This window comes from Azonexus sp. (genome assembly GCF_041909095.1).
Classification (GTDB): domain Bacteria; phylum Pseudomonadota; class Gammaproteobacteria; order Burkholderiales; family Rhodocyclaceae; genus Azonexus.
Genome location: NZ_JAYREB010000007.1, coordinates 5,932 through 59,592 on the forward strand (window position 1 = coordinate 5,932; position 53,661 = coordinate 59,592).

The following is a 53,661-nucleotide window of genomic DNA, read 5'->3' on the forward strand; positions in this document are numbered from 1 at the left end:
GGCGGGCGGGGGGGGGCCGCCGCCCCCCCCCCCCCCGCGCCCGGTCGACCTGCGGCTCGCCGGCGGCGGGGTTGTCGGTCTGAGCGGCGCCAACGGTGCCGGCAAGAGCACGCTGCTGGCTGCGATTGCCGGTCGGGCGCGGGTCTTCACCGGCCACCTGGCGGTCGCCTCGGGGGTTCGCGTCGCCCTGCAGACGCAGGAGGTGCCGCCGCTCACCGGCCTGCCGCTGGCCGGCCGCGAGTTGCTCGCCCTGACCGGCGCCGGCAGCGCCGGCCTGCCGTCCTGGCTGGCGGGTTGCCTGGATCGGCGTCTCGACCGCCTGTCCGGCGGCCAACGCCACTACCTCGCCCTGTGGGCGGTGCTGCAGGCGCCGGCCGACCTGCTGTTGCTCGACGAGCCGACCAACAACCTCGACGCCGCCGGTGTCGCCCATCTCGGCCAGGCCCTGCGGCAGCGTGCCGCCGCCGGCTGCGCCATCCTCGTCGTCAGCCACGACGCCGCCTTCCTCGCCGCGGCTTGCGACGCGGTGATTCGCCTGGAAGCGCCCGATGTTCCCTGAACTGTTCGCCATTCCCTTCCTGACCGGCCTTTGCCTGGCGGTTTTACTGCCGCTGGTTGGCTGCTACCTGCGCCTGCGCGACGAATGGCTGGCGGCGCTCGCCTACGCCCACGTCGCCGCCGGTGGCGCGCTGCTCGCCATGCTGGCCGGCGTGCCGCCGTTCGCCGGCGGCGTTGCCGCTGCTGCCACCGCCGGCCTGGTCAAGGAGCCGCTGGCCGCCCGCTTGCCGGCGGCCGCGCTCTTCCCGCTGTTGTTGCTTGCTGGTTGGGCCGTCGGCATGCTGGTCGCCGCCAACCATCCGCTCGCCGAGCGCGTCGGCAGCGCGCTTTTCGACGGCCAGCTCTATTTCGCCGACGCTGCTCGTTTGGCCACCGTCGTCGCCGGCACACTGGCCTGCCTGCTCCTCCTGCGTCGCCTCTCGGGCTCCCTGCTGCTCAGCCGGCTTTATCCGGATCACTTCCGTCTGCGCGGCGAAGCCGGCTGGCCGGTGCATGGCGGTTTCGATCTGCTTGCTGCGCTGGCGTTGGCCCTGGCGACGACGACCCTGGGCGTGATGGCCACCTTTGCCCTGGTCTTCGTTCCGCCCTGGTTCGCCTTCCGCCGCGCCAGGGACTGGCGGCGTGGCTTGCGTCTGGCCTTGCTCGTCAGTATCGGCGGCTATATCGCCGCCTTCGCCATGGCCCTGTGCTTCGACCAGGCTTTCGGGCCGGTGCTGGCGATCCTGCTGGTTTTGCTCGGTCTTGCGGGGTGATGCCGCTCGAAACGGAGCGCCGCAAGCTGGTTATTCAAACAGATTTGGCACCAATGGATGTCGTTTATTGGCAATTTATTGCCAATGAGATAGTACATCGGGCTATATGAACTTGAATGGCATGCCTGGCGCGAGTAACATTTCCGGCTTTTCCATCCGAGGTAAGAAAATGCAACGCTCTGTCTGGCTATCAATCCTTGCGGCTTCCCTGTTCACCTTGTCCGGTTGCAAGACCACCGGCGCTGGCGCTGGCGGCGAGATGTCGGCGAGCAGCGCCATCGATATCGGTTCGTCGGTGGTTGCCGTGGCCAGCCTGAGCGATGCCGAGATGCTCGAACTGGGCAAGCGCACCGCCGCCAACGAAGATCAGCGTAACCAGATCGCCACGCCGCGTAGCAAATATGCCAAGCGCCTGCAGAAACTCACCGCGAACTGGACCAAGATCGATGCCGTCAATCTCGATTTCAAGGTTTACATCAAGAAGGACGTCAACGCCTTTGCCGTGCCGAATGGTTCGATCCGTGTCTATTCCGGTCTGATGGACAAGTTCACCGACGACGAACTGCGCTACGTGTTGGCGCATGAAATCGGCCATGTCATGCTCGGCCATTCCAAGAAGGCGCTGCAACTGGCGCACGCCAGCTCGGCCGCCCGCCAGGCTGCCGCCAGCAGCGGCAACGGCGCAGTGGCGGCGATTGCTGCGTCGGAACTCGGCGCGATGGGTGAGGCGCTGATCAACGCCCAGTTCTCGCAAAAGCAGGAAAACGAGGCTGACGATTACGCCGTCGACTACCTGGCCAAGCAGAAACTGAAGAATGCCGGCGCCGTCACCGCGCTGCGCAAGCTGGAAAAACTCTACGGCAACGAGCGGAGCGCCTTCTCCAGCCACCCGGCACCGGGCGAACGTGCCAAGCGCATGGAGCAGCGGGTCAAGGCGAAGTAAGCCAGCGATCGCAACAGGAAAGAAAAAGGGCGCCGGCATCGGCGCCCTTTTTTTGCGCTTGGCCGCTTGCGGCTCAGAGCAGGAAGTCGGCCAGCGTCAGCGAGGAGACGCCGCTCAACTCAATGGAGAATTCCGCTGCGGCGTCGCCATCGGTGTTGCCGTACAGGATGCCGGCCGAGAAACGCAGTTGGCCCGGCTCGTCGAAGCTGGCGCGGCTGGCGATCAGTGCGCTGAACGACTGGTTGCCGTCGCTCGTGCGGTCGGCATCGATCGCCGAAAGATCGATGCGGTCGCGGCCGCGCGTGAAGTCGACGATCTGGTCGCGGCTGCTGCTGGTGATTCCCGATTCGGCGGCGACCTCGAAAACGAAACGGTCGTTGCCGGCGCCACCGGTCAGGATGTCCTTGCCGCTGCCTCCGACCAGGATGTCGTTGCCGGTACCGCCGTAAAGCGTGTCCTTGCCGCTGCCGCCGAAGATCAGATCGTCGCCCTGGTCGCCGTAAAGCTTGTCCGCGCCGTCGTATCCCAGCAGCCTGTCGTTGCCGGCGCCACCGCGCAGGGTGTCGTTGCCGGTCTGCGGGCCGTTGTTCGGATTGACGATGGCGGTTACCGCGGCACCGGCCGCCGCCACCTTGCCCCAGGACTCGGTGTCGGGATAGAGGTAGAGCGGCAGCAGCAACTGACCGCCGTGGGCCGTCGCCAGTTCGGCCTGGGCCGAAAATTGCGAGGACAGGGAGTCCCACGGGTTGCCGTCGGCGCCGTCTTCAGTGACGTAGACATAGCCGGCGCCCTGGGCGAAGAGCTGGTCCGCGTTGGCCAGTACCGATGCGGCGGGAACCTCGTATTCCAGCCCGGCGATCTTCTCCGGGCCGTAACCCAGGTCGCGGCCGGTGGCGATCGACGACGAGACGTCGCCGGCATCCTCGCCGACCACGGTGACATCGGCCAGCGCCAGGTAGGCGCTGTCTTCCGGCAGGGTGCCCGGGTTGAAGATGACCTTCAGGCCGAGGCTGTGCGCGTAGTCGACCACTGCCTGGTAGGTGGCGAGATCATCGTGGCTACCCGAGACCTCGTCGATGAAAACCGAAGTCATGCCGGCGAAATTTTCCTTCATCAGCCAGATGTCCTGGTTGATTTCCTGTGCCGAGCGCTTGCCGTAGCTGGAATAAACGTAGCCGCTGACGCCAACGCCGTTGGCCGCCAGATTGGCGACCGCATTGGTATAGGTTGCCCCTGAGCGTCCGCCGACGATCAGGTCGTTTTCCGCCGTGCCGGTCTTGCTGTCCTTCCCTTCACCACCAAAGATGATTGCCATTGTCCTGCACTCCAAGTCAGAGGCGGCGAGTTTAACCGCTTGCTTCTGGAATGCCTATGGGATTAATTTGGCTCAAGCCTTGACGTGTAGTCCGCACTCCTTGGATTCCGGCGTCACCTGTCTCCGGCCGCCCCTGCGGGGCTTAACATTCGCTGCGCGAAGTTAGCCTGCGACGAAATGCCGACTTACGAGGTGGCCTTCACATGAAGGCCACATTCTTTGGTGTCGGCATTTTCCCACCACCAGCGGCCGGCGCGGATGTCTTCGCCGAGCGAAACGGCGCGGGTGCAGGGGGCGCAGCCGATGCTGGGGTAGAACTTGTCGTGCAGGGCGTTGTAGGGCACGGCGTTGTGCTTGATGTAGGTCCAGACTTCCTTCTCGCTCCAGGCAGCGAGCGGGTTGAATTTTTCCAGACCGTTGCCTTCGTCGTATTCCTGCGTTGCCAGCTGGCCGCGGGTGGCTGCCTGTTCGGCGCGCATGCCGGTGATCCAGGCGCGCTTGCCGGCCAGTGCGCGGCGCAGCGGTTCAACCTTGCGTGCGTAGCAGCAGGCCTTCCTGAGCGTCACCGAGTCGTAGAAAGCATTGATGCCGTGCTGGCGGACAAAACTTTCGACTTCCTCGGCCTGCGGGAAGTAAATCTTCAGTTTCAGTCCGTAGTGCTGGTCGACCTTGGCCATCAGCTCGTAGGTCTCGGCCGGCAGGCGGCCGGTGTCGAGGCTGAAGATCTCGATCGGCAGCTTGGCCTTGACGATCAGGTCGGTGAGGACCATGTCCTCGGCACCGAGGCTGTTGGCGAAGGCGGCCGGCGACCACGCGCCGGCGATGTCGGCGAGCAGTGCGCGCGCGATGTCCGCCTTGGCGGCGGTGCTGGCGGCGAGTTCGGGGGTGATGTTGAGCAGGGCTGGCGTCATGGCTGGCGATCTTGTCAGGCGGTGCGGCGACGGAAATAGGGTTCGGGCTGGTCGGTCGAGCCCTGATAGGTGGCGGAGAACGGCGTAAAGCCCTGGTCGATGGCGTAGACCGCGTTCTTGCCGTCCTTCAGCGCGTAGCTGTCGAAGCCGACGCGCTTCATGAAGAAGAGCTGGTCGTGCAGCACGTCGCCGACGGCGCGCAGTTCGCCCTGGTAACGGTAACGCTGGCGCAGCAGGGCGGCGGTCGAATAGCCGCGGCCGTCGACAAATTTCGGGAAATGCACGGCGACGACGACGAAGTAGTCGAGGTCGGCAGCAATCTCCTCGACCTTGTCGTCGGGCAGCAGCAGGAGGCCGATGCGTTTGTGGCAGGAGACGATCTCATTCTTGCGCGCCAGCCAGACGGCGAGCGGGAAGATGACGTTGCCGGCGGGTAGGGCGACGGCTTCCGGCGTTTCGCCTTCGTCCAGGGTCAGCGTCGTCCATGGGTCGGCGGCGAGTGCGCCCTGCTTGATCAGTTGTGCCATGTTATGCGGCCTCCTTTTGCTTGGCCTTGCCGTGGGCGCGGCCTTCGTACACGCGGTTCTTGAACGGGTCGATGCCGATCCGGTCGAAAGTGTCGATGAAACGCTCGTCGGGGTGACGGCTTTCCAGGTAGACCTGAATGATCTTCTCGACCACGTCCGGCATTTCGCCGGCCGAGAACGAGGGGCCGATCACCTTGCCGAGCCTGGCGTCGTTGCCTTGACGGCCGCCCAGCGTGACCTGGTAGAACTCGTCGTTGTTCTTGTCGACGCCGAGCACGCCGATGTGGCCGACGTGGTGGTGGCCGCAGGCGTTCATGCAGCCGGAGATGTTGAGGTCGATCTCGCCAATGTCGAACAGGTAGTCGAGGTCGTCGAAACGCTGCTGGATGGCGGTGGCGATGGGGATCGACTTGGCGTTGGCGAGGTCGCAGAAATCGCCGCCCGGGCAGCAGATGATGCTGGTCAGCAGGCCGATGTTCGGCGTTGCCAGACCGGCGGCCTTGGCCTGTTGCCAGACGGCGTGCAGGTCGGCGAGGCGGACGTCGGCGAGGATGACGTTCTGCTCGTGGCTGATGCGCAGCTCGCCGAAGCTGTAGCGGTCGGCGAGGTCGGCGACGACTTCCATCTGCTCGGAAGTAATGTCGCCCGGCGCGACGCCGTGCGGCTTCAGCGACAGCGTCACTGCCGCGTAGCCGGGCACCTTGTGCGGCTGCGTGTTGCGTTCGACCCAGCGGGCGAAGGCCTTGTCCTCGACGATCTTGGCCTGATAGCCGGCGTCCACCGTGGTGATCTTTTCGTAGGCCGGGGCACCGAAATGTGCCGCGACGCGCTCGTACTCGGTCTGCGTGATGGTTGCCGGGCCGTCCTTGGCGTGCGCCCATTCGGCTTCGACCAGCTTGGCGAATTCCTCGACGCCGAGCGCCTGCACCAGGATCTTGATACGCGCCTTGTAGGCGTTGTCGCGGCGGCCGAAGCGGTTATAGACGCGGAGGATCGCCTCGCAGTAGCTGAGGATGTGCTGCCAGGGCAGGAAGTCGCGCACCACCTGGCCGCGGATCGGCGTGCGGCCGAGGCCGCCACCGACGATCACGGAGAAGCCGGTGACGCCGTCGACCACCTTGAGATGCAGGCCGATGTCGTGGAACCAGGTGACCGCGCGGTCTTCCTTGGTGCCGGAAATGGCGATCTTGAACTTGCGCGGCAGGAAGGCGAATTCCGGGTGGAAGGTGGTCCACTGGCGGAGGATTTCGGCGAGCGGCCGGGGATCGATGATCTCGTCGGCGGCGACGCCGGCAAACTGGTCGGTGGTGATGTTGCGCAGGCAGTTGCCCGAGGTCTGGATGGCGTGCAGGTCGACCTCGGCCAGTTCGGCCAGGATGTCGGGCACGTCGGTCAGTTTCGGCCAGTTCAGCTGCAGGTTGTGGCGGGTGGTGAAGTGGCCGTAGCCGCGGTCGTACTTGCGGGCGACGTGGGCGAGCTGGCGCAGTTGCGCCGAATTGAGCATGCCGTAGGGCACGGCGATACGGAACATCGGCGCGTGGCGCTGGATGTAGAGGCCGTTCTGCAGGCGCAGCGGGCGGAACTCGTCGTCGGTCAGCTCGCCGGCCTGCCAGCGGCGGACCTGGTCGCGGAACTGCTCGACCCGGTCGAGGATCAGCTGGCGGTCGATGGCGTCGTATTTGTACATGGCGTTCTCTTGGGGGTGAATCAGGCGAAGACCAGCTTGCTGCCGATCAGCACGAGCATGGAGGCGAGGATGCGGCGCAGGATGTGTTCCGGCACCTTGGCGGAGAGATGGCTGCCGAGCCAGATGCCAGGCAGCGAGCCGAGCAGCAGGGCGCCAAGCAGCGACCAGTCGACGCTGCCGAGCAGCCAGTGGCCGAGGCCGGCGACCAGGGTCAGCGGCACGGCGTGGGCGACGTCGGAACCGACGATCTTGACCGGCGACAGCTTCGGATAGAGGAAGAAGAGGGCGGCGACGCCGAGCGCACCGGCGCCGACCGAGGAAATCGTCACCAGCACGCCGAGCACGACGCCGACACCGACGGTGATCTTGCCCAGGCAGCACTGGCGCAGCGGCGATTCGTCGTGGCGGCTGGCGTATTCGCGCAGCTTGCGCCCGAACAGGATGGCGATGGCGGTCAGCAGCAGGGCGAAGCCGAGGCCATGCGAGACGATCTTGCCGATCGTGTTGCTGCCTTCGGGGAGCATGGACAGCACCCAGATGGTCAGCGCCGCCGCCGGGATGCTGCCGGCGGCGAGGCGGCCGGTGACCTGCCAGTCGATGTGCCCCTTGCGACCGTGGGCGACGGTGCCACCGGCCTTGGTCATGGCGGCGTAGAGGAGGTCGGTGCCGACGGCGGTGGCCGGATGCACACCGAACAGCAGCACCAGCAGCGGGGTCATCAGCGAACCGCCGCCGACGCCCGTCAGACCGACGATGGCGCCGACTGCGAAGCCGGAAAGGGTGTACAGGTAGTCCATGGGTCGGCATCGTACCGGCCACGGATTGAATCAAAAAGAATATTGGGTTAGATTGTTATCGTTTTTTGTTATTAAGGCATTCATGAAACTCCAGCAGCTGCGCTACATCGTCGAGATCGAACGCCGGGGGCTCAACGTCTCGGAGGCGGCCGAGGTGCTGTATACCTCGCAGCCGGGCGTCTCCAAGCAGATCAAGCTGCTCGAGGACGAACTCGGCATCGCCATCTTCGAGCGCAGCGGCAAGCGCTTCACCGGCATCACCGAACCCGGTCGGGTGGTGATCGACATCGCCCGCCGCATCCTGCGCGAGGCGGAAAACCTGAAGCGCGCCAGCGCCGAGTTCTCGAGCGGCGATTCCGGCAAGCTGGTGCTGGCGGCAACCCATACCCAGGCGCGCTACGCGCTGCCGACCGTGGTCCGCGACTTCGTCGCCCGCCACCCCAAGGTCAAACTGGAGATGCATCAGGGCAACCCGGTGCAGATCGCCGACTGGGTGGCCTCCGGCGAGGCCGATTTCGGGATCGCCACCGAGTCGCTCGGCGAGCATCCGCAGCTCGTCTCCTTCCCGGTGCAGCAGTGGACGCACTGCGTGATCGCGCCGGCCGGCCATGCCATCCTCGCCAGCCAGCCGCTGGCCCTGCAGGAACTGGCGCGCTGGCCGCTGATCACCTATGACGCGGCGTTCACCGGCCGCTCGCGGATCAATCGCGCCTTCGAACGCCTGGAAATCGAACCCAACATCGCGCTCACCGCGCTCGACGCCGACGTGATCAAGACCTACGTCAGCCTCGGCCTCGGTCTCGGCATCATCGCCAAGCTCGCCTTCGATCCCCTGCGCGACGCCGGCCTGGTGGCGATCGACGCCGGTCACCTGTTCGAATCGAACACGACGCGGCTGGCGGTGCGCCGTGGCAGCTACCTGCGCCGCTTCGACTACGACTTCATTGAGCTGTTCGCGCCGCACCTCAACAAGCACGTCGTCGAGATGACGCTGCAGGGCGGCGGCGAGGCCTGGCAGTTGTAAGGGCGTAAAAAAGCCCGCCGGCTGGCGGGCTGCTCCGGCGGTGGGATGCGCTCAGTTGACCTTGGCCTGCGAGCGCAGATCCTTGATCAGCTTTTCCACCTGCATCTGCGTCGCGCGCTGCTGCAGTTGCGGCTTGACCTGCTCGAACGGCGGCGGCGTCAGCGGGCGGCTGTCGTCGAGCTGGATGACGTGGAAACCGAAGTCGGTCTTTACCGGCGTCTTGGTGTATTCACCCTTCTTCAACGTCGTCAGCGTGTCGCCGAAAGGCTTGACGTAGGCGGTCGGGGCACTCCATTCGAGTTCGCCGCCCTTGTCCTTGGAACCGGGGTCCATCGACTGCTTGGCCAGGGCGGCGAACTTGTCGCCCTTCTCCAGCTTGGCGATGATTGCCTTGGCGTCGTCTTCCTTTTCGACCAGGATGTGACGGGCCTTGTATTCGGTGCCGCCGAGCGACTTCTTCAGTTGCTCGTAGTCGGCCTTCAGCTGGGCATCGCCGACCGGGTGGCTACGCACGTAATCGCCCATGAAGGCGCGGATCAGTACTGCCTGGCGGGCCAGTTCCATCTGGCCGCGGACTTCCGGATTCTTGTCGAGGCCCTTCTTGGCGGCTTCCTGCGAGAGCAGTTCGCGGCGGATCAATTCTTCCTTGATCGCGTTCTTCAGTTCGGGCGTGTCCGGCGCACCCTGTGCCTTTTGCTCGTTGAGGAAGGCGTCATAGACGGTTTGCGGAATGGCCTTGCCGTTGACCGTGGCAAAAGCCTTGCTCTGGGCGAAGGCTGGTGCGGAGATGAGGCTGCCGGCAACCAGCAGCGCAGCCAGAGAGCTGAGTTTGAACATGGGGATGGGGTCCTGGGGTGGTTGGTACGAAAGTCAGAGTTCTTCGGGTGCCTGCGCGCGGATGGCCAGCGCGTGGATCCGGTGGTGCATCAGGTCACCAGCGGCATCGTACACCAGACGATGACGAACGAGTGTATTTTTGCCGGAAAAAGCCGCCGCCACGATGTCTACGCGGAAATGTCCGCCGCCCCCGCTGGCGCCGGCATGGCCGGCGTGGCGGTGCGATTCGTCGGCGATGGTCAGTGATTGCGGTGCTAGCGCTGCCAGGCGTTCGCGCAGCAGGGCGACGGTGGCGTCGTGGCTCACGCCGGCAGCGCTTTCTTGAACGGCTTGACAGTGACCTTTTCGTACACGCCGGCGGCAATGTAGGGGTCGGTGTCGGCCCAGGTGCGGGCGGCGTCGAGCGAGGCGAATTCGGCGACGATCAGGCTGCCGCTGAAACCGGCGGCGCCGGGATCGGGCGCATCGATCGCCGGGCAGGGGCCGGCCAGCAGCAGGCGACCATCGGCCTGCAGCGCCTGCAGGCGGGCGAGGTGCTCGGGACGGGCGGCGAGGCGTTGTTCCAGGCTGCCGGGGCGGTCTTCGCCGACGATCATGTACAGCATCATTGTTCTTCCTCGATGTACTTCGACAGCAGCGCGCCTTGCGCGACGATGAAGACGAGCATCAGGCCCATGCCGCCGAAGAGTTTGAAATCGACCCAGATGTCGGTCGGGAAATTGAAGGCGATGACCAGATTGAGCACGCCCATGACCAGGAAGAAAGCGATCCAGGCCAGATTGAGTTTGCTCCAGATGGCGTCCGGCAACTTCATCTGTTCGCCGAGCATTGTCCGGATCGCATTCTTCTTCATGACCAGCGCCGCAAACAGCATGCTGCTCGCGAAGGCCCAGTAGAGCAGCGTCGGCTTCCACTTGATGAAGGCCTCGTTGCGGAAGATCAGGGTCATGCCACCGAAGACGACGACCAGTCCGAGGCTGAGCCAGAGCATCTTGTCCACCTTGCCGTGGCGGAAATGCACCCAGGCGATCTGGGCAACGGTGGCGACGATGACGACGACGGTGGCTAGCAGGATCGGTGCCTTGTCGGGGGCGATGACGGCGCCGCCGAGCAGGCTGCCGACCCAGTCGGCGGCGGTTTCCGGATGACCGCCAGCGTATTTGAAGGCGGCGAAAAAGAGGATGACCGGGAAGAGATCGAAGAGGAGTTTCATGGCGGCGCATTATATACTGCGCCGGGAAACGCAACGCTCAGGCAGAAGAATGCACAAGGTACTGATCATCGACGACAGCGACATCAACCTGACGCTGATCAAGGCGCTGGTCCTCAAGCTCGGGGATTGTGAGCCAATCCTCTTCGAGCGCCCGCTGGAAGCGCTCGACTGGTGTCGCGACAACGTGCCCGATCTGGTCATCGTCGATTACATGATGCCGGACATGGACGGCCTGCGTTTCATCGCTGCCTTCCGGGCGCTGCATGGGCGGACCGAGATCCCGGTGTTGATGATCACCGCCAACGACCAGAAGGACATCCGTTACGAGGCGCTGCTCGGCGGGGCCAACGATTTCCTGACCAAGCCGATCGACCGCATCGAATTCTCGGCCCGTTCCCGCAACATGCTGGCCTTGCGCACTGGCCAGAAATTCCTCGCCGACCGCGCCGCCTATCTGGCCGAAAAGGTCGAGGAACGCACCCGGGAAATCCGCGAGCGCGAACGCGAGCTGATCTTCCGCATCTCGCGCGCTGCCGAATTCCGCGATCCGGAAACCGGTGCCCATATCCAGCGCATGGCGCACTACTCGGAAATCATCGCCCGCGGGCTCGACCTCGACGACGCCAGTTGCCGGCTGCTGCTGAAGGCGGCGCCGATGCACGACGTCGGCAAGATCGGCATTCCCGACTACATCCTGCTCAAGCCCGGCCGCCTGACGCCGCAGGAGTTCGAAGTCATGAAGCGGCACGCCGAGCTGGGCTACGAACTGCTCAAGGACAGCGGATCGGAGATCCTGCAGGCGGGGGCGGAAATTGCCCTGTCCCACCATGAAAAATATGACGGAAGCGGCTATCCTAAGGGACTCAAGGGCCACGCCATTCCGTTATTCGGCCGTATCGTCGCCGTCGCCGATGTCTTCGATGCGCTGACCTCGGAACGCCCCTACAAGAAAGCCTGGCTGCTGGACGATGCCTTGCGTTTCCTCGAAGACGGGCGCGGGGGGCATTTCGATCCCCTCTGCGTCGAAGCCTTGCTGGCCGGTTGGGAGGATGTGCTCGAAGTGCGGCAACGCTTCCACGACGAGGAAATGCCGCTGATCTGATACAGCGTCGAATGGAGACTGCAATGACCACTACCCCACCTTTCGCCATCGACAAGCCGGCAATCATGGAGCGCCTGGGCGGCGATCAGGACATCTACGCGATGATGATCGACATCTTCCTGCAGGACGTCGAGCACAATTGCAGCAACCTGCTGGCGGCCAGTCGCTCCAGTAACGCCGAATTGCTGGTGCGCGAGGCGCATACGGTGAAGGGCTTGCTGGCGACGATGTCCGACGATCACGGCGCCGAACTGGCGCTGGCGCTGGAAATGCAGGCCCGCCAGGGCGTCGTGGACGGTGCCGAGGCCAAGGCGCAGGGCATCGTCGCGCGGATGAACGAAGTCGCCGAGGTGCTGCGCGCCTCAGAGGGGTAGTTCGAGCTGGTCGGCAGCGTTTGCGACTTTGCCGGTGTCGTCCCAGGAGACGGCACCGAGGCGCGGTGCCAGCAGCAGTTCGCTCAGCGTCGCCAGGTTTTCTTCCAGATAAGGCATCGGCGGTGCCAGGCAGTTCGCCACCCAGCCGGCAATGACCAGGCCGCGTGCAGCAATCGCCTCGGCGGTGAGCAGCGCGTGGTTGAGGCAGCCGAGCCGCATGCCGACGACCAGGATCACCGGCAGCCGCAGTTGCGCGGCAAGGTCGGCACCGTTGCGGTCGAGCCCGAAGGGTACGCAGAAACCGCCGGCGCCCTCGACGATGACGAAATCCGCCGCCTGGCGGGCGCTCGCCACGGTGTCGGCGATGCGCGAAAAATCGATGTCCACGCCAGCCTCGGCGGCGGCGATGTGGGGCGCGATGGCGGGCGCGAAACAATAGGGATTGACCACCTCGTCCGCTAGCTGCAGGCTGCTTGCGGCGCGCAGGCGCACCACGTCGTCGTTGTGGCCGGCGGCATCGGTGCCGGCGGCGACCGGCTTGAGGCCGACCGCCGACTGGCCGGCGCGGCGGGCGCGCTGGAGCAGGGCGCAGGCGATGTGGGTCTTGCCGACGTCGGTGTCGGTACCAGTGAGGAAGTAGGCGGAACTCATGCTTGGGCGTGGATCAGGATGACATCGTAGGAGAGCGGCAGGCCGTCCGGCTGGCGCAGCGTTTCCCAGGCGGCGGCGAGGCGGGCGAAGGCGTTGCGGCTCATCAGGCCGCTGCGCCGACCGCTGCCCAACTGGTTGGCACCGACCGCCTTGACCGCCCGCAGCAGCGCGCGCAGGTCGGGGTGGCAGGCGGTTTCCCGGTGGCTGACGCAGGCGATCGCGCTGAAGCCGGCAGTCGCGGCGAGCGTGGCGAGCTGACCGGCGTCGTGGAAATGCAGCGTGTGCCGGTAGGCGTCGACGTCGCTGAAGGCGCTGCGCATTTCGTGGAAGGTCGCCGGGCCGAGCGTCGCCAGCGCCAGCCGGCCGCGCGGGCGCAAGACGCGGCGGGCCTCGGCGAGGGCGCGGGTGGGGTCGCACCACTGTACGGCCAGGCTCGACCAGTAGAGATCGATGCTGGCGGTGGCCAGCGGCAGGTGTTCGAGGTCGCCAGCGAGGCGTTGGCAGGCGTCGGGCAGGCGGCGCAGCATCGCCGTCGACAGGTCAAGGGCGACGATTTCGGCGGCCGGGTAGCGCGCCTGCAGCAGGCCGCGCGCGGCGCCGGTGCCGCAGCCGGCGTCGAGCAGGCGGGCGGGCGCCGCGTCCGGCAGCCCGCCGGCGAGGCGGGCGCAGATGCGGCGCTGGACGTCGGCGGCGGCGTCGTAGGTGGCGGCAGCGCGCTCGAACGACTGGCGGATGCGCGCCTTAGGCGGCTGGCTCATCGAGGAAGGCGCGGGCGCGGACGATGAAGCGTTCCGCTTGCGAGAGGAAGGGGGCATGGGCGCAGCCTTCGAACAATTCGAGGCGGGCGCCGGGAATCAGCGCCGCCAGCGCGCGCGCCGCGGCGGGCGGCATCAGCGGGTCGGCGTCGCCGTGGATGAGCAGGGTCGGCGCCTGCACCCGGGCAGCGTCGGCACGCAGGTCGACGTCGCGCAGCCAGGCCAGGCCAGCGGCGAGGACGAGCGGCGAGGGCAAGGGATCGGCCTGTTCGAGGATTTGCCGAGTCACTTCCTTGGCTTGCGCGTCGCCGCGGTTGAAGCCGCCGACAAAGCGCGGCAGCATGCCGGCCGGGTCAACGCCGACGGCGGCGCTGAAATCGGCCAGCGTCGCCGGCGGCATGGCGTCCGGCCAGCCGTCGCGCTGGACGAAGGAGGCGGTGCCGGCGACCAGCAGCAGCTTGCCGACCTTGTCCGGGTGGCGGGCGGCGACGGCCAGCGCCAACTGGGCGCCGATCGACCAGCCAGCGAGCGTCGTACCCGCTGCCAGGCGCTCGCCGAGGGCGGCGACAGCACGGTCGAAATCGCCTTCCAGCGCTTCGTCGCGGTAACCGGGCAGGTCGATGAATTGCCCGTGCAGCGCGTCGACCGCGGCCTGCAACGGACCACGGCCGAGACACCAGCCGGGCAGGAAAACGAGGGGAGCGTTCATCGCAACAAGCTCATCGGAGAAAGTCGGGCGGCGATTTTACCCCGTCGCCGCCTCGCGCAGCGCGCCGAGCAGGGCGCTGATGTCGGCCTCGGTGTGCGCGGCGGAGACCGAGATGCGCAGGCGGGCCGTGCCCTGCGGCACGGTCGGCGGGCGGATCGCCGGCACCCACAGGCCCTTCTCCCAAAGCTGGCGGGCGAGCGCCAGCGCCGCCGTGTTATCGCCGACGATCAGTGGCTGGATCGCCGTCAGTGAGGCCGGCAGGTGCCAGGGCAGGCCGGCCAGACCGTCGCGTAACTGGGCGATGCGGGCGAAGAGATTGGCGCGCAGCGCGTCGCCGGTGGCGATCAGGTCGAGGCTGGCGCTCAGCGCGCAGGCGACGGCCGGCGGTGCGGCGGTGGTGAAGATGTAGCTGCGCGCCTTGTTGCGCAGGTAGTCGATGGCCAGCGCCGAGCCGGCGACGAAGGCGCCACCGACGCCGGCCGCCTTGCCCAGGGTGCCCATGAGCAGGATGCGCGGGGCGGCCGGCAGGCCGAAGTGGGCCAGGCTGCCGCGCCCCTGCGGGCCGAGGACGCCGAAGCCGTGCGCGTCGTCGAGCACCAGCCAGGCATCGTAACGCTCGGCCAATGCATGGAGCGCCGGCAGCGGAGCGAGATCGCCGTCCATGCTGAACACGGTGTCGCTGACGATCAGCTTGGTTCGCGCCGGGCTGGCGGCGAGCAGGCGCTCCAGCGCGGCGAGGTCGGCGTGCGGGTAACGCTGCGTCGTCGCGCCGTTGGCCTTGGCCAGTTGCATGGCGTCGATTAGCGAGGCGTGGTTGAGCTTGTCGGCGAACACCGCGTCGCCGCGCCCGGCCAGCGTCGGCGTCACCGCCAGGTTGGCGAGGTAGCCGGTGGCGAAGGTGAGGACGCGCGCAAAGCCGGTGAATTCGGCGAGCCGTTCGGCCAGCGCGGCGTGCGGCTGCAGATGGCCGCTGACCAGGTGGGCGGCGCCGCTGCCGGCGCCCCAGGTCAGCGCGCCGTCGGCGAGGGCGCGGGTGATGGCGGGATGGGCGGCGAGCCCGAGATAGTCGTTGCTGGCGAAATTGACCCGTTGCCGGCCGTCGACCGTAACCACCCTGCTGCAGGGCGATTCGAGCAGGCGATGGTGGCGGCCGAGATCGGCGGCGGCGAGTTCGGCGAGTTCTTGCGTCAGGCGCTGGTCTAGCGTGGCGCTCATGGCGTCAGCTCGATTTCGCCCTGCAGGAAGGTGACCGCCCGGCCGGAGACGATGACCCGCTCGCCCTGCAGGCGGCAGCCGAGTTCGCCGCCGCGCCGCGACACCTGGCGCGCGCTCAGTGTGGTTTTGCCAAGGCGGGCTGCCCAGTAGGGCGCCAGTTCGCAATGGGCGGAGCCGGTGACCGGGTCTTCGGCGATGCCGACCTTGGGGGCGAAGAAGCGGCTGACGAAATCGACATCGCTGCCCGGCGCGGTGACGACCACGCCACGCCGGTCGAGGCGGCGGAAACAGGCGAAATCGGGTGTCAGCGCGCGGACGCTGGCCTCGTCGGCGAAGACCGCGATGTAATCGTCGGCGGCGAGGATCGCCATGGGCGTAGCACCGAGCCCGGCGAGCAGCGCCGGCGGCGCTGGGCAGGGGCGCGGCGGCAGGGCCGGGAAATCCATCGCCAGTGCTGCACCGGCGCGTTCGACAACTAGCTCGCCGCTGCGCGTGCGGAAGCGGATGCGCTCGCCGGCGTAGCCGAGCAACTGGAACAGGACGTGCGCCGAGGCCAGCGTGGCGTGGCCGCAGAGGTCAATTTCGGTGGTCGGCGTGAACCAGCGCAGCGCGAAAGCGTCGCCGTCGGGTACGAAGAAGGCGGTTTCCGAAAGATTGTTCTCGTCGGCGATTGCCTGCAGCAGGGAGTCATCCGGCCAGGCGTCGAGCGGACAGACGGCCGCCGGATTGCCGGAAAAAGCCTTGCTGGCAAAGGCATCGACCTGATATAGCCGGATTTTCACGTTTCCCCCCTGTTTGCTTCGTCACTGCGCCAGCACCGCCGGACGCAGGACGAACTTTAACAAAGTCAGGGGGGCGGCGCTGCCTTGCGGAATCGGCGGCCGGCGCCTCGGCTCAGGCCGCCAGCGGCTGCAGGGCGCGTTGCGAAACGATGAAGCGGCGACGGGCGCCGCTGCCGATCTCGCTTTCGACTTCCCACATGGCGAGGCCCTTGACGACTGCCACCTGTTCGATGGCTACAACGACCGCGCCGATTTTGGTACAAAGATAACGGGCTCCACGTTCAATGCTTGCCTTGACTTTCATCGGCGATATCTCCGTGTTCGTTAGTGAAACGCCATCGTAACGGGAACGTCACGAAGGTGAACAGGTTTTGCTGGGCGTAATCTTTCGATTTTTTCGGAAACGGCCGACTGGCCGTCGATGGCGGGGAAAATGGCGGTACGGAAAATTTTGCGGATGGGCGATCCGCTGCTTTGGGAAGTGGCCAGGCCGGTGACGGCGTTCGGCACGCCGATGCTGCGCCAACTGATCGACGACATGTTCGAGACGATGCGGGCCGCCGGCGGTGTCGGCATCGCCGCGCCGCAAATCGGCGAAAGCCTGCAGGTGGTGATCTTCGGTTTCGAGGCCTGCGAACGTTACCCGGAGGCGCCACCGGTGCCGCTGACGGTGTTGATCAACCCGCTGCTAACGCCGCTCGACGAAACTGAGGAAAGCGGCTGGGAAGGTTGTCTGTCAGTGCCGGGAATGCGTGGCGAAGTGCCGCGCTGGCGGCGCATCCGTTACCAGGGGTGCGATCCCGACGGACAACCGATCGACCGCACCGCCGAGGGTTTTCATGCGCGGGTGGTGCAGCATGAATGCGATCACCTGATCGGTCGCCTCTATCCGTCGCGCATCCGCGATTTCACGCGCTTCGGCTTCACCGACGTGCTGTTTCCCGAGCGCCCGGACTGATGCCTGCCGGTCGCGCAAGGGGAAGCTTTGTCAGCGAGCGCGATCATCTGTCATTAAATATCAAAAACGAAAAAGTTAACTAATACATCTAAAACGACGAAAACGATTGACACCTTCCGGGGGTTGGCTATGATTGGCGTAAAGGCCATTGATCGTGCCTTGCGGAGGGAAACATGGGCAGCGTGCTACATCGCGAAGTCAGCAGTTTCGCAGTTGAATCACTGACTGACAGCCGGCAACTGGCGATCCTGAAGGCGGCGCTTGACGCCTTGCCGGGTCACGTAGCCATTCTTGACGGACGGGGCGACATCCTGTGCGTCAACGGACGCTGGATAGAGTACGCGGCGCAGAATCGGCTCTCCCAATGCAATTTCGGCATCGGCCAGAACTATCTGGCAATTTGCCGGCCGGCCGTCGCCGCGGAGGATGCGGATGCGCAGTGCGTCAGCCGCGCCCTGGAGGACATCCTTGCCGGCCGCTCGGGGCGGGAGTTCATCCATGAGTACCTTTGCCCGCATCCCGGCGATCCGAGCCGGGACCGCTGGTTCAAGCTCTGGCTGATTCCCTTCCGCCTCGATGCCGAGCAGTTCGTCCTGGTCTCGCACGAGGACATTACCGTTCGCCATGCCCTGGAACGCACCGGCAAGCTCCTCGATACGGCAATCTCGCAGAGCCGCTCCGGGATCATGATCACCAACGCGGCGGGCGAGATCGAATACGTCAACCAGGGTTTCGAACAAATGACCGGCTACGCTGCCGGCGAGGTGCTGGGCCGCAATCCGCGCCTGCTCAAGTCCGGTCGCATCTCCGACGCGACCTATGCCGCTTTGTGGCGGACCATCGGCGCCGGCGAAACCTGGCGTGGCCAGGTCTGCAACCGGCACAAGAATGGCGAGGAGTACTGGGAGGAAATCACGATCAGCCCGGTCCGCGATCCGGCCGGGGTCATCACCCATTACGTGGCGGTCAAGGAGGACATCACCGAATCCCGCTACCGGGCGCTGCTGCACGCCGGCATCATCAATGCTTCGGCCGACGCCTTCGTCGCGCTCGACGAGCACTTCCGGATTGTCGACTGGGGCAAGCAGGCGGAGCGGATACTGGGTTGGCCGGCGAAGAAGGTCGTTGGGCGGGAGTTCATCGCCACGGTCTTCGATGCAGAACGGGCACGCGAGGCGCAACTGGAACTGGCGGTCTGTCGCCGCGGCGAATTCTCGCGTCTGGTTGGCAGCGCCCATCGCACCGAAATGCGGCGCCAGGATGGCAGCCGGGTCACCGTCGAACTCTGGCTGACCGCGCTCAGCCTGCAGGGGGAGGTGCGTTACGCGGGTTTCATCCGCGATCTCACGGAAAGCGTGCGGGCCGAGCAGATTCTCCTCGAAGCCCAGAAAATGGAAGGGGTCGGCCAGATGGCGGGCGGCCTGGCGCACGATTTCAATAACCTGCTGCATCTGATTCTCGGCAGTCTCTATCTGATTGCCGACGAGGTGCCGGCGCATTCACGTTCGCATCTCGATAACGCGATGTCGGCTGCACGTCACGGTGCTGCCCTGGTCAGTTCGCTGGCGACTTTCGTCCGACGGGGTGAATCCAGGCTGGCCGAGCGCGACGTCAATCAGTTGATCAGAGCGCTGGAATCGCTGATCCGGCAGACGGTCGGCAAGCGCATCGCGTTCAGCGTCGAGTTGCGGGCGCAGTCGTCGACGGTGTTGATCGACGAGAATGCCTTCAACAACGCATTGATCAACCTTGCGGTGAACGCGCGTGATGCCATGCCGCGTGGCGGCAGCTTGGTGATCGCCACCGGCGATTCGTCCGCCGGGGGGCAGGTCGTCGTCAGCGTCAGCGATGAAGGGGAGGGTATGCCACCGGCGGTGATCGCCCGCGCCACCGAGGCGTTTTTTACCACCAAGCCGCCGGGGCAAGGTACCGGCCTTGGCCTGGCCATGGTTGACGGCTTCTGCCGGCAGGCCGGCGGTCGCCTGGTGATCGATAGCGCGCCGGGACGCGGCACCACGATCGAACTCCACCTGCCGGTGGTACGCGCCGGTCAGGCGCCGGGAGCGACACCATGAAGCGCCAGCTGTTGCTCAGCATCGACGACGATCCGGCAATCCGCAAGCTGGTCGGCGGTCTTGCCGAACGAGCCGGCTTTGACTGGATCGAGGCCGGCGATCCGGGGACGATCGATCAGGCACTGGATCGCCAGCCTGACGTCATCGTCCTCGATCTGACCATGCCCGGCATGGACGGCAACGAAGTGCTGTGGGCGCTGAAGCAGCGCTCGTCACAGGCGGCGATCATCATCTCCAGTGGTTTTGTCGACGTCTGCGTTCAGACCGCCGTGCTATATGCCGTCAAGGCGGGGCTCAACTATGCCGGGCGGCTGGACAAACCCTATGCCCCCGGTGAATTGCTGGCCCTTTTTGCTAACATCGGACTTTGTCACGGAAACCGGGAAAACCACCATGTTCAGCCCTAAGGACACCTGTTCCACCACTGAAGCCGCCAAGCGCCTCGGGGTTGCCTTGAGCACTGTCCAGTCCTGGGTCGAGACCGGGGCGCTGGAGGCCTGGAAGACGCCCGGCGGGCATCGCCGCGTGATGATCAACTCGGTCGATCGCTTGCTCGAAGAGGGGGTTGGCAAGCGTAAGCCGGAAACAACCAGAAGCGCCGCCAGCGCTGCGGCGAACGCGTTGCGCGTGCTGGTCGTCGAAGACGAGCGGGTGATGGTCGAGCTATACGCTGGTTTCTTCCGCAAATGGCGGCTGCCGGTGAGCGCCAGTTTCTGCGAGAACGGTTACGAAGCCCTGCTGCGCATTGGTTACGAAATCCCCGATCTGATCGTTACCGACCTCAGCATGCCGGAAATGGACGGCTTCCAGATGATCCGGGCGCTGCGCCAGTTCCCGGCCACGGCCAAGGTGCAGATCATCGTCGTCTCCGGCCTGAGCGACGCCGACATCGTTGCCCAGGGCGGCTTGCCGGATGACGTGCTGGTGCTGCACAAACCGGTCAATCTTGAACAATTGCATGAGCTGATGAACAGCGCGGTGGAGCGCCACCTGCTGTCCGCCGTCGCCTGACCAGTCGGCGGAGCAAGGCAGCAGGCGGCAGTACGCCCAAAAACGACGAAAACAATTAATACAAGGAAAACGATCATGAAAACCATCGCCGCCCGGCTCACTGCTGCCATCACCGTTGCCCTGCTTCTTTCGCTGAGCGCGATGATCGCCTGGGAGAACGCCGAGAACCGGTCGGCGGCGCTCGATCAGGCACGCGATTTCGCGCACAGCATCCACGAAATGACGCTGGCCGGCCTGACCGGCATGATGATCACCGGCACGGTGGGGCAGCGCGAGGTGTTTCTCGATCAGATCAAGCAGCTCGACAGCGTCCGCGAACTGCAGGTGACGCGTGGCGAGGCGGTGAGCCGGATGTTCGGCCCCGGCAACGCCGGCGAGCAGGCCAGCGATCCGGTGATCGCCGAAGTGATGCGCAGTGGGCAGGCGTACGACCGCGTGGCGGAGGATGCGAACGGCGAGTACCTGCACATCGTCAGGCCCGCTCTGGCCAGCAGCAACTACCTGGGCAAGGACTGCATCGCCTGCCACCAGGTGCCGGAGGGCACCGTGCTCGGCGTGGTCAGCATGAAGGTGTCGCTGGCCAAGGTTGGCGACGCCATCAGCGCGCAGCGGACCAAGCTGGCGCTGGCTGGCCTTGTCCTCTGCGGTGGCATGTTCCTGCTCGTCTTCTTCTTCATCCGCATCTTCGTCGCGCAGCCGCTGGCGGCGATGACTACCGGGCTGAGCCTGATTGCCAGCGGCGAAGGCGATCTCGAACACCGCTTGCCGGTCGGCAAGAACGACGAAGTCGGGCAGGCATCGCAGGCCTTCAACCTGATGATGGACAAGTTCGCCGGCCTGGTCCGGCAGATTTCCCGGACCGCCGGCGAGGTCCGTCTGGCCACCGGCAGTCTGGCGAGCATCGCCGGCGAGGTGGCCGAAGCTTCGCAGGGGCAGCAGGCGCGTTCGCTGGAAACGACGTCGGCGGTTGAGGAAGTGGCGGCCGGTGTCGCATCGATCGCCGCCGTTGCCGACCGGGTGCGCTGCCAGTCGCAAAGCAATCTCGACGATGCCCGGCGTGGCGGCGCCAACCTGGCGTCGCTGCTCACCTCGATGGGCGACGTCAGGCAGGCCGTCGAAGGCATCGTCGCCTCGGTCGGCCAGTTCGTCGCCAGTACCCGCTCGATCAACGACATGACCCGCCAGGTCAAGGACATCGCCGAGCAGACCAACCTGCTGGCCCTCAACGCGGCGATCGAGGCGGCGCGCGCCGGCGATCAGGGGCGGGGCTTTGCCGTGGTCGCCGACGAGGTGCGCAAGCTGGCCGAGAAATCCGGCAGTTCGGCCAGCGCCATCGATCAGGTGACGCAGCAAATCGCCCAGCAGTCGGCGACGGTGATGACGGCGATCGAACGCGGCCTGCAGCATCTGGACCGCAGTCAGTCCGATGTCGACAGCGTGGCCTCGGTGCTCGAAAAGACCGCCGCGGGAATCCGCGACGTCGACGCCGGCGTCGACCAGATCGGCGAGGCGACGGCCGAGCAGCAGGCGGCCAGCCTCTCGGCCTCGGCCAACATCGAGCAGATCGCCGCCATGGCCGCGCGCAACAGCGCCGCCGTGGCGGGCGTGGTGGCCTCGGTGCGCGCGCTGGAGGTGCACGCCGACGGTTTGCGCGACGTGGTCGGCAAGTTCCACCTGGGCGGAGACGCAACATGAAATTCACCGCCATCCTGCCAACAGACCTTGCCGTTGGCGCCAAGCTGCCATTCGATGTGTTTACCCGCGACGGCACCCTTCTGCTGACTCGGGGCAGTCTTGTCGGCAGCGAGGCAACCCGCCTCTATCTGCTGGAAAATGCACAGCGCGTGGCGCAACGCCGGCAGCAACTGTCGGGCAGTGTGTTCGAGCGTACGCAGAAATTGGCCGAACGCCTGGCGCGGATCGAGGAAGATCATCGTCCGGGCGTTGCCGATGCGGCCTGGGTAGCACGCGTGCGGGCATTGGCCCGCGATCTTGTCGAACTGGTCGACGAGGACGCCCACGCAGCCTTCGCGGCGATGCATCTCGACATCCACCACCGCTATGACGTGCTGCACCACATCGTTGCCGCCCAGGTTTGCGCGCTGCTCGGATTGCTGGCCAGGCTTAACGGTGGCGAGCGGATCAGCCTGGTCTGTGCCGCGCTGACCCACGACCTCGGCTTGCTCGGCGACCGGGCGCGGGTCGAGGCCAGCGAGTGCCTATCCGATTCGGCGCGCCGGCTGATCCGCGAACATTGCAGCAAGGGCGTTGCCCTGTTGCGGACGGTGGGGGTTGATGATGGGCTGTGGCTGAAGGTGGTGGCCGAGCACCACGAACGTCTGGATGGCAGCGGCTACGCTGGCCTGTGTGCCGATCAGCTGGACCTGCCGAGCCGGGTCATGAGCCTGGCCGACAGCTTCTCGGCGATGCTGCGGCATCGCCCTTACCGCGAGCGGATCGAGGCCGGAAACGCGCTTGCCGACCTGTATGCCGACCCACAGGGCAAGTACGATCAGGGACTGGTCAGTCATCTGGTCAACGAACTCGGGCTTTATCCGCCGGGCTCGGTGCTGCGGCTCGCTTCCAACGAGACGGCAGTGTCGATCCGGCCGACGCCGGGGGAAATCCGCCATCCGGTGATCGCCGCCATCGCCGACCGCCATGGCCGGCCGATGTACCGGGCGGTGATGCGCGACAGCCGCAACGAGGAAAACGCCATCATCGGTCTGTTGCCGCTGGAAAAGGTCGGGCCGGTGCGCAAGCTGCTGCCGGCTTGCTGGAACCGCTGACGGCGCGCCGGCTCAGGCGTTGCCGTACACGCGCATCCAGACGAAGAGCAGCGCCGCCGCTGCGACAACCCAGGCCAGGGTCGCAGCGATCAGCGTCGGCGCCAGCGCCAGGCGGGTACTCAGCCAATACACGGCGAGCAGGTAGATAGCGTAGGGAAGCAGCGACCACAGGCCGAACAGCGCCGTGGTGCGCAGGTCGGCCGGGCCGCGCTCGGCGCCGACGATGGCGTGGGCGATCAGGGCGAAGGTCGGAAACAACGGCACCAGGCCGGCGATGTAGAAGCTCTTCGAGCGCGAGAGCAGGGCGATGATCAGCACGGCGGCAGCGCCGAGCAGGGATTTCAGGAACAGGCCGGTCATCGCAGGGCACTCTCCAGCGCCTGCCCGGCGACGCGGCCAAGTAGCGCGATTTCCTCGTCGCCGACGACATAGGGCGGCATCAGGTAGACGGTGTTGCCGATCGGCCGCAGCAGCGCACCGGCGTCGAGCGCGGCGCGGTAGAAACGGCGCGAGAAATGCGGGTCGGCAGTGAGCACGTCGAAGGCGGCGATCATGCCGCGCTGGCGCAGGTGGGCGACTTGCGGATGCGCAGCCAGCGGCGCCAGCGCGGCGCCGATTTTTTGCGCCTTGGCGCGGTTGGCGGCCAGCACGTCATCGCTCTCGAAAATGTCCAGCGTCGCCAGCGCCGCCCGGCAGGCGAGCGGGTTGCCGGTGTAGGAATGCGAGTGCAGGAAGGCGCGCGCCACTGAATCGTCGAGGAAAGCGCTGTAGATGGTGTCGCTGCACAGCACCACCGACAGCGGCAGGTAGCCGCCGGAAATGCCTTTCGACAGGCACATCAGGTCGGGGCGGATGTTCGCCTGCTCATGGGCGAAGAAAGTGCCGGTGCGGCCACAGCCGACGGCGATTTCGTCGCAGATCAGGTGCACTTCGTACTGGTCGCACAACTGGCGGGCCAAGCGCAGGTATTCCGGGTCGGACATCGCCATGCCGGCGGCGCCTTGCACCAGCGGTTCGACGATCAGCGCAGCGGTGCGCTCGCCGTTCTTCTCCAGCCAGTCGGCAAGACCGGCGGCGGCGCGACGGGCGACGTCGGCCGGGGTTTCGCCCGGCTCGGCCAGACGGAAATCAGGCGACGGCAGCACATGCGCGGCGTGGCGCACCAGCGGCGCGTAGGCATCCTTGAAGATGGCGACGTCGGTGACCGCCAGCGCGCCGACGGTTTCGCCGTGGTAGCTGCCGGCGAGGCAGAGGAATTCCGCCTTCTCGGGGCGGCCGACGTTGCGCCAGTAGTGGAAGCTCATCTTCAGCGCGATCTCGGTCGCCGAAGCGCCGTCGGACGCGTAGAAGGCGTGGCCGAGCGCGCCACCGGTCAACGCACTCAAACGCTCGGAGAGTTCGACCACCGGCTGGTGCGTGAAGCCGGCCAGCATCACGTGTTCGAGCGTCTCCAGTTGCTCGCGCAGCGCCGCGTTGATGCGCGGCTCGGCGTGGCCGAACAGGTTGGTCCACCACGAGCTGATCCCGTCGAGGTAGCGCTTGCCGTCGAAGTCATACAGCCACGGCCCCTCGCCGCGGGCGACGGGCACCAGCGGCAGATGTGCCGGCGACGCCGTGTCGGCGTGGTGGCGCATCTGCGTGCATGGGTGCCAGACGGCAGCCTGGCTGCGCGCCAGCCAGTCGGCGTTGCCGCGCATCAGTGCAGGTGCTGCGAGCTGCTCGACGGCTGTTCCGGCATTTCGGCGTGCACCAGTTCGCCGTCGATGTTGGGGAACATCGGCGCGCCGCAGTCGTCGCAGAACTCCATCGGGAAGTGGTGGTCGAGGAAGCGCACTTCCTTGACCCCGGCTTCGCGCAGTGCCGCTTCGATCTCGCCGGCGCAGTCGGTGCTCTCGTCCTCGCCGCCGAGCAGCGGCCAGACGATGCCGTGGTAGACGGCGTCGCCGTCCTTGGGACCGAGGCCGACGCGGTATTCCTCCATGCGGCGGTCGTAGCAGGGGCCGATGACGGCGCGGATGGCGTCGGGCATCAGGCCGAGCGTGGTCTGCAGGAAGGCGATCGACGCCTTCACCGAGTACGGGCGCGAGCCGCGGTCGGCGTTGCGGCAGGCGGCGTGGTAGGCGTCGGCGAGCAGCGGCTGCCAGGCGCAGCCGGCGAACAGCGGCTCCAGGCTGGGGCCGCCCTGGCGCGTCCATTCACGCAGCGCGTCTTCCTTGTCGCCGTCCTTCTCGTTCCAGCGGAACAGCGCGCCGCCGCGCGGCACGGCGATGGCGCCGATCAGGTAGCGGACGTCGGCGAGGAAGCGGTTGGTTTCCGGCAGGTGGGCGCTATCGACCGTCAGGTTCTCGCCGGCCAGTGCCGCCTGGCCGAGTTCGCGGGTCAGTTGCCAGGTGTCGCAGAAGCTGCGCGGTAACTGGTCCGGGCTGAACAGGAAATCGGCCAGCGCCAGCTTGTTGCCGGCGGCGAAGACATGCGCGCCGAGCTGTACGGCGAGCGTCTGCAGCGTGCTCTTGGGCAGCGGGCAGGCGGCGATCGAAAAGCGCGACCAGGCCAGTATCGGCGCCGCGAAGAGCAGGATTTCCCAGGCTGCGCCGTCGACTTCCAGGCGCGTCGTCTCGGCGCGCGACTCGACCATGTCGGCGAGTTCGTCGTGGGCGCTCGGGTTGGCTTCGAACAGGCGGTCGAGGGCGATGTTGATGTCGTCCTCGGCGCCGTTCTTCAGCAGTTCGTCGACGACGCCGGCAAGCTGGGCTTCCCAGTAGGCATCCTCGAGCTTGCCGCCGGATTCGGAAAGGCCGCTGGCCAGGCGCTGCAGTTCGGCGGCGTCGCGCGACAGGCGGTCGCGGGCGCCGAAGCGGGATCGTTTCATCGGTTTTCCAGAAAGGGCAAAGGAGGGATTTTACCCGCCTTGGCCGGCTGCCGTCTTTTCCGGTGCGCTGAACAGCGAATGGAAATGGATTTTGCTGCCCGGCGCTTCGTCGGGCAGCGCGTACAGCACCGGCGTCATCAGCTCCTCGAAGATGCCGCGCAGGCTGCGTGCGCCGACCTTGTATTCGAGCGCCAGCTCGGCGATCTGGGCAAACACCGGCGGGTCGATGACGAGTTCGGCGCCTTCCTGGCGGAACAGTTCGCGGAACTGGCGGTAGAGGCTGTCGGCGGGCTCCTGCATGATGCGCACGAAATCCTCGCGGCCGAGCGCGGCGAGGCGGGCGATGATCGGCAGGCGGCCGGTGAATTCCGGGATCAGGCCGTAGGCGAAGAGGTCGGTCGGCTTGATGCGGCTGTTCAGGCGTTCGATGATGCGGCCGTCGTCGCTATCCGAGGTGCCGATGAAGCCGTAGGAAGTGCGGCCGGCCATGATCGCGTCGAGGCCGACGAAGGCGCCGCCGCAGATGAACAGGGTCTGCCGGGTGTCGATGGTGACGCCGCCGGGCAGGTGGATCAGGCTGCCTTCCATGATCTTGAGCAGCGCATGCTGCACGGCGCGGCCAGCGCCGGCGCGTTCCGGCTCGTCCGGGTTGGCCAGCTTGTCGATCTCGTCGATGAAGACGATGCCGCGCCCGGCGTGCTGCGGGTCGCCGCCGGCCTGTTCGAGCAGGCGCAGCATCAGCGCCGTCAGTTCGTCGCCGACGTAGCGCGACTGCGACAGGGCGGTGGCGTCGGCGGTGACGAAGGGCAGCTTGAGGCCGCGCGCCAGTGTCTGGCAGAGCAGCGTCTTGCCGGTGCCGGTAGGGCCGATCAGCAGCACGTTGCTCTTGGTCTGCGCCAGCCCGCTGTCGTCACCGCCGGCCAGCGCGAGCTTGCGGTAGTGGGTATAGACGGCGACGGCCAGCGTCTGCTTGGCGTCGGTCTGGCCGATCACGTAGCGATCCAGGAAAGCGGTGATTTCGCGGGGTTTCATGCGGCATTTCCGAACGGGGAAAGGGGGTTCAATGTAGCAGATGGCGGAGCGGATGCCGCGCTGCTTCCGGTAAGATCGGGTAATTGTTCAACGAGCGAGCCTCCGACCGTGCTGATCTTCCTTTCCCCGGCCAAATCCCTCGACACGACCACGCCGCCGCACGTCGCCACCTGCACCCAGCCCGCCTTCCTCGACCGTTCGCAGACGCTGATCGAGCAGTTGCGCGCGCTGTCGCCGGCCGACATCGCCAATTTGATGGATTTGTCCGATCAACTCGCGCTGCTCAACTTCAACCGCTACGCCGACTGGTCGCTGCCGTTTACGCCGGACAACGCCAAGCCGGCCGTGCTCACCTTCGACGGCGATGTTTACGATGGCCTGGCGGCAAAGACCCTGAGTGCCGACGACCTCGATTTCGCCCAGCAGCACGTGCGCATCCTCTCCGGCCTCTACGGCATCCTCAGGCCGCTCGACCTGATGCAGCCCTACCGGCTGGAAATGGGGACCAAATTCAAGAACGCGGCCGGCAAGGACCTCTACGCCTTCTGGGGCGAGACGCTGCTCGACGCGATCAACGCCGAACTCGACGCGATGCCGCACCCGGTTGCCGTCAACCTCGCCTCCGAGGAATATTTCAAGGCTGCCATCGGCCGCAAGTTCAAGGGCGAGCTGATCCAGCCGGTGTTTGAAGACTGGAAGAACGGCAAGTACAAGATCATCAGCTTCTACGCCAAACGCGCGCGCGGCCTGATGACGCGGTACGCGGTGCTCAACCGGCTGACCGACCCGGCTGGTCTGAAAGACTTCAACAGCGACGGCTACGCCTTCGCACCGGAAGCTTCCGACGCGACGACCTGGGTGTTCCGCCGCCGGCAGGATTGATCAGGCCGTTCAGCCCTTCGCGTTGAGCGCCCGGTCGGTCAGCGACAGGTTGCGGGCGTAGCATTCGCGCAGCCGGTACAACTGCGCCGGGCGGTGCGCCTTGCCGGTTTCCATCGCGCCGGCCAGCGGCTCGACCATGTCCAGCGCTTCGATCTTGCGCCGGAAGCTGACCTTGTTGATCGGCTCGCCGAGAATCGCCTCATAGACCGCCTGCAGTTGCGGCAGCGTGAAGCTGTCGCCGCACAGGTAAACCGGCAGCGACGAATAGCTGCTCTTGTTGCGCACCCGCTGCACCGCCGCTGCGATGATGCGCGCGTGGTCGAACGGTAGCTCGTCCGCCCGGTCGACCGGCAGCAGTGTCACCGCCGGATGGCCGGCGCGCTCGATCAGCGCATGCGGCACCAGCGCGTAATATGCCACCGACAGCGACCAGCCGCGCGGATCGCGCGTCCGCCCGGAAAAGGTCGCCAACTGCTCCAGGTAAGGGCTGTCGATGCCCGTCTTCTCCCGCAACATGCGCGCCGCCGCCGCCTGCGTATCGCTATCCTCGGCCGCCCGGATGTAGCCGCCGGGCAACGCCGGCAGGCCGGCAAACGGCGCATGGTCGCGCTTCAGCAGCGCCACGTGCAGGCGGCTATCCTTCAGCGTCATCAGGACGACGTCGACGGTGCAGATGATGTCGTTCATGGGGGCGGGGAATGGAAAGAGAAAACGCATGTTAACGCGAAAGGGTATGGCAAGGCGTGTGCTGCGCTTGTGTCAGAAGGCAATCGAGTATCCGCAGAAAATGAAATATGTTTCCCATTATTGACAAAACGTCGATTTTGCAAATAATGGGAAACACTATGCCCGCCGCCGCTCCCAAACTCACGCTTGCTGCCCAGTCCCGACTTGCCGAACTCGGCAAGCAGATTCGCGCCCGGCGCAAAGCCTTGGGCGTCAATGCCACCGCTGCCGCCGAGTCTGCCGGCATGTCGCGGGTGACGCTGCACCGGATCGAAAACGGCGAACCCTCAGTCACCATGGGCGCCTATCTCAACGCCATGCTCGCCCTCGGCCTGACGCCGGCGCTGCTTGATCCCGCCGCGGCGAACAAGACGGGAGGCGAGGCCAATCATCAGGGCTGGATTCCGGCACGCATCCGCCTCGCCGATTACCCGCAACTCAAGCTGCTCGCCTGGCAGGTGCAGGGCACTGACGAACTGACACCGCTGGAAGCCTTCGATATTTACGAGCGCAACGCCCGCCACCTCGGCAGCGACGCGCTGGAACCGCGCGAACAACAGTTGCTTAACGCCCTGCGCCTGGCTTTGGGAGGAGCACGCCGCAATGTTTGAGCGGCCGCATCATCGGCGTATTGCGCAAATCCTGCTGGCGCTGGACGCGCAGCACCTGCGCGACAGGCATTGCCTGTTCGGCGGCGGCACGGCGATGGCGATGAATCAGCCGAAAGCCGTGGTGTGGCAGCGGATACGCGGCTTGGGGCAGCGTAGCGAACGCCGCTAAACCCACCTGCCCAGCGCCCGCCGGATGCGCCCGCGGAAAGCCTCGACCTGCCCGGTGGACAGCTTCTCGGCCTGGTACAGCGACAGCATTTCAAAGCGACAGGCTGGCGCGCAGATGCCGAGGAGGGCGGTTTTCAGCACCCGTTTGACCGGCTGGCGCAGCAGCAGGCGGTCCGCCCATCAGGGCGAGCCGATCTCGACGCCCAGCGGCCGGGCGCTTTCATGGTCGGTAACATAGCCGCCGGGCAGCAAGTCAGCCATCAGCGCGTGCGAGGCAAAAGCCAGCGCGGTCGAACCGGTATCCAGTTCGCCGTAGCCGGCGACTTCGTCGAGGAAGCTCGTCTTCAGCCCGAACGCCCGCTCGAAGAAGGCCAGCGACGCCTTGACGTCCTGCACGTAGGCGATGGTGTGGCCGAATTTCATGGTTAATTGATCCCGCTTAGCGCTGCATCAGCGCAAATACGCCCCAGCCCAGGTATTCGCGGGTGTAGGTGGCGTAGCGCACGGGTTCGCTGGTCAGCTGGGCGCGCACCTCGCCGGCCATTTCATCGTCCGGATTGGCCGTCAGCCAGCGGTGCATGGTCAGCCACTTGGCTGCCTCGTAGCGATCCCAGCCGTCCTGATCGGCCAGCACCATTTCGACCACGTCGTAACCCAACTCGCCGAAGGACGCGAGCAGTTGCGGCAGGGTCAGAAAGTCGGCCACCGCATGCGCCAGGCAACCCTGAGCCACCGCCTCCGTCGGCGGCAACTGCCGCCAGTAGGGCTCGCCGATCAGGAAAAGGCCGCCCGGCCGCAGGCTACGGCCCAGCAACTCCAGCGTGCCGGCGACGCCGCCACCGATCCAGGTGGCGCCGACGCAGGCAGCGACATCGACCGGCGCCTCGGCGACAAAACCGGCCGCGTCGCCATGGATGAAGCGGACGCGGTCGGCGACGCCAAGCTCAACCGCCCGGCGCTTGGCCTGCTCGGTGAACAACTGACTGAGATCGACGCCGGTGCCGACGACGCCATGATCGCGCGCCCAGGTGCACAGCATTTCGCCCGAACCACTACCCAGATCAAGCACCCGCGCCCCGGCCTCCAGCCGCAAGGCGGCGCCGAGCGTGGCGAGCTTGTCCGGGGTGATCGGGTTGTGAATGCGGTGGGCGCTTTCGGTGATGTTGAAGATGCGGGGGATGTCCATGGGGAATACTCGCGGATTGGACCCTTTGGGTCCTTCTATGAAAAATTGGCTGCATCCAATTTGACCCACGCCACCCCGGGCTGCTTCTCCACCACGATCTGATCGTCCTCTAGCCGGTAGGTCAGTTGGTAGTTGTGCCTGGGGTTAGAGAGAACGTCGGCGTTGAAAATCGCCACATTTTCCCCGGTGGGCCTGCGAACGGATTGCGTAAAAAGACCGGGATGCCCCTCGCGGTGAATCCTCGACCCAACAGACTGGCAAAACGCGTAGTCCGACGGATGCAAGAGGTCAGGATGATCGTCGGCTGCTTTTCGGAAATCCAGCAGCGCCGCATTGCAAGCCACTGAGTAGACCTTGCGCTCGGCGACCACCTCCATCCGTTCGAACCCGGCATCGCTCAACAAGCCCCGATACCAATGGTAGGCAGACTCATAAACCGTCGTTTCGACCGATTCTGATCCGTACCAAACGCCGTAAGTACCATCAGAAAACCGGCTGGCCTGCCAATGCTTGAATGGCCAACTGATGGCATTGAACCATTCGGCATCCTCAAATGGGCGATTGATGATCGGCGTGTGCGAGCGGTATGGCGGCGGCTTGATTTCATCTTCCACCTTCTGCGCCAGTAACCACTCGGCGGGATCATCGGTGAGATCATCAAACAAGTCTTGTGATTGCAGCAGAGATACGATGTTTCGAGCGATATCCATGTGGATGTCGGCCAGCGCGAGTTGGGCAAACAGAGAATTCATTCCTGCTTCAGCTCAAACGCCCCGCGCGCGGTCCAAATATCCGCGCACCATCAGTAGGCCAGCAAACCCCCATTCCTTGACCACATCTACGGGGGTCAAGTTGTCGAACGCCTTGTTCCGGGTGGTCATCCAGCGGTAGGCCAAGTCCCTGTTTTGCGGGAAAAGAAGCCTCAGGTTTTTATGGATACCCAGCAAGTGGCCCACGCGCTCGTACTGGTCACGGCTGGTGCCAATCGGTTTGCCGCTGCGGTAGTTGGACAATGCCGCCCTGTTGCTGGTGGCGATGCCCAGTAGTGCGGCCTGGTCCTCGGTGCTCAACTTCCAGTGGTCGAGCAGAGTCATGACCATTTTGGCCAGGGCGCCACGGTCTTGTGACGCGGTCACCTCGCGTTCTGCTACGGCTCCCATGGTTCGCTCCTTGTCTAGGGTTGGGCAGTGAGTTCACTATAACGTAAGTTTTCAAAGAAACAAATTTAGTTTCTTTGAAAACAAAACGGCTCATGCACTATCGCCTCACGATAGAAATTCATGGCATCGGCGGAGGATGCACATTCGCTATGGTTCTTTGATCTCAACTTCCACGGGGATTGGCATCGCATCGAGCTCATGCCTCAATTATTGGTAATTAGTTGCAAACTTAAACTAAGTGTTCTACAGTGCACTCAAGCGCACGTTCCAGCGCTTGTACCCCAAGGAGAAAGATCATGGCGAAGCAGCGTATTCATCTGGTCATCATCGATCCGCAGAACGATTTCTGCGATCTGCCGGCGGCCGATTGCCCGGTCATTGGCGGCGTGCAGCAGGCGCCGGCTTTGCCGGTGGCGGGGGCGGATGCGGATTTGTTGCGGGTGGCGGAGTTGATCCGGGCCGGCGGTGCCGGTTTGAGCGACATTTCGCTGACGCTCGACGCCCACCAGCGCGTCGATATCGCGCATCCGACCTTCTGGCGGCAGGGCGATGGCAGTGCGGTCGGGGCGTTTACGCAGATTCGCGCGGCCGATGTGCGTGCCGGGCGTTTTCTGCCGCGTCGGGCTGAGGTGTTGCCGCGCGTGCTGGCTTATCTGGAGGCGCTGGAGGCGGCCGGGCGCTATGTGCACATGGTCTGGCCGGTGCACTGCGAGATCGGCACCTGGGGCCACAGCGTCCATGCCGCCGTGCGCGCCGCCTACAACGACTGGGAAGAGGCGAACGCCGCCGTGGTGACCAAGGTGTTCAAGGGCAGCAATCCGTGGACCGAGCACTTCAGCGCGATCCAGGCCGAGGTGCCGGATGCCGACGATGCCGATACCCAGTTGAACGCCGGTTTCCTGGCCAGCCTGGCGGCGGCCGATCTGGTGTTGTTCACCGGCGAGGCGGGCAGCCACTGCGTGCGGGCGACCGTCGAACACGTGGTCGAAAACTGGGCGGCCGGCGAACTCGGGCGGCTGGTGCTGCTCACCGACTGCATGAGCGCGGTGGGCGGGTTTGAAGCGCAGTACGCCGAGTTTCTTGACGACATGCGGCAGCGGGGTTTGCGCCTGAGTACGGCGCAGGCGGTGTTGCCGGAGTTGTTGGCGAACTGCTGAAAAATTTGTGCCGTTTTTGCGGTTGACCGCAGGATTTTGCTGAAAGCAGCGCCTGCGGCCGCTGGCAACGGCAGGAACAAGGAGAAGGAAGATGAGCACCATGGCACAGCAACCCGTCGTCCGCAGCCTGCTGGAGAACGACCTCTACAAGTTCACCATGTGGCAGGCACTGCTGCACAGTCATCCCGGCGCCCAGGCCGAGTACGCCTTCGTCTGCCGCAACACGCCGCTGTTCCCGCTGGCCGAACTGAAGCCGGCGGTGGATGCGGAGCTGGACCGGCTCTGTTCGCTGACTTTCGCCGACGACGAGCTGGCCTATTTGCGCAGCCTGCGTTTCATCAAGAGCGATTTCGTCGATTTCCTCACCGTCTTCCGCTTCCAGCGCCGCTTCATCGAAACCCGAGTCAATGGCGACAAGCTGGAGATCGTCGCGCGCGGGCCGCTAGTGCATGTGATGGCCTTCGAGATTTTCGTGCTTTACATCGTCAACGAGCTGTACTTCCGCCGCCTGCCGGTGGATGAAAACCTGCTGACGGTGGCGCGCCAGCGCCTGCGCGAGAAGATCGACTTCATCCGCGGCCTGAGTGATGAGCTGTGTTCGGCCGACGAGCCTTTCGTGTTCTTCGATTTCGGCCTGCGTCGGCGCTATTCCGGCGCCTGGCACGCGGAAGTGGTGCGCACGCTGGCGGCCGAGCTGCCGGTCAATTTCCGCGGCACCTCGAACGTGCTCTTCGCCAAGGAAATGGGCCTGACCCCGATCGGCACCATGGCGCACGAATACCTGCAGGCCTACCAGTCCTTCGGCTTCCGCCTGCGCGACTTCCAGAAGGCGGCGCTCGAAGGCTGGGTGCAGGAGTTCCGCGGCGACCTCGGCGTGGCGCTGACCGACGTGGTCGGCATGGACGCCTTCCTCGGCGACTTCGACCTCTACTTTGCCAAGCTCTTCGACGGTCTGCGCCACGATTCCGGCGATCCGGTCGAGTGGGCGGAAAAGGCGCTGGCCCACTACCGCAAGCTCAACATCGACCCGCGTCGCAAGCGCCTGGTCTTCTCCGACGGCCTCGATTTGCCGCGCGCCATCGACCTGTTCCGGCGCTATCGCGGCCGCGTCATGACCTCCTACGGCATCGGCACCAACCTGTCCAACGACACGCCCTTTGCCGCGCTCAACGTGGTCATGAAGATCGTCGCCTGCAACGGCCAGCCGGTGGCCAAGCTCTCCGATTCGCCGGGCAAGACCCTGTGCGACGACCAGACCTTCCTGGCCTACCTGCGCCAGGTGTTCGGAAGAAAGGACGGTGCATCATGAGCGCGCTGCGTCTGTCACTGGCCCAGATCAACCCGACGGTCGGCGACATCGCCGGCAATGTCGCCCTGATGACTGCCGCCGCGCAAAATGCTGCGGTCGACGGCGCCAGCATGGTGATTTTTCCGGAGCTGTCGCTGACCGGCTACTGGCCGGGCGACCTGCTGGATGAAGCGGATTTCCTCGCCCGCGTCGATGCCGGCCTTGAACAACTCGTCGCCGCCAGCCGCGCCGCGCCCGGCCTGTGCTGGGTGGTCGGCGCGCCGACCCGGCGCGAGGGGCCGGGCAAGCGCCTGCACAACAGCCTGCTGGTGCTGCGCGACGGCGCGGTGGTGCTGAGCTACGCCAAGCAGTTGCTGCCGACCTACAACGTCTTCGACGAATCGCGCCACTTCGCGCCGGGGCCGGATGTCGCCCGCGTGCTCCGCGTCGGCGGCGGCCAGGTCGGCTTTTTGATCTGCGAGGACGGCTGGAACGACGACGGCGCCGATTACGCGGTCAATCCCTTCCGCCGCCTCGCCGACGCGGCGCCGGAGCTGGTCGTATCGATCAACGCCAGCCCGTCCAACATCGGTAAGCGCGAGCAGCGGCACGCGCTGTTCGCCGCCGCCAGCCGCCGCCACAAGCTGCCGCTGGTGTATGTGAACCAGATCGGCGGCCACGACCAGTTGGTCTACGACGGCGCGTCCTTCGCGGTGACGCCGGAGGCGGGCGTGGTCTTCGAGGCGCAGCGTTTCGTCGAGGCGCAGGTTACGCTGCAATGGGACGGCGCCGCTTTCCGCGCCGGTGACGGCGCGCCGCTGCCGCCGGTGGCGGCGGCCGGGTTGCCGGTGATGGCGTTTTATCGCCGGCAGATCGTCCTCGGCCTGCGCGACTACGCCCGCCGCTGCGGCTTCCGGCAGGTGGTGGTCGGTTCCTCCGGCGGCATCGACTCGGCGCTGACCCTGGCGCTCGCCGCCGAGGCGCTGGGGCCGGAGAACGTCGTCGCGGTGACGCTGCCGTCGCGCTTTTCCAGCAGCGGCAGCGTCGATGACTCGGTGACGCTGTGCCAAAACCTCGGCATCAAGTTGTACACGCACCCGATCAAGGCGCTGGTCGGCCAGTACGAGGCCGATTTCGCCGCCGCCTTCGGCGAGCCGCTGCACGGCCTGGCGCTGGAGAACCTGCAGGCGCGCGTGCGCGGCACCGTGCTCATGGCTTACTCCAACCGCTACGGCCACCTGCTGCTGACCACCGGCAACAAGAGCGAGATTTCGGTCGGCTACTGCACGCTCTACGGCGACACCAACGGCGGCCTGGGGCTGATCGGCGACCTCTACAAGACCGAGGTCTTCGAGCTGTGCCGCCACCTCAACGCCGCCGCCGGGCGCGAGCTGATCCCGCTGGCGATCATCGCCAAGGAACCGTCGGCCGAACTGGCGCCCGACCAGCGCGACAGCGACAGCCTGCCGCCTTACCCGGTGCTCGACACCATACTCAAGGTGCTGATCGAGGGCGAACGCCTGGGCGCCGCCGAGCGTGCCGCCGTACAGGCCGACTACGCCACGCTCGCCGCCGGCCCCGACGGCACGGCATTGATCGCCCGCGTCCGCCGCCTGATTGCCCGCAACGAGTACAAGCGCCGCCAGGCCCCGCCCATCCTGCGCCTGCGCGGCCGCGCCTTCGGCAGCGGGCGGCAGATGCCGATTGCCGCCAAATACGATTGAGGAGCCGAGCATGAACAAAGAACAATTCGACATCGCCGTCGTCATCGGCCGCTTCCAGCCCTTCCACAACGGCCACGCGGCGCTGCTGGCGCAGGCGCTGGGCTGTGCGGAAAAGGTCATCGTCCTGCTCGGTTCGGCGCATGCCGCGCGCAGCGCCAAGAACCCGTTCAGCTGGGAAGAACGGGCGAGCATGATCGCGCTGACGCTGGACGAGGCGACGAAAGCGCGCGTGACCTTCCTGCCGCTGCGCGACTACTACGACGAGCGCCGCTGGCGGGCGGCGGCGCTGGCCGCGGTGCAGACGCAGGCAGCGCCGGGCGCGCGCATCGCGCTGATCGGCCACGCCAAGGACGCGACCAGCGAATACCTGCACGGCTTCCCCGGCTGGACGCTGCTGCCGGCGCCGGCCTACGGCGAGATCAACGCCACCAGCCTGCGCCGCATCCTGTTCGAGGGCGAGGAGCGCGCCGCGATGCAGGCGCTGCTCGCCGGCCAGGCGCCGGCCGCCGTCGTCCATTACCTGCTGGGCTGGCTGAACCTGCCGTTTGTCGCCGGCCTGCGCGAGGAACACGCGCGCGTCGAAGCCGGCAAGAAAACCTGGGGCACCGGGCCGTTCATCACCGTCGACGCGGTGGTCACCGCCGCCGGCCATGTGCTGCTGATCGAACGCGGCCAGCCGCCCGGCAAGGGCCAGTGGGCGTTGCCCGGCGGCTTCCTGGAGCCGCGCGAGCGGGTCCTGCAGGGGGCGATGCGCGAACTGCAGGAAGAAACCGGCTTCGCGCTCTTGCCGGCGACGCTGGAAGGCCTGCTGCGCGGCACGGCAGTCTTCGACCACCCCGACCGCAGCCAGCGCGGCCGCACCATCACCCACGCCCACTGGTTCGACCTCGGCGACAGCCGGCTACCCGAGGTGGCCGGCGCCGACGACGCGGCGGCGGCGAAATGGGTGCCGGTCGGCGAACTGGCGGCGATGGAAGGCGAGTTATTCGAGGACCATTTCATGATCCTCGATCATTTCCTGAAGCTCGACCTGCAAGCCTGAAAAACGGCGCTGCCGGTGACTGGAGCGGGGTCCGGTAGAATTCATGCCGATGTAATCTGCGGCCGGCAGCGCTTCACGCTTCCTGCCGTCGTTTTGACCAGGAGCCAGTGCATGAGCTATGTCGTGAAAATCTGGGACGCCGCCAGCGGTCCTGCCTTACCCGAGAGCGTCGATGCGGCCAGCCGGCTGCTCGGCGAACTGGAAGCGGGAGAAGTGCCGGGCGGCAATCCGAAATTCGTGCAACTGGCTCGGCAACTGACGCAGCGTTTTCCGACGCCGGGCATCTTGCCCTGCGACGACGAGCCTGATCTCGCGGCGATCGCCTGGAGCGACTGGCCGATTGACGGCAAAACCGAAGCGGCGGTGTGGAACCTGGGGCTGAATGTCGGCATGCTCGACGCAGCGCGCCCCTTTCTGATGCAGAAGGCCAACGCGCTGGGTCTGGGCGTGCTGGACGAGCAGGCGGGCGAGGTTCATCTGCCGGGCGGCCGGATTTTGTGCCTGCCGGGCCGGGCGCCGGTGACCCATGACGATGCTGCCGATGAGGCACCGAGGGCGCGCGAGGTGTCGGTGAGGATGTTCGAGTTTCTGAAGCCGCTGCTGGTGGCGCGCGGCTTCAAGGGCAGGAAGAGCAGCCTGACTTTCCGGCGCAGCTTTGCCGAAGGCTGGCATGAACTGTACATCTGGTCGCCCGCCGACCGCTGGCCGTTGTGTGCGGAAGTCACCGTGACCGTCACGGCGAGGCTGCATGCGATTACCGAACGGCGAGTCGGCGCCTGTTATCCCGGCCGGGCGCTGGAGGATTTCAGCCACATGCACACGCTGATCATGCACCCCAGCGACTGGATCGAGGGCGAAGCGCCTTTTTTCAGCAAGCTCAACAAGCATTACCAGGTGGTTCGCCCGGCGGAGATCGAGCCGGTGTTGCAGCATCTGGGCGAGAACCTGCAGGCGCGGATACTGCCGGCGCTCGATGCCTGTCGGACCCTGGCGGATTTCGACCGCGAATTGAATCCGGACGCCGGCGCCCGCTCGTTGTTCAGTGGCAACGTCGGTGACCGGCTCATCGCCGCCTACCTGAATGCCAATCCGCGTCTCGACGAGATCTGTCGCGAGCTCGATCCCCGGCTGTACGGGCGTTGGGAGCCTCTGGTGGCGAGCTGCGTCGATTAAGTCCGCAACCACCCGTTGCCCGCTGCCGGCGAGTAGCTTTCAACCGGAGGGGCTGATGTTCAGCCGCCCAGTTCGGCGCGCAGTTCGGCAAGCTGGGCGCGCAGTTCGCCGACTTCGCTTTCCAGTGCGCTGACGCGGTTTTTCAGTTCGTCGATTTCCTGATTGCCGGCGCGCGTACCACTTGCGGTGGTGGCTTCCACGGCCGGCTGGCCGCTCAGCAGGTGGCTCCAGCGATTTTCGCGCGAGCCGGGCAGGCGTGGCAGTTCGACGACCAGCGCCTTGCCGGCGAGTTCTTCGAGGAAGGCTTCGACCGAGGAAATGTCGGCGAAGCGGTGCAGGCGTTCGCAATTCAGGCGCAGTTCGCCGGCGGTCTGCGGGCCGCGCAACATCAATACGGTGAGCAGCGCCGAAGCCTGGCTTGGCACGCCGAGCACCTTTTCCAGCCGATGCTCGAAGCGGACGACGCGGCTGCCGCTGACTTCGACCGCCAGTCCGGCGTCCTTGAGACCGTCAAGCGCTTGCAGGATTTCCGCTTCGCCGAGTTCGAGCACCGGCTGGCGGCTGGTCTTCTGGTTGCAGCCGGCGGCCAGCGCGTTGAGCGACAGCGGGTAGGTGTCGGGCACGGTGCGCTGCTTTTCGACCAGCGTGCCGAGGACGCGGGTTTCGTTCAGCGAGAGGTGGGGCAGGGTATCGGTCATGTTCGCTTCAGCCGTGGGCGGGAGAGTCGGGAATGGGCGGCAGCAGCGCGCAGGCGGCCGCCGGCTTGACGATGCGGAAAGCCAGCTTGGTGCGGCCGCTCAGTTTGAGCAGCGCCTTGTCCTTGCTGACCAGGATGTCGGCGCCGGCGCGGGCGGCGAGTTCGAGGAACTTCTGGTCGTCGCGGTCCTTGCAGCGCGGCAGCGGCGGCGCTTCGCCGCAGTCGATGACGCGCACCAGCGCGCGGTAGCGGGCGTAGCGCTCGGCGATCATTTCCGGCGTCAGCTTGAGTTGCGGGTAGGTCAGCACGCGCTGCAGTTCGTCGAGCGTGCGTTCGTCGGCCAGGCATTCGATCTGCCCGGCCTCCAGCGCGGCCATGATCGGCACCGCCTCGACATTGGCCCAGTGGTAGAGATCGAGGACGACGTTGGTGTCGAGGACGAAGCGCAGCATGGGCGGATTATAAACGGGCAGCGCGGGTGCCTACAGCGTGGGCTTGAGCACCATCAGGAAGAAAATGGCGAGCATGGCGACGAAGGCCGGGTAGCCCAGCCGCTCCCAGAGGCGGGCGTAGCGCCAGTAGCGCGGCGGCAGCGCCTCGTTGGCGGCTGCAGCGGCTTCGGCCATGGCGGCCATGCGCAGTTGCAGCCAGACCACCGGCAGCCAGCACAGGCCGGCGATGACGTAGAGCACCAGCGTGACGACGATCCACGGCGTCGTCCATGCATAGCCGCCGAGGTGGGCGAGCCAGAGGCCGGAAATCGGCTGGAAGATAACGGTTGGCGTGGTGAACCACCAGTCGGCGCGAACCACCAGGCGGGCGGTGGTGGCGACGGCGGCGACCGGGCCCCGGCGGTTGGTGAAGAACAGGTAGAAGGCCGAACCGAAGCCAGTGCCGACGAGCAGCACGGACGACAGGATGTGCAGGGCCTTCAAGACGAAGTAGGTGGTCATGGTCTTTCCTCCTCGGCAAATAACAGGATGAGCACGGCCAGGATCGGCAGGTTCTTGCTGAGCGGGCCGTAGGGGTGGATCAGGAATTCCGGCAGGCAGACGGCGATCACCGCCGAATAGCCGGCGATCAAGGCCATCTGCGCCAGCCACAGGCGGCGGCCGGGGGCGAACAGCGTGGCCAGACCAAGCACTGCGTCGAGCAATGCGGCGCCAATCAGCGCGGCCAGCGCGGGTGTACCGGTGAGGCCGGTGCGGGCGAGCAGCGCCAGGCTGTCGGCAATCGGCCAGGCGAACAGGCTGACCCAGGCGGTGATCAGCCAGACGGCAGCGAGCGCCAGGCGCAGCAGCAGCGCGCGCCAGCCGGCGAGGGCTTGCTGGCGCAGGGCGGGGGCTTCGCCGGGCGTGATGAATTGGGCCGGATGGCAGGCGTCGGCTGGGTAGGGCGTGCCGACGTAGGCACCGGCGCTTTGCAGCATTTTCCAGCTCTGCGTGTCGAGCAGGCCGCCGGGCAGGTGTTCGCCGACGCGGGCGGCGAAGTTCATCAGCCAGCCCGGCAGCGGTAGCACCGGGGCTGGTGCAAAGCCCATGCTGCGGCGGTAGGTGGCGATCAGCTCGCGCAGGCTGAGGGCTTTACCGCCGCGCAACTCAAGGCACTGACCGGCCGGTGTTGCCGGGTCGAGCAGGCGGAGAACTTCAGCGCACAGGTCGTCGATGTGGATGCTGTGCACATGTTGGCGGCCGCCCAGCGGCAGCGGCGTCAGCGGCAGGCTGGCGAGCACGCGGAAGAGGCGGGCCGAGGCACCGGCTTCGCCATGGACCAGCGCCGGACGAACGATCTGCCATTCCAGCGGCAGGCCGCGCAGGAAATCGTCGGCGGCGCGCTTGCTGGCGAGGAAGGGGGCGTCGCCGCTATCCGCGCCCTGCGCCGAAACTTGCACGACGCGGCGCACGCCGGCCGCAGCGCAGGCGCGGAAGAAAGCCTGCGGGCCACGCGTGTGCAGGGCCGAAAAAGTCTGCTCGCCCTGTTCGCGCAGGATGCCGACGGCGTTGATCGCGGCGTCGCAGCCGCGCAAGGCCTGCTGCCAGGCGGCGGGATCGGGGTGGCTGAAGTCGATGGCGACCTCGTCGGCAGCCTGCGGCCGGCGCACGCCGCGCAGCACCTGATGGCCGGCGGCGCTCAGCGCCCGGCCCAGCGCGCTGCCGATGAAGCCGCTGGCGCCGGCGATCAGGATGCGCATGGCGTCGCTTCCTGGCCGTTGCCGGCCTGGCGTTGCGGCAAGGCGGCTGGCGTCGGGATGTGCTTCCAGATGCGCCGGGAGAGCAGACCGACGGCGACAAGCACGCCGACCAGGCTGAGACGGCCGGCGTGGCGCAGGGCGGCGGCCAGATCGTCGCCGGTGTCGCCGAAAAAAAGGACGAGCAGCAGTGGCAGGCCGAGCAAAAGAATCGCACTCGTTCGCCACCAGAAATCGGCGCGTCCGGCGGTGCCGCAGAGATCGAGCAGGATGCCGGTGAGCGCGGCTTTCAGGTAGTAGGCGGCGAGACCGCCGGCGAGCAGGGCGATGGCGAGTTGCAGCAGGAAGATCAGTGTCGCATCCATGGTTTTCTCCGTTACGATTATTTCTGTAAAAACAGAAATTAAAGTTTCAAAAAAATGGGCCGGATTGGCCCATGCCTGGTGGAAACGCTTTATTCGCTGGAATTACTCTTGCGGAGGGTCTGGCTCAGCTTGGCGCCGATGCCGAGCATTTTCATCAGCGTTTCCGGCTTCAGGCGCAGCATTTCGTCGGACCAGGTGGTGAGGATCTGGATGAACTCCAGCGTCTCGCGGATGCGCTGTTGCGCGCCTTCGTCCTCGGCGGCGAGGTCGGGGTTGTCGAGAAAACCCTTCAACACGTCGATCGTCGGATCAATCTCGCGCTGGCGGCGGCCTTCGACGATCAGTCGGAAGAGTTCCCAGACATCGGTCGAGGTCTCGAAATGGTCGCGCCGGTCGCCCTTCAGATGGACGATGCGGACCAGTTTCCAGGACAGCAGTTCCTTGATGCTGGTGCTGACGTTGGAGCGGGCGACGCCCAGCGTGTTGGCGATTTCCTCGGCTTCCAGCGGTCGACCGGCGAGGTAGAGCAAGGCGTGAATCTGCGCGACGCTGCGGTTCACGCCCCAGCGCGAGCCCATTTCGCCCCAGTGGAGGATGAATCTTTCGGAGATCGGTTTGAGTTCCATGGCTGCAATGTAGTTGTGTCTGAAATTTCTGTCAACACAGAAATTTCAGATGGCTGCTGTGTCGTTCAGCCGGCCTTTGGCGTCAGCGCCCGCATGCGTTCCTCGAACTCCTTGCGCAGCTCGCGCCGCACCTGCGCTGCCTGGTAGCGGCGGACTTCTTCCGGCGTGCTCGGCGTCAGCGGCGGGATTGGCGTCGGTTTGCCGTCGGCGTCGACGGCGACCATCGTGAAGAAGCAGGAGTTGGCGTGGCGGATGATCTTGGCGCGGATGTCCTCGGTGAGCACCTTGATGCCGATTTCCATCGAGGTGTTGCCGGTGTAATTGACCGAGGCGAGAAAGGTGACCAGTTCGCCGACATGGATCGCCTGGCGGAACATCACCTGATCGACCGACAGCGTGACGACGTATTCGCTGGCGTAGCGCGCGGCGCAGGCGTAAGCGACCTGGTCGAGCAGCTTGAGGATGGTGCCGCCGTGAACGTTGCCGGAGAAGTTGGCCATGTCCGGGGTCATCAGGACGGTCATGGCGAGTTGGTGCTGGGGAAGGTGCATGGTGTGGTTTTCGCAAGCGGGAAAGAAAAGGGCAGGATGAAAATCCTGCCCTTGCTGCGGTCGACCGGACGAATCCGGCAAAAACCGTTTAGTCTTCAAGCAGGCTGCGCAGCATCCAGGCGGTCTTTTCATGGACTTCCAGGCGCTGGGTCAGCAGGTCGGCGGTCGGCTGATCGTCGGCTTCGGCCACCACCGGGAACAGCTTGCGCGCGGTGCGGGCAGTGGCTTCCTGGGCGGCGACCAGGTGGCGGATCATGTCGGTGGCTGCCGGCACGCCTTCAACTTCCTTGATCGAGGCGAGCTTGACGAATTCCTTGTAGGTACCCGGGGCCGGGAAACCCAGCGCGCGGATGCGCTCGGCGATCAGGTCAAGCGCGTTCCACTGCTCGGTGTACTGGTCCATGAACATGTTGTGCAGGCTGTTGAACTGCGGGCCTTTGACGTTCCAGTGGAAGTTGTGCGTCATCAGGTACAGCGTGTAGCTGTCGGCAAGCAGGCCGGAGAGGCCTTCAACGATCTTCTTGCGGTCGGCCTCGGAAATGCCGATGTCGAGGCTCGGGGATTTGACTTTCTTGTTTGCCATGGACGGTTCTCCTTCGTGAAAACAGCGGGTTGGGCGCATCTTGCGCGACCTGACCGGCAGCGGCGCTGGCTTACCTCGGCGGGCCGTTTCCGGGCGGCTCCTGCGCTGGCGGCAGGAGCTTGCGTCGTGACCTAATATAACGCAATCGGCTTGGACCGGCCAATCAATCGAGACTATGCAGCGGCTGGTGTTGGCCTATCGGGCGGGGTTTACGGCGTTTTCACAGCATGTTGCCGCGAATGTCGACGATGCGCAGTTCGCCACGTTCGCGGCGCAGCAGCAGTTCGGATTCGCCCTCGCGTTTCTGCGGCTTCCCCTTGAGGTCATTCCAGCGATGCGACCAGCGCAGCGAAACGCTGACGCGTCGCTCCTGGGAGAGGACGCGGCCGACGCGCAGCGACCAGTCCACGGCAAATTCCCGCCGCCGCCGGTCGTCGATACGATCGCGGATGTCGGCCAGCGTGCCGTGCGGGTCGTCAGAAAAGTAGCGCGCGACGGAAGTCCAGCCGCCGCGGCGCAAACCGTCTTCCAGGCCCCTGACCAGGTCGTCGACTTCGTCGCGCAGGGGATCAGGGCGTCCGGGGCGGACGTTTACACAGCCGCCGATGGCGATGGCAGCGGCCGCCAGCAGGAATTGCCGGCGTCGTCCCGCTGCCGGCAGGGGAAGGGGGGCTTGCGCGGTGCTGCGGTTTTCCAGTTTCTCGTCAGTCATGGTGCTTTCCTTTGCCGATCAGTCAATGCATCAGCATATTGGATTTTTGCCGATTATGCTCAAGCGCGCTGCCTGGAGCTGATGCCCTCAGCGCAGCCACTGACTGCCGCTCAGGGTGCGCAGGATGCGTACCTTGCCGTCGACCAGACCGACTTCCTCGACGATCTGCGAGCTTTCCTCGTGGTGCAGGCGCTGGCGGCTGTTGTCACCGATGATGCGGACGCTGTAGCTGACGTTGAGCTTGTTGTTGCCGGCCGGCTGGACGCTGAAGCCGCTGATCCGGTACTGGATGCGGTCGAACACCTTGAACGAGTTGATCAGCGTGTCTTCGACGTCACGCGTGTCGGCACCGTCGCCACCCTGCCAGTCGCTGGCGAGCAGGCCGAGGATGGCGCGGATGTCGCCGCGGCCATAGGCATCGACGAAGTTCTGGTAGAGCGTGTGCACGCCGCCGAGTAGATCCTGTTCCGCCTGGCGGGCCTGTGCTTCACGCTGCTGGCGCGCCTTCTCTTCGGCCTCCTGGCGTTTGCGCTCTTCCTCCATCTGCTTTTCGTACCTGGCACGGGCTTCGGCTTCGCGCCTTTCCGCTTCAGCCTTGGCCGCCGGATAACCCTCGATCGCCTTTTCCAGTGCCGCCATCACGTTGTTGCTCAGTGGGTCGGCGATGCTCTGCAGTTCGTTTTGCTGGCGTGCCAGGTAATCGCGCAGCCAGGACGATTCGCTGCGGTAGGCAAAATAGCGCCCCTGCATGATGCCTTGCGCCTTTGCGGGCAGCGCGGCGTAGGCTTTGTGCAGATTGGTCTCGTCCGGGAACAGCGCCATTTCGTCCGCGAGTTTTGCGCGCAGCGGGGCGGCGATCTGCTCGTGCATGGCGTACAGGGGTTTCAGGCTTTCCCAGGTCTGCCGGATTTCCTCATAGGCCCGTTGCTCGACATGGACGAAGCCGCCGTGCGTGCTGACGTTGAGGTAGTTCCCCATCACCGCCTGGACGTGGTTCAGGAAGGCTGCCTGGAAGGACAACAGACGTTGCCTTGGCAGCAGGTAGTCGAGGGCCGGGACGACGAAGCGGTGGTTGCGGTCGGTAACGGCCTTCAGGCTGCTGGAAAAACCGATCCACGGGCCACTGGCGAATTCCTTCGGAATCAGGCTGCCGAGCGATTCGCGCGGAGTGTAAAGCGATTGCCCGGTCAGCTTGCGGCTGGCCTTGTCGAGCGCCGCGTTCATGTTGGAGAGGCGGAACTTGAAGAGGTCGAGGCGGCCGATCAAGTCCTCCAGGGCCGGCAGGTAGGCTTCGACTTCGAGCGCGGTCGCTTCAAACGGGAAGCTGGCGGCGGCGTTCAGATAGTCGGGTTCGCTGAAGGTGAACTTGTCTTTGACCATTTTCTTGTACCAGGTGCCGTATTCGTCGATCGATGCCTGGGTATAGTCTTCCGAATCCTGATAAAAGCGCAGCAGTGGTGTGAAGCGGTCAATCATCGAGTTCAGTTCGTTCTGCGCCGTCTGGCTGGCCTGCGAGACTTCCGGCAGCAGGGCCTTGTAGCCGGTCAGGCCTTCCTTGGCTTCCTGGCCAATGTCGCGGATGCGCTTGGCCGTGCTGACAATACGGTCGCGGGCGCCGGCCGGGTCGTCGCGCAGCCAGATTTCGATGTCCCATTTGACCCACTGCGGCTGGTTGCGCAGGTAGTCGAGGGTGTGCGGCGGCGGAATCAGGGCGATTTTGGGCCCCAGTTCGCCGAGCGCGGTTTCGTAACGCTGCAGGTGTTCGCTCCAGGACAACTGGTAGCGGGCGCGCGTTGCATCGGCGGCATCGCGAATCATCTGATCGAGCGCTTCGCGGCGATCCCGGATGTAGTAGCGGATCAGGTTCAGCCGCTGCACTTCGCGCTGCGCCAGCGAGGCGGCGGTGGCGGGCGGAACGACTGTCGCGCGCGCCTGGTTTTCGGTGGAAGAATAGCTGCTACTGCAGCTGTTCCAGCAGCGGGAGCCTTCGTCGCCGCGCAGGCCGCGGCAACTGCTGATGCAGCTGCTGTACTGCTCGCTGGCGGCACGCATGGTGTTCCAGTAAATTTCGGACGCCCGTCCGAGGACGTTGAGCGTTCCTTCGTGCTTGGCCTGGGCGGCGTCGACCTGGTTGCCCAGGCGCCGCTCGTGGTCGTGCTTGATCTCCAGGTAGGCGAGCGGTGAGCCGCCGTCGATGGCGGCGAGTGCCGCCGAACGCAATTCGCGCAGGACGCTTTCCGCCTCGGATTCAAACTCCGAGGGCTCGATCGGCGGCGTTGGTGGGGCCGGCCAGTAGGTGCCGGTGTACTGCTTCTGTACCGGCTTTTCGAGTTCCTGGTCGAATTTCTGAACGCTTTCGTTACGCAGCGTCTTGCTCGACTCTTCGGAAAACTTGCGCCAGCTGCTCTGTGTCTGGTTGAACTTGCTGCGTGCGTCGCTGGCTTGCTGCCAAAGGCGCTCGACGATGTCGATGCCCTGCTGGGCGGAAGCGATGTCGGCCCGGGTCCGGTTGATGAACTCCTGGGCAAAAGCGTCGACCTCGTTGGCGGTCCGGATGATGCGCATGCCGCTCTTGGTCTCGTCGGCCAGGTAGTAGAAGTTGACCACGAACTTGACCCCCGAGTTGGCCAGGTCGAGCGGTTTGGCGAACCAGTAGCCGGCGATCTCGACCGACTTCAGGATGATCGCGCCAGCGGCATCGTCGACGCTGGTCGGAATGCCCAGCACGTCGGCGGCAGTGTTGAGCGTCAGATCGACGACCCCGTCCTTGATGTCGTCGAGCGCGCCCAGCTTGATCTTCGATTGCCGCTGCCGGGATTCCTCGGCGCGCTGGATGGCGGCTTTGAGGTTTTTCTGGATGTCGCGTAGCTGGTCGCGCAGGGAGCGCATGCCGATGCCGAAATACTCGGTTTCCCGCAGATGGACCTGGGCGCCGGGGTCGAGCCGGAGGATGGTCTTGGCATTGCTGTCGATGGTGGTCGCTGCCTGGTTCAGTACCGCCTCCCATTCCCGGACCGACTGTTCGAGCGCGCCCCAGTGCGGGCCTTCGAAATGTTCGGCGTTTTCGATGGCGCTCTGGGCCTGCCGCACTTTCGATTCCGCCGCTTCGACGGATTTTTCCGCAGCCTCGATGTTCTTGCGGGCAGACTCGATCTCGCGGTAAATCTCGCTGTAGTCGCGCGCTTCTGCCGGGGCGAGGGAGAGGCTGAGCAGGGTGGCGAAGAGCAGTGCCAGGAAGTTGCCACAGCGGCGTTTTGCTGCCGTCCTCATTTGCCGTCTCCCTGATGCAGTCGCTCGGCGTGTGCGAGTTGGCGCAATGCGGCGAGGGCTGCCGGCGGTGCCGCGTTGTCCACGCTGACCAGCAAGACATCGCTGCCGAGTGGGAGAGCTGCCAGATGGAGAGCAGGCAGCATGCCGGCGAAGTCCTTGGCCGGGCCGGTGTGGACACAGATTGCAGCGGTCGTCGCCAGGCAGTCACTGACCGTCAGTTGCAGCGGACCTTCGGTGGCTTCGCCGGGGCGCTGGAGCAGCGCGCTCAATCGTTCAGCGGCAATCGGCAGGCGCGGGGCGAGGCTGGCGGCGGCGGCCTGGGCCGGTGTGCTGGCGCGCTGCCGGGTGATGCGTGCCTGGACGCCGCTGTCGCGTTCGATCAGCAGGCCGCTGTCAGGCAGCAGGATGATCCAGCCGGGCGGCGGAAAGTAGCGCCAGCCATCGAGCAGCAGCTGGCGTTCGGCGAGCTTTTGCAGGGCGGCGCGGGCACGCGGTTCGCCGGCCGCCGCCCGGCTGTGGGCGGCCCAGGCGGCGGCCGGTCGGTCGGCGGCTTCATGTAGGCGGCCCAGTTGCCAGAGGGCGGCGGGGCGTTCGCGTTCGGCTGGCGGCAGTTTCTGCCAGTAGCCGCTGGCCCGTTCATGGGCGCCGACCGCGAGCAGGGCGTCGACCGCCATGCCCAGCAGCACCGGATGCCCCGGGTGGCGGCCAACGGCGGCTTCGGCGGCGATCGCCAGTTCAAGTGGCGAGGCGGAGGCCTGCAGTGCCTTCAACAGGCGCTCGTCGAGCGCAGCATCGGCCGGCGTGGCGGAACGCAGCAGGGTCGCCGCTTCGCTGCCCCGTCCGCCGGCGAGCAGCAGGTCGGCCAGTTGCAGGCGGGCCGGCATGTTGTCCGGGGCCAGCCTGAGACCCCGTTGCAGGGCATCGATGGCGCGGCTGGTCTGTTTTTCGCCGATCAGCTTGGCCGCATCGCGGAATAGCTGCTCGGCGGTTGGCGCCGCCGGACGCGGTTCTTCCGGACGTTTTTCCGGTGGCTGCTGGGCGCCGGCCGGGAGGGCGAGGAGGAGCGCCAGGACGGCGGCGGCAAGCTGGCGCCGGTAGAAGCTTGCGCGAGGCTGGTCCATGTCCGTTCTCCCGAATCGAAGTTCAGCGCAGCCACTGGCTGCCGCTCAGGGTACGCAGGATGCGCGGTTTGCCGTCGACCAGGCCGACGACTTCGACGATCTGCGATTCTTCCTCGTGATGCAGTCGCTGCCGGCTGTTGTCGCCAATGATCTTCACCGAGTAGCTGACCTGGGCCTGGTCGTCACCGATCGGCTGGACCGAGAAGCCGCTGATCCGGTACTGGATGCGGTCGAAGACCTTGAACGAGTTGATCAGGGTGTCCTCGACGTCGCGCGCGTCGGCGCCGTCGCCGCCGTGCCAGTCGCTGGCGAGCAGGCCGAGGATGCCCCGGATGTCGCCGCGGCCGTAGGCGTCGACGAAGCTCTGGTAGAGCTCTCGTACCTGTGTTTCGCCGACTGCAACCGAACCGGACGGGGGCGCAGCCATTCCCAGTTTCAATTTGCCTTCGTCGATCATTTTTTGCAGTTGCCCAAAAGCGCTATCGACATCGCTGCTCCGCTGGCCAAGTTGCATGTAGCTTTCGCGTGTCAGATCGCTGAATGTCTGAAGACCGGCGGCGGTCGCCCAGTCCTTGGCGGCGAGTGCACTCCGGGCCATCTCGATGGCAGCATTCAGCTTGCTCAGGATGGCAGCGTAGCGATCAGCTTCCCGATCTCGGGCAGCCTGGTTGCGATTGACTTCCTCAAGGATATCGGCAATCGCTTTCGCCAGTCGCTTCATCGCGCCAGACAACTGTCCGTCAAACGCAAACTTGGCCTGGAACGCGTCGATCCGGGCAAACTGGAAGAGGGTACGGTTGGCTTGATTTTCGTCCAGCAGCTTTTGCATTTCTGGCTGATATGCGGCGTAGGAGGAAGTGGGTAATGCCCTGATCCTGTTTTCGAGTGCGCCCAGGTAGGCCGCGGTCAGCGATACCATGCCACCGGTAACCGGTAATTCAGCGAAGGGATCTTCGACCAGTTGCTCCAGCCCGAGTTCGGCTTCGGCACTGTAGCGCAGGATGTCCCGGTAGCGAAGGATGTCGACGATCTGGCTGCCGGGCAGGATTTCCGGCATTACCGGGCTGCCCGAGCCGGCCAGTGCCAGGTAGTTCCGATTGCTGGCGACAAACATCCCGACCGTCATGCTCAACTGACTTGCCGCTGGCTGGAACTCGCTGTAGAGGGACGACAGGAAACGGCTGTCGTCAGCGATCATGTCGTTGTTTTTCCTGGCGCGAGAGAGATAGGTTTCAAACTGGCTTGCGATTCCTGAAGCAAGGGTGATGTGTCTGCCGAATCCGTCCACGGATTGCTTGCGCGATTCCAGGCCCTCGATCATTGATTTGAGAGTCGCCTGACTTGAGCGTTGGATGTCCGATGGGTCGATGCTGGCGATAAACTTCAAGGCAGTAGCGATGGCATCGCTCACATTCTTGATTTCGGCGGCGGCTTCTCGTGAAGTCATGTATTTCAGGCTGGGTAGGGTATAGACGTCCCAATCCGCATAATGCTCCATGCGGTGCTGGTTGATCAGTCCCATCTGGCGGAGGATTTCCTTCTGCATGGCATCCACCGTCCGCATGATCAGCATCGAGCGCGCCTGATCATCGAGCGTCTTTGGCATGTGCTGGGCCAGAAAACTTTCGGGAATGCCGATGTAGCCACCGGGGGTGTCGTCGATGACTTTTCTCAGGCGAGCCAGTTCTTCTTCGCTAAGGAAGGATTCCGGATGCCTTGCATTATTCAGGCGCATCCTTGAGAAATCGTCGTACTTTCCCGAAGCATCACGATAGTGGGTGGTGATTGCCTCCCAGACCGTCGCATAGCGGTTCCGGTTGGCTTCGAGGAACTGCAGAAACTCCCGCTTCACTTCGGCGAAATGCTCGTTGTCGATCTTCACGTTGAGTTGGTGTATCGCCGTATATTTTTCCCAGCGCTGCTGAAGCTCACGTTGTTGTTTGCGCACCTGCTCGATCGCATTGAGGAGGGCGCTTCGCTGCTGGGGATCGCTGGTTCGCGAGTATTGATCTTCAAGACTCTTGAGCTGATTTGCGAGCTGATCGGTTTTTTCTTTCAGGATGAGCTGATTGGCCTGGAAATCTTCCTGATACTGCGCTTCCATCTTTTCCTGGTCGGCAGTCAGGGCCGATTGGGCCTTGCCAAGCTTCTCCTCGGCGCCCGGCTCACCTTGCCGCACCGGTTCGATGAAGTCTTTCGCGTATTCCGCGAATCCCTTTTCTGGGGCGTGACGGGTAAAGGTGAATTCGGTCTGCGCCTCTGTCATCGCCTGGGTTTCAGCGAGTAGTCTGGCATTGACCACGCGGTTCGAAATGCTGTCGCGTATCGGCCAGAGTTTGAGATAGTTTTCCTTGAACAAGGTGAGAAGACGTTTACGTTCGCCACCTCCTTTCTTGTCGTTGGGAGGAATTAGCCGCAAAGTCTGGGCATGCTGGATGATGTCCTGGCTCTCCTGAAGGATTTCGAGGCGCAGTTCCGTCAGTGCGACGGACGGTTCCTTGCCGTATTTCTTCCTGTGATCGGCCAGCGTCAAGGTGGTCGCTTCGCTGAAACGCTCCTGGTATTTCTTCACCTTTTCAGGGAGTTCTATAGCATATTTCTGAATCTCGGGCAGGCGGGACATGGCTTCCCGGTAACGCGTCAGAGCATCACGGAACTGATTTGGGTCGATCTTGAGCGCCTGGGCGGCCATTTCCCGCATCATCTTGGCGAGAACGACTTCCGCTTCCCGTTTCTTCGCCACTTTGTTGAGCTCCAGCAACAAGGTGGAAATATGGCTCTTCAATCTCTTTTCTTCTTCGAAAAGTAAGGCCTCCCTGCGCACCTCCGCCGGAATCGAAAGACGATCCCACAAGGAAGGTTCCGGCCAGGGCTGCCCCAGTTCCGATGTCACGTAGGTCTTGAACAGTTCGCCCCAGTTTGCCTCGAAAATCACCCGCCGCCAGAGGCGTTCGATTGAGGCCGGCGTTACCTTGATCGGGTCCCCTTCGCCCAGTTTGCGATTGCTGTCCCGGATCTCCCGGTCGTGCTCGACCGATCCATACAGCGCTTCAAGATCGAGAGCAGTCTTGCTGGCGTTGACGGCCTTGCGTGAACTGCGGGCCAGATCGATTGCGGTGATCAACGCGGTTACCGGTAGCATGCCGACGGAACTGCCCATGACGGCAAAACCGGTTGCTCCCTGTGCCTGACCATAGGAAACGATCATTTTCGCCAGCGTTGATGCCGTTTCGATCGCCGCTTCCGCGTTGTCGCCGGAGTCGATGGCATTGGCGATATCGCCCATCGATTTGAGGTAGCCGAATATCTCCAGACCACGCAGTACGGCGCTGACGTTGGTGACTTCCTCGGGCGGCAGGGTGTTGATGATTTCTCCATAGACCGTGGGGAAGACGGGGACAAAGTAATTGTCGAAATCCTCGGCGATGTCTTCAGCGGTTGCTGCGCCAGAGGGAGTGGCTGAAAACACGCCCAACGCCAGCCCAAGCGCTAACGCAACGCCTTTCAGGTGGCTGAGAATGAAGCGACTCATCACGGTCTCCGAGCCATTAAACGAAGCTCTGTCAGATTTCGGTCAGCGCAGCCACTGGTTGCCGCTCAAGGTACGCAGGATGCGCGGTTTGCCATCGACCAGGCCGACGACTTCGACGATCTGCGATTCCTCTTCGTGATGCAGTCGCTGCCGGCTGTTGTCGCCGATGATCTTCACCGAGTAGCTGACCTGGGCCTGGTCGTCACCGATCGGCTGGACCGAGAAGCCGCTGATCCGGTACTGGATGCGGTCGAAGACCTTGAAGGAGTTGATCAACGTGTCCTCGACGTCACGCGGGTCGGCGCCGTCGCCGCCATGCCAGTCGTTGGCCAGCAGGCCGAGGATGCCCCGGATGTCACCGCGGCCGTAGGCGTCGACGAAGCTCTGGTAGAGGGTCTGGATCTGCGCATTGCTGATGCCGAAGGAAGCCAGGTAGGCGGCCAGTTTCGGCAACAAGGCGCGGCCGCGGTCGAGGGCATTGCGCGCTGCCGCTTCACCGTGCTGGACGTAGTAGCCCATGTACGAACCCGGTTGCAGGCTGCGTTCCAGTTCGAGCTGCCATTCGCGGGCGCGGGCGCGGCCTGCCGCGTCGGGGGGCTGGCGGAGGAGAGCGTCGATCATGTTGAGCCAGCTCAGGTAGGAGCCGATCTGGTTGTCGCGGGTGCGCAAGTAGCCGATCCGCATCGACCCCAGGTAGTAGGCTTCGCGGAAACGCTGCATGGCTTGGAAGATCGGCATTCCAGAGGTGATGTGGCCGGCGTTGGCGAGCGGCAGATAGAGGTCGTTGGCCTGGCGATGGATTTCGCCGAGGGCGCTTTCGCCGCTGGCGGCATCGTTGGTCGAGGCGTAGGCGCGTGCCCGGCCGGCGAGGCCGTCGAGTTTTGCCGCCCGCTTCGGGAAACCGTTGGCCACTTCCTGGCGGAAGGGACCGACTTTGGCTTCATAGGCGTTCAGCGCCGCTTCCATCTGGTCGAACAGGCTGTTGGCGTTGGGCCAGCCAGCCGGCAGATCCTGCGGGTCGGGGGGCGCCCAGTACCAGTGGTGGCTGGCCGGCCAGCGCGCTTCCCAGGTGGTGATCTGGTTGAACAGTTCGTCCTCCTGCAGGTAGACGCTCTGTCCCGGGGCAATGTCGTTGAGTTCGCTGCTGATCTTGGCGATCTGGCCGGACAGGTCCTTTTCGAGGCGCACGTACTGGTTCCAGGCGCTCTGGTAATCGTTGAAACCCTGGGCGGCATTGCGGTCGCGCTCGGCGTATTTCTTGCGAGCTTCGCGCAGGGTTTCCAGGGTGTAACGGGGCTGGTCCGGGTCCGACGACCAGTAATAGTGGCGGCCCATCTGCTTCAGCACGTGCTGTTCGATCGCTTCGTCGGTGTTGAGCGCAGCGGTGATGCGCTTGATCTTGTCGATTTCCTCTTTGCTGATGGCGTTCCATTCGAGCCAGAAACGACCGCTGGCGCCGTAACTGATGATGCCGGCAGCGTGGAAGGTCTGGTAGAGGTTGCCTTTCAGCGCCAGCAGTTCCTGCGCCTTGGGCAGCAGTTCTTCCGCCCGGCGCATCACCGACTCGCCGCGCTGTGCCCGTTCCCAGCTTTCCTGGTGTGGCACCAGCATGGCCTTGGCTTCCTCTTCGCGGACCGCGGCGTACTGCTCGAACAAGGTACTGGACTGGTTGAGTGAGGCGAACAGGTCCAGGGCGCTGTCGCTGGGTAGCGAGTAATCGAAATTGTAGTACCAGCGCAGCCCATCCCAGAGCGCGATGTTGGGTTCGATTTCCTTGGCAAAGCCATCGGCCTGGCTGGCGTAGCCGGAAAGGCGGCCGGATTGGGATTTCGCGGTGTCGAACAGCAGTTGCGCGTAGTCGCGGGTCTGGCCGGCGTTTTCGCGCCATGTGCGGTAGCGCTCGGCGCTGCCCTTCAAGGTCCCGATCGGGGGGTAGGGCGGTTGCAGGGAGGCGAGCGCGTAGATCGGGCTCCAGGCGGCCATCGCCAGGTAATAACCGCTGCTGCCGAGATC

General features: G+C 65.2%; 58 protein-coding genes (1 of these 58 only partly in view). 20 read left to right on the top strand and 38 right to left on the bottom strand.

Going from position 1 to position 53,661, the window contains the following annotated elements; translation table 11 throughout:
- The 3 genes from ACE3OV_RS13145 to ACE3OV_RS13155 all read left to right on the top strand — a co-directional run.
- Positions 1–559 (top strand): ATP-binding cassette domain-containing protein (locus ACE3OV_RS13145; RefSeq protein WP_374327705.1); only part of this gene is annotated, 559 nt, incomplete at its 5' end.
- Positions 549–1,310 (top strand): metal ABC transporter permease, encoded by a 762-nt coding sequence (locus ACE3OV_RS13150; protein WP_374327707.1) that lies wholly within the window; start codon positions 549–551, stop codon positions 1,308–1,310. The genes ACE3OV_RS13145 and ACE3OV_RS13150, both read left to right, overlap by 11 nt.
- Positions 1,311–1,479: 169 nt before the next feature.
- Positions 1,480–2,253 (top strand): M48 family metalloprotease, encoded by a 774-nt coding sequence (locus ACE3OV_RS13155; protein ID WP_374327709.1) that lies wholly within the window; start codon positions 1,480–1,482, stop codon positions 2,251–2,253.
- Positions 2,254–2,326: 73 nt separating this feature from the next.
- On the opposite strand, the gene ACE3OV_RS13160 is transcribed toward ACE3OV_RS13155, so the two are convergent.
- The 5 genes from ACE3OV_RS13160 to ACE3OV_RS13180 form a co-directional block, all read right to left on the bottom strand.
- Positions 2,327–3,568 carry a spherulation-specific family 4 protein gene (locus tag ACE3OV_RS13160; protein ID WP_374327710.1) on the bottom strand — a complete coding sequence of 414 codons (1,242 nt, stop codon included), beginning with the start codon at positions 3,566–3,568 and terminating at the stop codon, positions 2,327–2,329.
- A 185-nt stretch (positions 3,569–3,753) separates the two neighbouring features.
- Positions 3,754–4,479, bottom strand: a complete 726-nt coding sequence (locus ACE3OV_RS13165) for a phosphoadenylyl-sulfate reductase (protein ID WP_374327712.1) — start codon at positions 4,477–4,479, stop codon at positions 3,754–3,756.
- Between the two features lie 14 nt (positions 4,480–4,493).
- Positions 4,494–5,006 (bottom strand): DUF934 domain-containing protein, encoded by a 513-nt coding sequence (locus ACE3OV_RS13170; RefSeq protein WP_374327714.1) that lies wholly within the window; start codon positions 5,004–5,006, stop codon positions 4,494–4,496.
- A 1-nt stretch (position 5,007) separates the two neighbouring features.
- Positions 5,008–6,693: a nitrite/sulfite reductase gene (locus ACE3OV_RS13175; RefSeq protein ID WP_374327716.1), complete on the bottom strand. Its 1,686-nt coding sequence runs from the start codon at positions 6,691–6,693 to the stop codon at positions 5,008–5,010.
- 20 nt (positions 6,694–6,713) lie between these two features.
- Positions 6,714–7,490, bottom strand: coding sequence for a sulfite exporter TauE/SafE family protein (locus ACE3OV_RS13180; protein ID WP_374327717.1), 777 nt, complete (start codon positions 7,488–7,490; stop codon positions 6,714–6,716).
- An 82-nt stretch (positions 7,491–7,572) separates the two neighbouring features.
- Here ACE3OV_RS13180 and ACE3OV_RS13185 point away from each other — a divergent pair, with 82 nt between their 5' ends.
- A complete protein-coding gene (locus ACE3OV_RS13185) occupies positions 7,573–8,514 on the top strand; it encodes a CysB family HTH-type transcriptional regulator (RefSeq protein WP_374327718.1) in 942 nt (313 codons plus the stop codon).
- Positions 8,515–8,565: 51 nt separating this feature from the next.
- Here the strand turns inward: ACE3OV_RS13185 and ACE3OV_RS13190 are convergent, their stop codons facing one another.
- Genes ACE3OV_RS13190 through ACE3OV_RS13205 form a run of 4 tightly spaced genes read right to left on the bottom strand, consistent with a single transcriptional unit; the run spans position 8,566 to position 10,564 of the window.
- Positions 8,566–9,351, bottom strand: coding sequence for a peptidylprolyl isomerase (locus ACE3OV_RS13190; RefSeq protein WP_374327719.1), 786 nt, complete (start codon positions 9,349–9,351; stop codon positions 8,566–8,568).
- A gap of 33 nt (positions 9,352–9,384) precedes the next feature.
- Entirely contained in the window at positions 9,385–9,657 is a 273-nt protein-coding gene (locus tag ACE3OV_RS13195; RefSeq protein ID WP_374327721.1) for a BolA family protein, read from the bottom strand.
- A complete protein-coding gene (locus tag ACE3OV_RS13200) occupies positions 9,654–9,956 on the bottom strand; it encodes a YciI family protein (protein ID WP_374327929.1) in 303 nt (100 codons plus the stop codon). The genes ACE3OV_RS13195 and ACE3OV_RS13200 overlap by 4 nt, the downstream gene beginning before the upstream one ends.
- Complete coding sequence (locus ACE3OV_RS13205; RefSeq protein ID WP_374327722.1) at positions 9,956–10,564, bottom strand: septation protein A; 609 nt, start codon at positions 10,562–10,564, stop codon at positions 9,956–9,958. The genes ACE3OV_RS13200 and ACE3OV_RS13205 overlap by 1 nt, the downstream gene beginning before the upstream one ends.
- 49 nt (positions 10,565–10,613) lie before the next feature.
- On the opposite strand from ACE3OV_RS13205, the gene ACE3OV_RS13210 reads away from it, so the two are divergent.
- Together ACE3OV_RS13210 and ACE3OV_RS13215 are read left to right on the top strand one after the other, a co-directional pair.
- Positions 10,614–11,666: an HD domain-containing phosphohydrolase gene (locus ACE3OV_RS13210; RefSeq protein ID WP_374327724.1), complete on the top strand. Its 1,053-nt coding sequence runs from the start codon at positions 10,614–10,616 to the stop codon at positions 11,664–11,666.
- Positions 11,667–11,689: 23 nt separating this feature from the next.
- Complete coding sequence (locus tag ACE3OV_RS13215; RefSeq protein WP_374327725.1) at positions 11,690–12,040, top strand: Hpt domain-containing protein; 351 nt, start codon at positions 11,690–11,692, stop codon at positions 12,038–12,040.
- Here the strand turns inward: ACE3OV_RS13215 and bioD are convergent.
- The 6 genes from bioD to ACE3OV_RS13245 all read right to left on the bottom strand — a co-directional run bounded on the left by bioD (position 12,029) and on the right by ACE3OV_RS13245 (position 16,456).
- Positions 12,029–12,691, bottom strand: a complete 663-nt coding sequence (gene bioD, locus ACE3OV_RS13220) for a dethiobiotin synthase (protein WP_374327726.1) — start codon at positions 12,689–12,691, stop codon at positions 12,029–12,031. The two genes, ACE3OV_RS13215 and bioD, sit on opposite strands and share 12 nt — an antisense overlap.
- Positions 12,688–13,449 (bottom strand): malonyl-ACP O-methyltransferase BioC, encoded by a 762-nt coding sequence (gene bioC / locus ACE3OV_RS13225; protein ID WP_374327729.1) that lies wholly within the window; start codon positions 13,447–13,449, stop codon positions 12,688–12,690. Before bioC ends, bioD begins: the two co-directional genes overlap by 4 nt.
- Positions 13,433–14,155: an alpha/beta fold hydrolase gene (locus ACE3OV_RS13230; RefSeq protein WP_374327731.1), complete on the bottom strand. Its 723-nt coding sequence runs from the start codon at positions 14,153–14,155 to the stop codon at positions 13,433–13,435. The genes bioC and ACE3OV_RS13230 overlap by 17 nt, the downstream gene beginning before the upstream one ends.
- 36 nt (positions 14,156–14,191) lie before the next feature.
- Positions 14,192–15,370 carry an 8-amino-7-oxononanoate synthase gene (gene bioF / locus ACE3OV_RS13235; protein ID WP_374327732.1) on the bottom strand — a complete coding sequence of 393 codons (1,179 nt, stop codon included), beginning with the start codon at positions 15,368–15,370 and terminating at the stop codon, positions 14,192–14,194.
- On the bottom strand, positions 15,367–16,152 hold the full coding sequence (locus ACE3OV_RS13240) for a PhzF family phenazine biosynthesis protein (RefSeq protein ID WP_374327734.1): 786 nt from the start codon (positions 16,150–16,152) through the stop codon (positions 15,367–15,369). Before ACE3OV_RS13240 ends, bioF begins: the two co-directional genes overlap by 4 nt.
- 112 nt (positions 16,153–16,264) lie before the next feature.
- Positions 16,265–16,456 (bottom strand): hypothetical protein, encoded by a 192-nt coding sequence (locus ACE3OV_RS13245; RefSeq protein ID WP_374327735.1) that lies wholly within the window; start codon positions 16,454–16,456, stop codon positions 16,265–16,267.
- Between the two features lie 129 nt (positions 16,457–16,585).
- Between ACE3OV_RS13245 and def the strand changes: the two genes are divergently transcribed.
- The 6 genes from def (at position 16,586) to ACE3OV_RS13275 (ending at position 22,985) form a co-directional block, all read left to right on the top strand.
- The gene (def, locus tag ACE3OV_RS13250) at positions 16,586–17,110 is read left to right on the top strand and encodes a peptide deformylase (RefSeq protein WP_374327737.1); all 525 of its coding nucleotides are present in this window, start codon (positions 16,586–16,588) and stop codon (positions 17,108–17,110) included.
- 173 nt (positions 17,111–17,283) lie between these two features.
- Positions 17,284–19,185 carry a PAS domain S-box protein gene (locus ACE3OV_RS13255; protein ID WP_374327739.1) on the top strand — a complete coding sequence of 634 codons (1,902 nt, stop codon included), beginning with the start codon at positions 17,284–17,286 and terminating at the stop codon, positions 19,183–19,185.
- On the top strand, positions 19,182–19,592 hold the full coding sequence (locus ACE3OV_RS13260; protein WP_374327740.1) for a response regulator: 411 nt from the start codon (positions 19,182–19,184) through the stop codon (positions 19,590–19,592). Before ACE3OV_RS13255 ends, ACE3OV_RS13260 begins: the two co-directional genes overlap by 4 nt.
- Positions 19,579–20,196, top strand: coding sequence for a response regulator (locus tag ACE3OV_RS13265; RefSeq protein ID WP_374327741.1), 618 nt, complete (start codon positions 19,579–19,581; stop codon positions 20,194–20,196). The genes ACE3OV_RS13260 and ACE3OV_RS13265 overlap by 14 nt, the downstream gene beginning before the upstream one ends.
- A gap of 75 nt (positions 20,197–20,271) precedes the next feature.
- Entirely contained in the window at positions 20,272–21,891 is a 1,620-nt protein-coding gene (locus ACE3OV_RS13270) for a methyl-accepting chemotaxis protein (RefSeq protein ID WP_374327742.1), read from the top strand.
- Complete coding sequence (locus ACE3OV_RS13275; protein ID WP_374327743.1) at positions 21,888–22,985, top strand: HD-GYP domain-containing protein; 1,098 nt, start codon at positions 21,888–21,890, stop codon at positions 22,983–22,985. Before ACE3OV_RS13270 ends, ACE3OV_RS13275 begins: the two co-directional genes overlap by 4 nt.
- A gap of 12 nt (positions 22,986–22,997) precedes the next feature.
- Here the strand turns inward: ACE3OV_RS13275 and ACE3OV_RS13280 are convergent, their stop codons facing one another.
- From ACE3OV_RS13280 to ACE3OV_RS13295, 4 genes are read right to left on the bottom strand one after another with little or no spacing between them, the layout of a single operon-like run.
- Positions 22,998–23,345: a GlpM family protein gene (locus ACE3OV_RS13280; protein ID WP_374327744.1), complete on the bottom strand. Its 348-nt coding sequence runs from the start codon at positions 23,343–23,345 to the stop codon at positions 22,998–23,000.
- On the bottom strand, positions 23,342–24,682 hold the full coding sequence (gene bioA / locus ACE3OV_RS13285) for an adenosylmethionine--8-amino-7-oxononanoate transaminase (RefSeq protein WP_374327746.1): 1,341 nt from the start codon (positions 24,680–24,682) through the stop codon (positions 23,342–23,344). The genes ACE3OV_RS13280 and bioA overlap by 4 nt, the downstream gene beginning before the upstream one ends.
- Positions 24,682–25,854 carry a DUF2863 family protein gene (locus tag ACE3OV_RS13290; protein ID WP_374327747.1) on the bottom strand — a complete coding sequence of 391 codons (1,173 nt, stop codon included), beginning with the start codon at positions 25,852–25,854 and terminating at the stop codon, positions 24,682–24,684. Before ACE3OV_RS13290 ends, bioA begins: the two co-directional genes overlap by 1 nt.
- A 30-nt stretch (positions 25,855–25,884) precedes the next feature.
- Positions 25,885–26,886: an AAA family ATPase gene (locus tag ACE3OV_RS13295; RefSeq protein ID WP_374327748.1), complete on the bottom strand. Its 1,002-nt coding sequence runs from the start codon at positions 26,884–26,886 to the stop codon at positions 25,885–25,887.
- Positions 26,887–26,994: 108 nt separating this feature from the next.
- Between ACE3OV_RS13295 and yaaA the strand changes: the two genes are divergently transcribed.
- Positions 26,995–27,768 (top strand): peroxide stress protein YaaA, encoded by a 774-nt coding sequence (yaaA, locus tag ACE3OV_RS13300; protein ID WP_374327750.1) that lies wholly within the window; start codon positions 26,995–26,997, stop codon positions 27,766–27,768.
- Between the two features lie 9 nt (positions 27,769–27,777).
- On the opposite strand, the gene ACE3OV_RS13305 is transcribed toward yaaA, so the two are convergent.
- The gene (locus tag ACE3OV_RS13305; protein ID WP_374327751.1) at positions 27,778–28,455 is read right to left on the bottom strand and encodes an NUDIX domain-containing protein; all 678 of its coding nucleotides are present in this window, start codon (positions 28,453–28,455) and stop codon (positions 27,778–27,780) included.
- A 158-nt stretch (positions 28,456–28,613) separates the two neighbouring features.
- On the opposite strand from ACE3OV_RS13305, the gene ACE3OV_RS13310 reads away from it, so the two are divergent.
- Positions 28,614–29,105 (top strand): helix-turn-helix domain-containing protein, encoded by a 492-nt coding sequence (locus tag ACE3OV_RS13310; RefSeq protein WP_374327752.1) that lies wholly within the window; start codon positions 28,614–28,616, stop codon positions 29,103–29,105.
- Complete coding sequence (locus ACE3OV_RS13315; RefSeq protein ID WP_374327753.1) at positions 29,098–29,274, top strand: hypothetical protein; 177 nt, start codon at positions 29,098–29,100, stop codon at positions 29,272–29,274. The genes ACE3OV_RS13310 and ACE3OV_RS13315 overlap by 8 nt, the downstream gene beginning before the upstream one ends.
- On the opposite strand, the gene ACE3OV_RS13320 is transcribed toward ACE3OV_RS13315, so the two are convergent.
- From ACE3OV_RS13320 to ACE3OV_RS13340, 5 genes are read right to left on the bottom strand one after another with little or no spacing between them, the layout of a single operon-like run.
- Positions 29,271–29,414, bottom strand: coding sequence for a hypothetical protein (locus ACE3OV_RS13320; protein ID WP_374327754.1), 144 nt, complete (start codon positions 29,412–29,414; stop codon positions 29,271–29,273). The two genes, ACE3OV_RS13315 and ACE3OV_RS13320, sit on opposite strands and share 4 nt — an antisense overlap.
- Positions 29,415–29,453: 39 nt before the next feature.
- Complete coding sequence (locus tag ACE3OV_RS13325) at positions 29,454–29,696, bottom strand: VOC family protein (protein WP_374327755.1); 243 nt, start codon at positions 29,694–29,696, stop codon at positions 29,454–29,456.
- A 16-nt stretch (positions 29,697–29,712) separates the two neighbouring features.
- Complete coding sequence (locus ACE3OV_RS13330; protein WP_374327756.1) at positions 29,713–30,459, bottom strand: cyclopropane-fatty-acyl-phospholipid synthase family protein; 747 nt, start codon at positions 30,457–30,459, stop codon at positions 29,713–29,715.
- A gap of 35 nt (positions 30,460–30,494) precedes the next feature.
- Positions 30,495–31,211, bottom strand: a complete 717-nt coding sequence (locus ACE3OV_RS13335) for an RES family NAD+ phosphorylase (RefSeq protein WP_374327758.1) — start codon at positions 31,209–31,211, stop codon at positions 30,495–30,497.
- A 12-nt stretch (positions 31,212–31,223) separates the two neighbouring features.
- Entirely contained in the window at positions 31,224–31,619 is a 396-nt protein-coding gene (locus ACE3OV_RS13340; protein WP_374327759.1) for an antitoxin Xre/MbcA/ParS toxin-binding domain-containing protein, read from the bottom strand.
- 296 nt (positions 31,620–31,915) lie between these two features.
- On the opposite strand from ACE3OV_RS13340, the gene ACE3OV_RS13345 reads away from it, so the two are divergent.
- The 5 genes from ACE3OV_RS13345 (at position 31,916) to ACE3OV_RS13365 (ending at position 38,003) form a co-directional block, all read left to right on the top strand.
- Complete coding sequence (locus ACE3OV_RS13345) at positions 31,916–32,776, top strand: cysteine hydrolase (protein ID WP_374327760.1); 861 nt, start codon at positions 31,916–31,918, stop codon at positions 32,774–32,776.
- A 91-nt stretch (positions 32,777–32,867) separates the two neighbouring features.
- Positions 32,868–34,085, top strand: a complete 1,218-nt coding sequence (gene pncB / locus ACE3OV_RS13350; RefSeq protein ID WP_374327761.1) for a nicotinate phosphoribosyltransferase — start codon at positions 32,868–32,870, stop codon at positions 34,083–34,085.
- On the top strand, positions 34,082–35,788 hold the full coding sequence (locus ACE3OV_RS13355; protein ID WP_374327763.1) for an NAD+ synthase: 1,707 nt from the start codon (positions 34,082–34,084) through the stop codon (positions 35,786–35,788). Before pncB ends, ACE3OV_RS13355 begins: the two co-directional genes overlap by 4 nt.
- 10 nt (positions 35,789–35,798) lie before the next feature.
- Entirely contained in the window at positions 35,799–36,830 is a 1,032-nt protein-coding gene (locus tag ACE3OV_RS13360; protein WP_374327764.1) for a bifunctional nicotinamide-nucleotide adenylyltransferase/Nudix hydroxylase, read from the top strand.
- Between the two features lie 111 nt (positions 36,831–36,941).
- Complete coding sequence (locus tag ACE3OV_RS13365; protein WP_374327765.1) at positions 36,942–38,003, top strand: hypothetical protein; 1,062 nt, start codon at positions 36,942–36,944, stop codon at positions 38,001–38,003.
- Between the two features lie 59 nt (positions 38,004–38,062).
- Here the strand turns inward: ACE3OV_RS13365 and ACE3OV_RS13370 are convergent, their stop codons facing one another.
- The 13 genes from ACE3OV_RS13370 to ACE3OV_RS13430 all read right to left on the bottom strand — a co-directional run.
- Entirely contained in the window at positions 38,063–38,701 is a 639-nt protein-coding gene (locus ACE3OV_RS13370; RefSeq protein WP_374327766.1) for a YceH family protein, read from the bottom strand.
- Between the two features lie 7 nt (positions 38,702–38,708).
- Positions 38,709–39,152 (bottom strand): putative toxin-antitoxin system toxin component, PIN family, encoded by a 444-nt coding sequence (locus ACE3OV_RS13375; RefSeq protein WP_374327768.1) that lies wholly within the window; start codon positions 39,150–39,152, stop codon positions 38,709–38,711.
- Between the two features lie 30 nt (positions 39,153–39,182).
- Positions 39,183–39,653, bottom strand: a complete 471-nt coding sequence (locus tag ACE3OV_RS13380) for a DUF2269 family protein (protein WP_374327769.1) — start codon at positions 39,651–39,653, stop codon at positions 39,183–39,185.
- The gene (locus ACE3OV_RS13385) at positions 39,650–40,891 is read right to left on the bottom strand and encodes an SDR family oxidoreductase (protein ID WP_374327771.1); all 1,242 of its coding nucleotides are present in this window, start codon (positions 40,889–40,891) and stop codon (positions 39,650–39,652) included. Before ACE3OV_RS13385 ends, ACE3OV_RS13380 begins: the two co-directional genes overlap by 4 nt.
- Positions 40,879–41,253, bottom strand: coding sequence for a hypothetical protein (locus ACE3OV_RS13390; RefSeq protein WP_374327772.1), 375 nt, complete (start codon positions 41,251–41,253; stop codon positions 40,879–40,881). The genes ACE3OV_RS13385 and ACE3OV_RS13390 overlap by 13 nt, the downstream gene beginning before the upstream one ends.
- Before the next feature lie 89 nt (positions 41,254–41,342).
- Entirely contained in the window at positions 41,343–41,879 is a 537-nt protein-coding gene (locus ACE3OV_RS13395) for a GbsR/MarR family transcriptional regulator (protein ID WP_374327774.1), read from the bottom strand.
- 65 nt (positions 41,880–41,944) lie between these two features.
- Positions 41,945–42,430, bottom strand: coding sequence for an acyl-CoA thioesterase (locus ACE3OV_RS13400; RefSeq protein WP_374327775.1), 486 nt, complete (start codon positions 42,428–42,430; stop codon positions 41,945–41,947).
- A gap of 88 nt (positions 42,431–42,518) precedes the next feature.
- Entirely contained in the window at positions 42,519–43,013 is a 495-nt protein-coding gene (locus ACE3OV_RS13405; protein ID WP_374327776.1) for a Dps family protein, read from the bottom strand.
- Between the two features lie 220 nt (positions 43,014–43,233).
- On the bottom strand, positions 43,234–43,725 hold the full coding sequence (locus tag ACE3OV_RS13410; RefSeq protein ID WP_374327777.1) for a hypothetical protein: 492 nt from the start codon (positions 43,723–43,725) through the stop codon (positions 43,234–43,236).
- Between the two features lie 87 nt (positions 43,726–43,812).
- Positions 43,813–46,995 carry a hypothetical protein gene (locus tag ACE3OV_RS13415; RefSeq protein ID WP_374327778.1) on the bottom strand — a complete coding sequence of 1,061 codons (3,183 nt, stop codon included), beginning with the start codon at positions 46,993–46,995 and terminating at the stop codon, positions 43,813–43,815.
- Positions 46,992–48,116 (bottom strand): tetratricopeptide repeat protein, encoded by a 1,125-nt coding sequence (locus tag ACE3OV_RS13420; RefSeq protein ID WP_374327779.1) that lies wholly within the window; start codon positions 48,114–48,116, stop codon positions 46,992–46,994. Before ACE3OV_RS13420 ends, ACE3OV_RS13415 begins: the two co-directional genes overlap by 4 nt.
- Positions 48,117–48,138: 22 nt before the next feature.
- The gene (locus ACE3OV_RS13425; RefSeq protein WP_374327780.1) at positions 48,139–51,648 is read right to left on the bottom strand and encodes a hypothetical protein; all 3,510 of its coding nucleotides are present in this window, start codon (positions 51,646–51,648) and stop codon (positions 48,139–48,141) included.
- 42 nt (positions 51,649–51,690) lie between these two features.
- Positions 51,691–53,661 carry the 3' portion of a hypothetical protein gene (locus ACE3OV_RS13430; RefSeq protein WP_374327781.1) on the bottom strand. 1,368 nt of this gene lie beyond the right edge of the window, so only the last 1,971 of its 3,339 coding nucleotides appear in the window; the start codon falls outside the window, past its right edge; it ends in the stop codon at positions 51,691–51,693.

What these genes read in the sequence shown, in the direction of transcription:
- ACE3OV_RS13150 (WP_374327707.1), top strand. Translation starts at nt 549, where the DNA reads ATGTTCCCTGAACTGTTCGCCATTCCCTTCCTGACCGGCCTTTGCCTG.
- ACE3OV_RS13155 (WP_374327709.1), top strand. Translation starts at nt 1,480, where the DNA reads ATGCAACGCTCTGTCTGGCTATCAATCCTTGCGGCTTCCCTGTTCACC.
- ACE3OV_RS13160 (WP_374327710.1), bottom strand. Translation starts at nt 3,568, where the DNA reads ATGGCAATCATCTTTGGTGGTGAAGGGAAGGACAGCAAGACCGGCACG.
- ACE3OV_RS13165 (WP_374327712.1), bottom strand. Translation starts at nt 4,479, where the DNA reads ATGACGCCAGCCCTGCTCAACATCACCCCCGAACTCGCCGCCAGCACC.
- ACE3OV_RS13170 (WP_374327714.1), bottom strand. Translation starts at nt 5,006, where the DNA reads ATGGCACAACTGATCAAGCAGGGCGCACTCGCCGCCGACCCATGGACG.
- ACE3OV_RS13175 (WP_374327716.1), bottom strand. Translation starts at nt 6,693, where the DNA reads ATGTACAAATACGACGCCATCGACCGCCAGCTGATCCTCGACCGGGTC.
- ACE3OV_RS13180 (WP_374327717.1), bottom strand. Translation starts at nt 7,490, where the DNA reads ATGGACTACCTGTACACCCTTTCCGGCTTCGCAGTCGGCGCCATCGTC.
- ACE3OV_RS13185 (WP_374327718.1), top strand. Translation starts at nt 7,573, where the DNA reads ATGAAACTCCAGCAGCTGCGCTACATCGTCGAGATCGAACGCCGGGGG.
- ACE3OV_RS13190 (WP_374327719.1), bottom strand. Translation starts at nt 9,351, where the DNA reads ATGTTCAAACTCAGCTCTCTGGCTGCGCTGCTGGTTGCCGGCAGCCTC.
- ACE3OV_RS13200 (WP_374327929.1), bottom strand. Translation starts at nt 9,956, where the DNA reads ATGCTGTACATGATCGTCGGCGAAGACCGCCCCGGCAGCCTGGAACAA.
- ACE3OV_RS13205 (WP_374327722.1), bottom strand. Translation starts at nt 10,564, where the DNA reads ATGAAACTCCTCTTCGATCTCTTCCCGGTCATCCTCTTTTTCGCCGCC.
- ACE3OV_RS13210 (WP_374327724.1), top strand. Translation starts at nt 10,614, where the DNA reads ATGCACAAGGTACTGATCATCGACGACAGCGACATCAACCTGACGCTG.
- ACE3OV_RS13215 (WP_374327725.1), top strand. Translation starts at nt 11,690, where the DNA reads ATGACCACTACCCCACCTTTCGCCATCGACAAGCCGGCAATCATGGAG.
- bioD (WP_374327726.1), bottom strand. Translation starts at nt 12,691, where the DNA reads ATGAGTTCCGCCTACTTCCTCACTGGTACCGACACCGACGTCGGCAAG.
- bioC (WP_374327729.1), bottom strand. Translation starts at nt 13,449, where the DNA reads ATGAGCCAGCCGCCTAAGGCGCGCATCCGCCAGTCGTTCGAGCGCGCT.
- ACE3OV_RS13230 (WP_374327731.1), bottom strand. Translation starts at nt 14,155, where the DNA reads ATGAACGCTCCCCTCGTTTTCCTGCCCGGCTGGTGTCTCGGCCGTGGT.
- bioF (WP_374327732.1), bottom strand. Translation starts at nt 15,370, where the DNA reads ATGAGCGCCACGCTAGACCAGCGCCTGACGCAAGAACTCGCCGAACTC.
- ACE3OV_RS13245 (WP_374327735.1), bottom strand. Translation starts at nt 16,456, where the DNA reads ATGAAAGTCAAGGCAAGCATTGAACGTGGAGCCCGTTATCTTTGTACC.
- def (WP_374327737.1), top strand. Translation starts at nt 16,586, where the DNA reads ATGGCGGTACGGAAAATTTTGCGGATGGGCGATCCGCTGCTTTGGGAA.
- ACE3OV_RS13255 (WP_374327739.1), top strand. Translation starts at nt 17,284, where the DNA reads ATGGGCAGCGTGCTACATCGCGAAGTCAGCAGTTTCGCAGTTGAATCA.
- ACE3OV_RS13260 (WP_374327740.1), top strand. Translation starts at nt 19,182, where the DNA reads ATGAAGCGCCAGCTGTTGCTCAGCATCGACGACGATCCGGCAATCCGC.
- ACE3OV_RS13265 (WP_374327741.1), top strand. Translation starts at nt 19,579, where the DNA reads ATGTTCAGCCCTAAGGACACCTGTTCCACCACTGAAGCCGCCAAGCGC.
- ACE3OV_RS13270 (WP_374327742.1), top strand. Translation starts at nt 20,272, where the DNA reads ATGAAAACCATCGCCGCCCGGCTCACTGCTGCCATCACCGTTGCCCTG.
- ACE3OV_RS13275 (WP_374327743.1), top strand. Translation starts at nt 21,888, where the DNA reads ATGAAATTCACCGCCATCCTGCCAACAGACCTTGCCGTTGGCGCCAAG.
- ACE3OV_RS13280 (WP_374327744.1), bottom strand. Translation starts at nt 23,345, where the DNA reads ATGACCGGCCTGTTCCTGAAATCCCTGCTCGGCGCTGCCGCCGTGCTG.
- bioA (WP_374327746.1), bottom strand. Translation starts at nt 24,682, where the DNA reads ATGCGCGGCAACGCCGACTGGCTGGCGCGCAGCCAGGCTGCCGTCTGG.
- ACE3OV_RS13290 (WP_374327747.1), bottom strand. Translation starts at nt 25,854, where the DNA reads ATGAAACGATCCCGCTTCGGCGCCCGCGACCGCCTGTCGCGCGACGCC.
- ACE3OV_RS13295 (WP_374327748.1), bottom strand. Translation starts at nt 26,886, where the DNA reads ATGAAACCCCGCGAAATCACCGCTTTCCTGGATCGCTACGTGATCGGC.
- ACE3OV_RS13305 (WP_374327751.1), bottom strand. Translation starts at nt 28,455, where the DNA reads ATGAACGACATCATCTGCACCGTCGACGTCGTCCTGATGACGCTGAAG.
- ACE3OV_RS13310 (WP_374327752.1), top strand. Translation starts at nt 28,614, where the DNA reads ATGCCCGCCGCCGCTCCCAAACTCACGCTTGCTGCCCAGTCCCGACTT.
- ACE3OV_RS13315 (WP_374327753.1), top strand. Translation starts at nt 29,098, where the DNA reads ATGTTTGAGCGGCCGCATCATCGGCGTATTGCGCAAATCCTGCTGGCG.
- ACE3OV_RS13325 (WP_374327755.1), bottom strand. Translation starts at nt 29,696, where the DNA reads ATGAAATTCGGCCACACCATCGCCTACGTGCAGGACGTCAAGGCGTCG.
- ACE3OV_RS13330 (WP_374327756.1), bottom strand. Translation starts at nt 30,459, where the DNA reads ATGGACATCCCCCGCATCTTCAACATCACCGAAAGCGCCCACCGCATT.
- ACE3OV_RS13335 (WP_374327758.1), bottom strand. Translation starts at nt 31,211, where the DNA reads ATGAATTCTCTGTTTGCCCAACTCGCGCTGGCCGACATCCACATGGAT.
- ACE3OV_RS13340 (WP_374327759.1), bottom strand. Translation starts at nt 31,619, where the DNA reads ATGGGAGCCGTAGCAGAACGCGAGGTGACCGCGTCACAAGACCGTGGC.
- ACE3OV_RS13345 (WP_374327760.1), top strand. Translation starts at nt 31,916, where the DNA reads ATGGCGAAGCAGCGTATTCATCTGGTCATCATCGATCCGCAGAACGAT.
- pncB (WP_374327761.1), top strand. Translation starts at nt 32,868, where the DNA reads ATGAGCACCATGGCACAGCAACCCGTCGTCCGCAGCCTGCTGGAGAAC.
- ACE3OV_RS13355 (WP_374327763.1), top strand. Translation starts at nt 34,082, where the DNA reads ATGAGCGCGCTGCGTCTGTCACTGGCCCAGATCAACCCGACGGTCGGC.
- ACE3OV_RS13360 (WP_374327764.1), top strand. Translation starts at nt 35,799, where the DNA reads ATGAACAAAGAACAATTCGACATCGCCGTCGTCATCGGCCGCTTCCAG.
- ACE3OV_RS13365 (WP_374327765.1), top strand. Translation starts at nt 36,942, where the DNA reads ATGAGCTATGTCGTGAAAATCTGGGACGCCGCCAGCGGTCCTGCCTTA.
- ACE3OV_RS13370 (WP_374327766.1), bottom strand. Translation starts at nt 38,701, where the DNA reads ATGACCGATACCCTGCCCCACCTCTCGCTGAACGAAACCCGCGTCCTC.
- ACE3OV_RS13375 (WP_374327768.1), bottom strand. Translation starts at nt 39,152, where the DNA reads ATGCTGCGCTTCGTCCTCGACACCAACGTCGTCCTCGATCTCTACCAC.
- ACE3OV_RS13380 (WP_374327769.1), bottom strand. Translation starts at nt 39,653, where the DNA reads ATGACCACCTACTTCGTCTTGAAGGCCCTGCACATCCTGTCGTCCGTG.
- ACE3OV_RS13385 (WP_374327771.1), bottom strand. Translation starts at nt 40,891, where the DNA reads ATGCGCATCCTGATCGCCGGCGCCAGCGGCTTCATCGGCAGCGCGCTG.
- ACE3OV_RS13390 (WP_374327772.1), bottom strand. Translation starts at nt 41,253, where the DNA reads ATGGATGCGACACTGATCTTCCTGCTGCAACTCGCCATCGCCCTGCTC.
- ACE3OV_RS13395 (WP_374327774.1), bottom strand. Translation starts at nt 41,879, where the DNA reads ATGGAACTCAAACCGATCTCCGAAAGATTCATCCTCCACTGGGGCGAA.
- ACE3OV_RS13400 (WP_374327775.1), bottom strand. Translation starts at nt 42,430, where the DNA reads ATGCACCTTCCCCAGCACCAACTCGCCATGACCGTCCTGATGACCCCG.
- ACE3OV_RS13405 (WP_374327776.1), bottom strand. Translation starts at nt 43,013, where the DNA reads ATGGCAAACAAGAAAGTCAAATCCCCGAGCCTCGACATCGGCATTTCC.
- ACE3OV_RS13410 (WP_374327777.1), bottom strand. Translation starts at nt 43,725, where the DNA reads ATGACTGACGAGAAACTGGAAAACCGCAGCACCGCGCAAGCCCCCCTT.
- ACE3OV_RS13415 (WP_374327778.1), bottom strand. Translation starts at nt 46,995, where the DNA reads ATGAGGACGGCAGCAAAACGCCGCTGTGGCAACTTCCTGGCACTGCTC.
- ACE3OV_RS13420 (WP_374327779.1), bottom strand. Translation starts at nt 48,116, where the DNA reads ATGGACCAGCCTCGCGCAAGCTTCTACCGGCGCCAGCTTGCCGCCGCC.
- ACE3OV_RS13425 (WP_374327780.1), bottom strand. Translation starts at nt 51,648, where the DNA reads ATGAGTCGCTTCATTCTCAGCCACCTGAAAGGCGTTGCGTTAGCGCTT.